Source organism: Methylobacterium sp. E-041 (assembly GCF_022829665.1).
Taxonomy (GTDB): domain Bacteria; phylum Pseudomonadota; class Alphaproteobacteria; order Rhizobiales; family Beijerinckiaceae; genus Methylobacterium.
In genome coordinates this window covers 57,122-98,837 of sequence record NZ_JAKSYQ010000300.1, presented here as the reverse complement: position 1 = coordinate 98,837, position 41,716 = coordinate 57,122, and the positions used below count along the sequence as shown (strand labels likewise).

General features: G+C 72.0%; 46 protein-coding genes (1 of these 46 only partly in view). 18 read left to right on the top strand and 28 right to left on the bottom strand.

The window, feature by feature from the left end; translation table 11 throughout:
* Positions 1-547: 547 nt before the first annotated feature.
* From purQ to MKK70_RS29730, 10 genes are all read right to left on the bottom strand, one after another.
* Entirely contained in the window at positions 548-1,228 is a 681-nt protein-coding gene (gene purQ, locus MKK70_RS29775; RefSeq protein WP_147843714.1) for a phosphoribosylformylglycinamidine synthase subunit PurQ, read from the bottom strand.
* Positions 1,228-1,467 carry a phosphoribosylformylglycinamidine synthase subunit PurS gene (gene purS / locus MKK70_RS29770; RefSeq protein WP_147728648.1) on the bottom strand — a complete coding sequence of 80 codons (240 nt, stop codon included), beginning with the start codon at positions 1,465-1,467 and terminating at the stop codon, positions 1,228-1,230. Before purS ends, purQ begins: the two co-directional genes overlap by 1 nt.
* A 103-nt stretch (positions 1,468-1,570) precedes the next feature.
* Positions 1,571-1,810: a hypothetical protein gene (locus MKK70_RS29765; RefSeq protein ID WP_147843713.1), complete on the bottom strand. Its 240-nt coding sequence runs from the start codon at positions 1,808-1,810 to the stop codon at positions 1,571-1,573.
* A 112-nt stretch (positions 1,811-1,922) separates the two neighbouring features.
* Entirely contained in the window at positions 1,923-2,522 is a 600-nt protein-coding gene (locus tag MKK70_RS29760) for an ActR/PrrA/RegA family redox response regulator transcription factor (RefSeq protein ID WP_147728650.1), read from the bottom strand.
* 39 nt (positions 2,523-2,561) lie between these two features.
* The gene (locus MKK70_RS29755; protein WP_147728651.1) at positions 2,562-3,956 is read right to left on the bottom strand and encodes an ActS/PrrB/RegB family redox-sensitive histidine kinase; all 1,395 of its coding nucleotides are present in this window, start codon (positions 3,954-3,956) and stop codon (positions 2,562-2,564) included.
* A gap of 67 nt (positions 3,957-4,023) precedes the next feature.
* Complete coding sequence (locus MKK70_RS29750) at positions 4,024-5,328, bottom strand: Gfo/Idh/MocA family protein (RefSeq protein WP_147858872.1); 1,305 nt, start codon at positions 5,326-5,328, stop codon at positions 4,024-4,026.
* A 75-nt stretch (positions 5,329-5,403) separates the two neighbouring features.
* Positions 5,404-5,763: a PilZ domain-containing protein gene (locus tag MKK70_RS29745; protein ID WP_243951615.1), complete on the bottom strand. Its 360-nt coding sequence runs from the start codon at positions 5,761-5,763 to the stop codon at positions 5,404-5,406.
* Between the two features lie 115 nt (positions 5,764-5,878).
* Positions 5,879-6,637 carry a phosphatase PAP2 family protein gene (locus tag MKK70_RS29740; protein WP_147858874.1) on the bottom strand — a complete coding sequence of 253 codons (759 nt, stop codon included), beginning with the start codon at positions 6,635-6,637 and terminating at the stop codon, positions 5,879-5,881.
* Between the two features lie 52 nt (positions 6,638-6,689).
* Positions 6,690-7,259 carry a 2'-5' RNA ligase family protein gene (locus MKK70_RS29735; RefSeq protein WP_243951613.1) on the bottom strand — a complete coding sequence of 190 codons (570 nt, stop codon included), beginning with the start codon at positions 7,257-7,259 and terminating at the stop codon, positions 6,690-6,692.
* A gap of 44 nt (positions 7,260-7,303) precedes the next feature.
* Positions 7,304-8,473: an SPL family radical SAM protein gene (locus MKK70_RS29730; RefSeq protein ID WP_243951611.1), complete on the bottom strand. Its 1,170-nt coding sequence runs from the start codon at positions 8,471-8,473 to the stop codon at positions 7,304-7,306.
* A gap of 53 nt (positions 8,474-8,526) precedes the next feature.
* Between MKK70_RS29730 and MKK70_RS29725 the strand changes: the two genes are divergently transcribed.
* Complete coding sequence (locus tag MKK70_RS29725; RefSeq protein WP_147858876.1) at positions 8,527-9,456, top strand: alginate O-acetyltransferase AlgX-related protein; 930 nt, start codon at positions 8,527-8,529, stop codon at positions 9,454-9,456.
* 55 nt (positions 9,457-9,511) lie between these two features.
* On the opposite strand, the gene MKK70_RS29720 is transcribed toward MKK70_RS29725, so the two are convergent.
* Positions 9,512-9,739 carry a hypothetical protein gene (locus MKK70_RS29720; protein ID WP_243936939.1) on the bottom strand — a complete coding sequence of 76 codons (228 nt, stop codon included), beginning with the start codon at positions 9,737-9,739 and terminating at the stop codon, positions 9,512-9,514.
* Between the two features lie 285 nt (positions 9,740-10,024).
* Between MKK70_RS29720 and MKK70_RS29715 the strand changes: the two genes are divergently transcribed.
* The 7 genes from MKK70_RS29715 (at position 10,025) to MKK70_RS29685 (ending at position 14,239) form a co-directional block, all read left to right on the top strand.
* Positions 10,025-11,002, top strand: coding sequence for a glutathione S-transferase family protein (locus tag MKK70_RS29715; RefSeq protein ID WP_147842196.1), 978 nt, complete (start codon positions 10,025-10,027; stop codon positions 11,000-11,002).
* Positions 11,003-11,055: 53 nt separating this feature from the next.
* Positions 11,056-11,544: a hypothetical protein gene (locus MKK70_RS29710; protein WP_147842195.1), complete on the top strand. Its 489-nt coding sequence runs from the start codon at positions 11,056-11,058 to the stop codon at positions 11,542-11,544.
* A gap of 238 nt (positions 11,545-11,782) precedes the next feature.
* Entirely contained in the window at positions 11,783-12,697 is a 915-nt protein-coding gene (locus MKK70_RS29705; protein WP_243951609.1) for a thioredoxin family protein, read from the top strand.
* A gap of 55 nt (positions 12,698-12,752) precedes the next feature.
* On the top strand, positions 12,753-13,421 hold the full coding sequence (locus MKK70_RS29700) for an LON peptidase substrate-binding domain-containing protein (RefSeq protein ID WP_243951608.1): 669 nt from the start codon (positions 12,753-12,755) through the stop codon (positions 13,419-13,421).
* A gap of 93 nt (positions 13,422-13,514) precedes the next feature.
* Entirely contained in the window at positions 13,515-13,718 is a 204-nt protein-coding gene (locus tag MKK70_RS29695; protein ID WP_147725643.1) for a Trm112 family protein, read from the top strand.
* Between the two features lie 20 nt (positions 13,719-13,738).
* Entirely contained in the window at positions 13,739-14,014 is a 276-nt protein-coding gene (locus tag MKK70_RS29690; RefSeq protein WP_147725635.1) for an adenylosuccinate synthase, read from the top strand.
* A 69-nt stretch (positions 14,015-14,083) separates the two neighbouring features.
* On the top strand, positions 14,084-14,239 hold the full coding sequence (locus MKK70_RS29685) for a hypothetical protein (protein WP_187274747.1): 156 nt from the start codon (positions 14,084-14,086) through the stop codon (positions 14,237-14,239).
* Between the two features lie 117 nt (positions 14,240-14,356).
* Here the strand turns inward: MKK70_RS29685 and MKK70_RS29680 are convergent, their stop codons facing one another.
* The 11 genes from MKK70_RS29680 to MKK70_RS29630 form a co-directional block, all read right to left on the bottom strand.
* Positions 14,357-15,916 carry a SpoVR family protein gene (locus MKK70_RS29680; RefSeq protein WP_243951606.1) on the bottom strand — a complete coding sequence of 520 codons (1,560 nt, stop codon included), beginning with the start codon at positions 15,914-15,916 and terminating at the stop codon, positions 14,357-14,359.
* Positions 15,917-16,079: 163 nt separating this feature from the next.
* Complete coding sequence (locus tag MKK70_RS29675) at positions 16,080-17,381, bottom strand: YeaH/YhbH family protein (protein WP_147858878.1); 1,302 nt, start codon at positions 17,379-17,381, stop codon at positions 16,080-16,082.
* Between the two features lie 101 nt (positions 17,382-17,482).
* Entirely contained in the window at positions 17,483-19,435 is a 1,953-nt protein-coding gene (locus tag MKK70_RS29670) for a PrkA family serine protein kinase (RefSeq protein WP_147842192.1), read from the bottom strand.
* Positions 19,436-19,664: 229 nt separating this feature from the next.
* Positions 19,665-20,120 (bottom strand): Ig-like domain-containing protein, encoded by a 456-nt coding sequence (locus MKK70_RS29665; protein WP_409567408.1) that lies wholly within the window; start codon positions 20,118-20,120, stop codon positions 19,665-19,667.
* A gap of 128 nt (positions 20,121-20,248) precedes the next feature.
* Complete coding sequence (locus MKK70_RS29660; protein ID WP_187274748.1) at positions 20,249-20,668, bottom strand: hypothetical protein; 420 nt, start codon at positions 20,666-20,668, stop codon at positions 20,249-20,251.
* A gap of 85 nt (positions 20,669-20,753) precedes the next feature.
* Positions 20,754-21,275, bottom strand: coding sequence for a MerR family transcriptional regulator (locus tag MKK70_RS29655; RefSeq protein WP_243951604.1), 522 nt, complete (start codon positions 21,273-21,275; stop codon positions 20,754-20,756).
* A 38-nt stretch (positions 21,276-21,313) separates the two neighbouring features.
* Positions 21,314-21,631, bottom strand: a complete 318-nt coding sequence (locus MKK70_RS29650; protein WP_243951603.1) for an integration host factor subunit alpha — start codon at positions 21,629-21,631, stop codon at positions 21,314-21,316.
* Positions 21,632-21,753: 122 nt separating this feature from the next.
* Positions 21,754-22,731, bottom strand: a complete 978-nt coding sequence (locus MKK70_RS29645; protein WP_147725629.1) for a beta-ketoacyl-ACP synthase III — start codon at positions 22,729-22,731, stop codon at positions 21,754-21,756.
* Between the two features lie 181 nt (positions 22,732-22,912).
* A complete protein-coding gene (gene plsX, locus MKK70_RS29640) occupies positions 22,913-23,947 on the bottom strand; it encodes a phosphate acyltransferase PlsX (RefSeq protein ID WP_147725628.1) in 1,035 nt (344 codons plus the stop codon).
* A 169-nt stretch (positions 23,948-24,116) separates the two neighbouring features.
* Positions 24,117-24,620, bottom strand: a complete 504-nt coding sequence (locus MKK70_RS29635) for a DUF177 domain-containing protein (protein ID WP_147842190.1) — start codon at positions 24,618-24,620, stop codon at positions 24,117-24,119.
* Positions 24,617-25,177 (bottom strand): ubiquinol-cytochrome C chaperone family protein, encoded by a 561-nt coding sequence (locus tag MKK70_RS29630; protein ID WP_147842189.1) that lies wholly within the window; start codon positions 25,175-25,177, stop codon positions 24,617-24,619. Before MKK70_RS29630 ends, MKK70_RS29635 begins: the two co-directional genes overlap by 4 nt.
* 225 nt (positions 25,178-25,402) lie before the next feature.
* Here MKK70_RS29630 and MKK70_RS29625 point away from each other — a divergent pair, with 225 nt between their 5' ends.
* Positions 25,403-25,900 carry an outer membrane protein assembly factor BamE gene (locus MKK70_RS29625; protein WP_147842188.1) on the top strand — a complete coding sequence of 166 codons (498 nt, stop codon included), beginning with the start codon at positions 25,403-25,405 and terminating at the stop codon, positions 25,898-25,900.
* Between the two features lie 74 nt (positions 25,901-25,974).
* Here MKK70_RS29625 and MKK70_RS29620 read toward each other — a convergent pair whose 3' ends face one another.
* Both MKK70_RS29620 and MKK70_RS29615 read right to left on the bottom strand, forming a co-directional pair.
* Positions 25,975-26,631, bottom strand: coding sequence for an HAD hydrolase-like protein (locus MKK70_RS29620; RefSeq protein WP_243951620.1), 657 nt, complete (start codon positions 26,629-26,631; stop codon positions 25,975-25,977).
* Complete coding sequence (locus tag MKK70_RS29615; RefSeq protein ID WP_243951601.1) at positions 26,628-28,124, bottom strand: sensor histidine kinase; 1,497 nt, start codon at positions 28,122-28,124, stop codon at positions 26,628-26,630. Before MKK70_RS29615 ends, MKK70_RS29620 begins: the two co-directional genes overlap by 4 nt.
* A 138-nt stretch (positions 28,125-28,262) precedes the next feature.
* On the opposite strand from MKK70_RS29615, the gene MKK70_RS29610 reads away from it, so the two are divergent.
* On the top strand, positions 28,263-28,748 hold the full coding sequence (locus MKK70_RS29610) for a hypothetical protein (RefSeq protein ID WP_243951599.1): 486 nt from the start codon (positions 28,263-28,265) through the stop codon (positions 28,746-28,748).
* On the opposite strand, the gene MKK70_RS29605 is transcribed toward MKK70_RS29610, so the two are convergent.
* The gene (locus MKK70_RS29605; RefSeq protein ID WP_243951597.1) at positions 28,715-29,806 is read right to left on the bottom strand and encodes an alkene reductase; all 1,092 of its coding nucleotides are present in this window, start codon (positions 29,804-29,806) and stop codon (positions 28,715-28,717) included. The two genes, MKK70_RS29610 and MKK70_RS29605, sit on opposite strands and share 34 nt — an antisense overlap.
* Before the next feature lie 270 nt (positions 29,807-30,076).
* On the opposite strand from MKK70_RS29605, the gene rlmN reads away from it, so the two are divergent.
* Positions 30,077-31,396, top strand: a complete 1,320-nt coding sequence (gene rlmN / locus MKK70_RS29600) for a 23S rRNA (adenine(2503)-C(2))-methyltransferase RlmN (protein ID WP_243951595.1) — start codon at positions 30,077-30,079, stop codon at positions 31,394-31,396.
* Between the two features lie 92 nt (positions 31,397-31,488).
* Here the strand turns inward: rlmN and MKK70_RS29595 are convergent, their stop codons facing one another.
* The gene (locus tag MKK70_RS29595; protein ID WP_147725621.1) at positions 31,489-31,887 is read right to left on the bottom strand and encodes a DUF3775 domain-containing protein; all 399 of its coding nucleotides are present in this window, start codon (positions 31,885-31,887) and stop codon (positions 31,489-31,491) included.
* Between the two features lie 209 nt (positions 31,888-32,096).
* On the opposite strand from MKK70_RS29595, the gene MKK70_RS29590 reads away from it, so the two are divergent.
* From MKK70_RS29590 to MKK70_RS29580, 3 genes are all read left to right on the top strand, one after another.
* On the top strand, positions 32,097-33,263 hold the full coding sequence (locus MKK70_RS29590; protein WP_243951593.1) for an MFS transporter: 1,167 nt from the start codon (positions 32,097-32,099) through the stop codon (positions 33,261-33,263).
* A 64-nt stretch (positions 33,264-33,327) separates the two neighbouring features.
* Positions 33,328-35,496 (top strand): primosomal protein N', encoded by a 2,169-nt coding sequence (locus MKK70_RS29585; RefSeq protein ID WP_243951591.1) that lies wholly within the window; start codon positions 33,328-33,330, stop codon positions 35,494-35,496.
* A gap of 80 nt (positions 35,497-35,576) precedes the next feature.
* Entirely contained in the window at positions 35,577-35,936 is a 360-nt protein-coding gene (locus MKK70_RS29580; protein ID WP_147729390.1) for an STAS/SEC14 domain-containing protein, read from the top strand.
* A 33-nt stretch (positions 35,937-35,969) separates the two neighbouring features.
* Here the strand turns inward: MKK70_RS29580 and MKK70_RS29575 are convergent, their stop codons facing one another.
* Positions 35,970-36,359 carry a hypothetical protein gene (locus MKK70_RS29575; protein WP_147729391.1) on the bottom strand — a complete coding sequence of 130 codons (390 nt, stop codon included), beginning with the start codon at positions 36,357-36,359 and terminating at the stop codon, positions 35,970-35,972.
* A 320-nt stretch (positions 36,360-36,679) separates the two neighbouring features.
* Complete coding sequence (locus MKK70_RS29570) at positions 36,680-37,990, bottom strand: leucine-rich repeat-containing protein kinase family protein (protein WP_243951589.1); 1,311 nt, start codon at positions 37,988-37,990, stop codon at positions 36,680-36,682.
* Positions 37,991-38,175: 185 nt separating this feature from the next.
* Between MKK70_RS29570 and MKK70_RS29565 the strand changes: the two genes are divergently transcribed.
* The 4 genes from MKK70_RS29565 to MKK70_RS29550 form a co-directional block, all read left to right on the top strand.
* Positions 38,176-38,757 carry a hypothetical protein gene (locus MKK70_RS29565; protein WP_243951587.1) on the top strand — a complete coding sequence of 194 codons (582 nt, stop codon included), beginning with the start codon at positions 38,176-38,178 and terminating at the stop codon, positions 38,755-38,757.
* Positions 38,702-39,979 (top strand): DNA-packaging protein, encoded by a 1,278-nt coding sequence (locus MKK70_RS29560; RefSeq protein ID WP_243951585.1) that lies wholly within the window; start codon positions 38,702-38,704, stop codon positions 39,977-39,979. The genes MKK70_RS29565 and MKK70_RS29560 overlap by 56 nt, the downstream gene beginning before the upstream one ends.
* Positions 39,980-40,077: 98 nt before the next feature.
* Positions 40,078-41,250: a phage portal protein gene (locus tag MKK70_RS29555; protein WP_243951583.1), complete on the top strand. Its 1,173-nt coding sequence runs from the start codon at positions 40,078-40,080 to the stop codon at positions 41,248-41,250.
* Between the two features lie 47 nt (positions 41,251-41,297).
* A protein-coding gene (locus MKK70_RS29550) for an HK97 family phage prohead protease (protein ID WP_147858885.1) crosses the window boundary here: on the top strand, positions 41,298-41,716 show its 5' portion. 70 nt of this gene lie beyond the right edge of the window; the window shows 419 of its 489 coding nt (coding positions 1-419); the start codon lies at positions 41,298-41,300; its stop codon lies beyond the right edge, outside the window.

Below are 41,716 nucleotides of genomic sequence, written 5' to 3'. Positions count from 1 at the left end.
GCGGCGCCGGCCACCGTCCCGGCGGATGCCGACCGCGCGGTGCAGGCCGGCGGGCTGTACTGAGCGGGATGCCTCTATTCCCTCCCCCTGAAGCGGGGGAGGGTTGCCCGCGCAGCCGGGGCGCACGCCCCCGCCCCGGGGGATGCCGACCGCGCGGGGGCGGGCGGCGGGCTGTACAGAGCGGGATGCCTCTCTTCCCTCCCCCTGAAGCGGGGGAGGGTGGCCCGGGAAGCGGGGCGGGCGAGCGTCAGCGCGCCGTTCGGAACCGTGGCTCCCCTTTCCCGACCCTCGCTGACGCGAGGCCCACCCTCCCCCGCTCCAGGGGGGAGGGACGTAGTTCCGATGCGGAACAAAAAAAGCCGCCCCTGACGGGCGGCTTTGAAGTCTCAGGGAGGCATCAAACAGAGCGGGACGGAGGTCTCACTCGACATCCAGACATCTGGAATGCCCCGACATTCAATCGAAAAAGTTAACGCGCGGTTAAGGATCCGGCGTTCCTCAAATCATCGCCCGGTTCGACCGGGCCGACATCAGTATCGGCGGCCGCTCAGGCGGCGAGGCTGGTGAAGAGACCACGCCCGTCGGTGCCGCCGACCAGGCCTTCGACGAAGTTCTCCGGGTGCGGCATCATCCCGAGGACGTTGCCGCCCTCCGAGTAGATCCCGGCGATGGCGTTGAGCGAGCCGTTGCGGTTGGCGGCGATCGTCACCTGCCCGTCGGCGTCGCAGTACCGGAACGCGACCCGTCCCTCGCCCTCGATCCGGGCCAGCGTCTCGGGGTCGGCGAAGTAGTTGCCCTCGCCGTGCGCGACGCAGACGTCGATGACCTCGCCCTTCGCGTAGGCGCCGGCGAAGCGCGTGTCGGTGCGCTCGACGCGCAGCGTCTGCCGGTGGCAGATGAAGCGACGGTCGACGTTGCGCATCAGCACGCCCGGCAGCAGGCCGGATTCGCACAGGATCTGGAAGCCGTTGCAGATGCCGAGCACCAGCCCGCCGCGGGCGGCGTGCGCGCGGACCGCATCCATCGCGGCGGCGCGGCCGGCGATGGCGCCGCAGCGCAGGTAGTCGCCGTAGGAGAAGCCGCCGGGCAGGACGGCAAGGTCGGTGCCGGCGGGAAGCGCGGTGTCGGCGTGCCACATGGTCGTGACCTCGGCCCCGGCAAGCCGGAGCGCGCGGGCGACGTCGGCGTCGCGGTTCGAGCCGGGGAAGACGACGATCGCGGCACGCATCACGCGATCTCGATCGCGTAGTTCTCGACCACGGTGTTGGCCAGGAGCTTCTCGCAGGCGGTCTTCAGCGTCGCCTCGGCGCCGGCCCGGTCCGCGGCCGCGACCTCGATGTCGAACACCTTGCCCTGGCGCACGCCCTCGATCGACGCGATGCCGAAGGACTTGAGCGCGGCCTCGATCGCCTTGCCCTGCGGATCGAGGACGCCGGTCTTCAAGGTGACGACGATGCGGGCTTTCATGATGGGCCACTCAGCAGGGTCTGGATCGGAAGAAGGCGGTGACGAACGTCGGGGCGGCCGAGCCGGGCGCGGGGATCGACACGGGACGTGCCGAGACCGGGCATCACCGGCGCGCGGCCCGAGGTGCCGTGCGCAGGGGCTCGATGCTGGTCGCGCGCTGCCAGAGCTGGAGCATGATCCAAGCCGCGACCACGCTGAACAGCCCCATCAGCACGTGGCCGACGGTATCGCCGAGCTCGAACAGGCCGGCGATCGCCCAGCCCGCGGCGATCGCCACCGCGAAGACTTCCGTTCCCACCAGCACCATCATGCTGAGGATCGTGATCAGGTTGCGGGTGTTCACGAGGACCCCTTCCTCCGGCGGCACGGATGTGCGTCCCGCTTGCGAAGGCGGCAGTACCCCGATTGTCGCATCCTGTGCAACCGATAAGCGGAGGGCCGGGAGGCCCCCCGCCTCAGCGCGGCGCCCGCTTGGCGAGGATGCGCTGGAGGGTGCGGCGGTGCATGTTCAGCCGCCGCGCGGTCTCGCTGACGTTCCGTCCGCACAGCTCGTAGACCCGCTGGATGTGCTCCCAGCGCACCCGGTCGGCCGACATCGGGTTCTCGGGCGGGTCGGCCCGCTCGCCGGGCTGCGCCATCAGCGTCCCGTGGATTTCGTCGGCATCGGCCGGCTTGGCGAGGTAGTCGAACGCCCCGAGCTTCACGGCGGTGACGGCGGTGGCGATGTTGCCGTAGCCGGTGAGGATCACGCCGCGGGCCTCGGGCCGGCGCTCCTTCAGGCGGGCGATCACGTCGAGCCCGTTGCCGTCGCCGAGCCGCATGTCGATCACCGCGAAGGCCGGGGCCCGGGCCTCGACCACGGAGACGCCCTCGGCCACGCTCTCGGCGACCTGGACGTGATAGCCGCGCGCTTCCATCGCGCGGGCGAGGCGGGTCGAGAACGGCTTGTCGTCGTCGACGATCAGAAGGCTGCGGTCGGAAAACGCGGCGAGCGGGTCGGCGTCGTTGAGCGCCACAGCATCCGGGGCGCCCGACGAGCTCGATTGCGTCAGCATGAGAAGCTCCTCAAACATTTCGTTGTATTCGTTGAAAGTTTATATAGGCGCGACATCGCCCGCGGGCAGGGGTGGCCGGGTACCGAATTCGGGGGCATGACGGAGCGCCGCACCCCGCTCGAAGATGTGGCGCGCCCAGGAGATCCGGACCTGCGCCCCGTGCGTTCCCGGCTTCGAGGCGTTGGCCAGGGTGATCTGCGCGCCCGAGCGCTCGATCAGCGTCTTGGCGATGAACAGCCCGAGGCCGAGGCCGGCGCCGACCGTGCCGCCCTGGTTCTGGCCCGCCGTGCGGTCCGGGCTGCGGGTGGTGACGTAGGGTTCGCCCGCCCGCAGCAGCACCTCGGCGGAGAAGCCGGGGCCGTCGTCTCGGATCTCCAGGGTGACCCGGTCCAGGGTCCAGCGCCCCTCGATCACCACCCGGGCGTCGGCGAAATCGACCGCGTTGTCGAGGATGTTGCCGAGCCCGAACATCACGCCGGCGTTGCGGCGGCAATCCGGCTCCGGCGCGTCGCCCGCGCTCGATATGTCGAGGGCGATGCCCATCGCGCGGTGCGGCGCCACCAGCTCCTCGATGAGATGGCTGAAGCTCAAGGTCTCGAGGAAGCCGGCCCCGTCGCCGTCGAGCGAGGTGAGCTTCGAGAGGATGCCGCGGCAGCGATCGACCTGCTCGCGCAGCAATTGCAGGTCCTCGGCGACGGCCGGCGGCGCGTCGGGGCCGAGCTGGCGCACCAGCTCCTTGGTCACCACCATGATCGTGCCGAGCGGCGTGCCGAGCTCGTGCGCCGCCGCCGCCGCCAGCCCGTCGAGCTGCGACAGGTGCTGCTCGCGGGCGAGCACCAGCTCCGTCGCGGCCAGCGCCTGGGCGAGCTGTCGCGTCTCCTCCGAGACCCGCCAGGCGTAGACGCCGGTGAAGGCCGTGCCGAGCAGGATCGCCGTCCACACCCCGGAGACGTAGAGGAACGGCAGCTCGATCCGGCCGTCGGCGAACCACGGCAGCGGGCGGTGGACGAGGGCCAGCAGCGTCGCCAGCCCGATCGCCAGCAGGCCGAGCGCCAGCGTCCGCTCCGGCGGCAGCGCGGTCGCCGAGATCAGCACCGGGGCGAGGAACAGCAGCGAGAACGGGTTCTGCAACCCGCCGGTGAGGAACAGCAGCACGGCGAGCTGCACGATGTCGAAGGCCAGCAGCAGCGCCGCCGAATCGGCGCTCAGCCGGTAGCTCGCCGGGAAGCGGATGCGCAGGCCGAGGTTGAGCCACGACGAGGCGGCGATCGCCAGGAAGCACCAGCCGAACGGCAGCCCGAGCCCGAGCCCGAACTGCGCCCCGACCACGGCGGCGCTTTGCCCGGTGATCGCGAGCCAGCGCAGGCGCACGAACGTGTCGAGCCGCAGGTGGCGCGCGTCGCGGACGAAGCCGCTCGGATCGGTGTCGAGCATGATGTGTTCTACGATAGGGCCGCGGCCCCTCCCATCCAGGGCCCGCGACGCTCCGGCGGCCGCCGCGTCAACCCGCCTCGTCCAGCTCGGGGCCGCGGGTGGCGTCGAGGCCGGCGCCCGGGATCGGCGCGATCGGCACCGGCGCGCCGGTGCGGGCCGCCTCGTAGATCGCCTCCATCAGCACCTGGTCCTGCAGGCCCTCCTCGCCGGGGGTGCGCGGCCGGCGGTTCTCCTGGATGCAGCGCGAGAAGTGATCCATCTCCAGGGCGAACTGGTTCTTCGCGCCGAGCACCTTGGTGTCCTGCGACACCGCCTTGCCGTCGCGATGGGTGATGACGAGGCGCTGGCCGACATAGGCGAAGGCGTTCTGCAGATCGATGTCGGCGCCGCCGGTATGCACCGTCAGGCGGCGCGATTCGTGGACGCCGTAGCTGGTCATGCACTGCGCCAGCACGCCGGAGGGGAAGCGCAGGGTGAAGCTCACGCTCTCCTCGACCTCGCGGAACTTCGGGTCGTCGGGCGGCGAATAGGTGTGCGCCTGGATCAGGTCGGGCTCCTCGCCCAGCAGCGCCCGCACGCCGTTGAGGCAGTAGAGCCCGATATCCGGCAACGCCCCGCCGCCGGACAGCGCCTTCTTCAGGCGCCACTGCTCCGGCAGGCCCGAGGTCTGGCCGTTGAAGGCCTGGATCATCCGCGGCTTGCCGAACTCGCCCGAGCGCACGAGGCGCACGACCTCTCGGTTGTAGGGCTCGTACTGGCAGCGATAGGCGATCATCAGCTTGACCTTGGCCTGCTCGCACGCCGCGATCATCGCGCGGGCTTCCGCGGAGGAGGCCGCCATCGGCTTCTCGCACAGCACGTGCTTGCCGGCCCCCGCCGCGGCGACGACGTCGTCGCGGTGCACCGCGTTCGGGGTGACGATGTAGACCGCCTGGATCTCGGGATTGGCCTTGAGCTTGTCCCAGTCGCCGTAGCCGTAGACCGCGCTCTCGGCGACGCCGTACTGCTTGGCCACGAGCTTGGCCTTGTCCGGCGTGCCCGACATGAGCGCCACGAGCCGCGAGCGCTTGGCCTCTCCGAGCGCCGGGAGGATCTCGTCGAGGCTGAGGCGCCCGAGGCCGACGACGCAGTAGCCGACCCGCTGGCCCGGCGGCTGCGGCGCGGGCGTCGGCGCCGGAGGCCGGTCGCCCTGGCCGCGCCAGTTCGGGAACTGCACGCGGCCGCCCTGAACCGCGCCGGTGTCGGCCGGCACCGTCGGGCCGGGCGTCGTCGCGGCGCGGGCCGCGTCCGCAGCCGCGAGCGCCGCGCCGGTGAGGGTGACGCCGCCGGCCCGCAGAAGGGTCCGTCGCGAGAGCCCGTGATCGTCTGCCATGCATCCCCGTCTCGGTCGGTGAGAGGCGGGGAAACCCGGGGCCGGATCGCAGGGTTCCGCCGGGCGCCGGCGCGCTCAGTGCAGCCGGTCGGGCGGGGCGGCCGCATTCCAGGCGGCCCGGGCTTCGGCCGCCGCGCCGTCCTCGCGCGCCGGTTGATCGAGGAAGGCAAGGCCGGCCTGGGTGCCGTCGCGCCAGACGACCTCGGCGCGGCGGGTCTCGTTGCGGCCGGTCACGTTGCGGCCGGTCACCGTGAGGTCGACGACGCGCGGCAGGACCACGTCCTCCGCGACGACGATGCGGGCGCCGGTCAGCGAATGGTCCCGCAGGCGGCACGCCGTCTCCGGCAGGAACGCCGCGAGGCGCAGGGTGCCGCCGAGGCAGGCCCGGCGGCGGTCGCTGTGGCGGCGCTCGATCTTGGGCGTCGTCAAGGTCACGAAAGTCATCCCGGATCTTGTTGGCATTTCATCAATGCAAGGGAGCACGAAAAGCTTCGTCTCGTCAGGTATAAGTGATGGTTAACCCTAACGGCGCCGGGCGGGCATGCGGCCGTCACCGGGCCGGCGGCGGGTCCGGCGCCTCGACGCCGCCGCTGCGCTGGAGCTGGAGCGCGACGAACCAGCACAGGGCCGCCCAGGCGGCGCCGATGCACCACCCGGCCAGCACGTCGCTCGGCCAGTGGACGCCGAGGTAGATCCGGCTGATCCCGACGAGGAGGGTCATGGTGACGCCGAGCGCCAGCACCAGCGCCTTGACGCGGCGGTAGCGGTCGATCCGCGCGAGCAGCGTCGCCAGGGTCAGGTAGGCGATCGCCGACATCATCGCGTGGCCGCTCGGGAAGCTCGCCGTGAACACGTCCATGCCGTGCGGCACCAGGTCCGGCCGCGGGCGATGGTAGAACAGCTTCAGCACCGTCGAGACCAGCTCGCCGCCGCCGACCGCGCCGATCACGAACAGACCGACCCGGCGCTTGCCGGACAGGGCGAGGTAGGCCGCGACCGACGCCGTCAGGAACACGATGGTGAAGACGCTGCCGAGCCCGGTGATGTCGCGCATCGTCTCCTCGAGCCAGCGCGGCCCGATCGGATCGGACAGGTCGGCCGGGTTGCGCAGGGCGAGCAGGATCTTGCGGTCGAGCGCCTCGGTCGAACCCTCGCCGACCTCGTGCGCCAGGGCGAAGAAGGCGTAGCCGAGCCCGCTGACGCAGATCAGCGCCAGCAACGGCCCGACCTCGTTGAGGCGCAGCCGGAGCCAGACGGAGGTGGCGTGGGACAGGAACGGGATGCGCCGCAGCGGGGCGGGGGGGCTCATCGCGCCGTGCCCGATCGATCGCGGGCGCCGTGGGGAGGATTCATCGAGACCATCACGCGTTCTCGCCGAAGGCGAAGCGCGCCCGCTCGGCCCAGGGACCGCCGAGGTAGCGCCACAGGCGGGTGGCCGGCGCGGTGAAGCGGAACGGCGCGAAGTCGTCGGCGAGGGCGGCGTGGAGCGCGCGGGCGGTGTCGGGGTCGACCTTGTTCTGCACGGTGACATGCGGGCGCCAGCCCTGCTTGTCCTGGGCGGTGAGGTGGGCGTCGAAGGTCTTGGCGAGGCGCGCGCGGAAGGCGGAGAGCGGCTCGGAATCGAGGACGTAGGCCACGCCGCGGCCGGTGAAGCGCAGCCCCGTCACTGCGACCTCGGGCGGCGGCACGGTGCGCGCGAGCATCGCGATCGTCTCGCGCACGCCCGCCTCGGCGGCGCCGGGCAGGTTGTGGAACAGCGTGGCGTGGGCCGGGATGCGGTTGAGCGCCTTCGGGAAGTGTTGGCGCCGCAGGCCGTCGAACCGCGCGAACGTGTCCGCGTCGAACTCGAGCGTCAGGATCAGGGGCGCCTGCCGGGCGTCCTGTCCCGGCTCCTCTTGCTTCAGCGCATCTTGCGTCGGCGTCTCTGGCATGCGGGCTTCCTGTCGCGGCCGGACGGAGATGGCGCGGCGCGCGATCAGGTCCAGTAGAGGATCCGCGCCGCGGGCAGGTCGCGGGCGAGCGCGGCAAACAGCGTGTCGCGCATCGACCGCATCAGCTCCTTGGGGAAAACGTACTTCACCGAGCCGAACTTGGTGAGCTTCTTCGCGCGCTCGGCCTCGTCGAGCGGCAGGTCGGAGCCCGGGTACCAGCCCTGGAGCACCTGCTTCGAGCCCGGGGTGAAGCGGTGGGTGATCAGCTCGGCGGTGAGGTCGAGGTCGGGCACGTCGGCGAGCGCCGCGGCGGCCTCGCGGATCAGCCCGGCATAGCCGGCCTCCCAATCCGGCACCGGCAGGATCGGCGCGATCGTGAGCCCGACGGGATAGCCCGCCAGCGCCACGGCCCGCATCGCCTGGAGCCGCGCGTCGAGGCTCGCGGTGCCGCCCTCGTAGCGCGTCGCGGTGCGGGCGTTGACCGAGAACCGGATGCGGGTGCGGCGGTTGTGCGGCAGGTCGAGCAGCGGCTCGACCGCGGCGAACTTGGTGGTGAAGCGCAGCTGCACCGGCGCCTCCCAGGCACCGAAATGCCGGATCGCCGCCGAGAGCGAGCCGGTGAGGTGCTCGATGCCCAGCGGATCGGTGTAGCACGAGGCCTCGAAGGTGGTGCCTTCCTGTGCCCGCTCGGCCTGCGCCGAGGTCACCGCGCCCTGGCCGAGATAGGCGCCGAGATTGGCCAGGATCGCGTCGAGGTTGGCGTAGGCCCGCGTCACCGGCGGCCCCGACAGGGAGCCGGCGAGGTAGCAGTACTGGCAATGGGCCGGGCAGCCCTCGGCGAGGTCGAAGCGCCAGTCGGCCGAGGGCGGGATCGGCTGGAGCCGGAGCTTGGTCGGCGGTGCCACGACGAGGGCGAGCGTCGCCTTCGCCTCGATGTAGGCCCGGCGCGGGTCGGCCTGGCGCAGGCCGGTGAGGCGGTTGGCCGTCAGGCGCTCGACCGTGAGCCCGAGCGCTTCCGCGCGGGCGAGCATCGCCCGGCCGTGCGCGTGCTCCAGGGCGGCCGGCGTCGCCAGGACGCGCCGCGGACGCCACAAGCGTGCCGGCCGCGCCGTCGACGAGACGGCCGGCGCGGGCGGCGGCGAAAGGACGGGCGGCGAAAGCACCGGTGGCGCGAGGGTCTGGGCGGGCTCCATGAGGGCCGAACGCCCCGGCACCCGTGCCGGCTCCTCACTTCCGCCGGGCGCGGCCTGCGGCTAAAGCACCGGCCATGGCCCCGAAGCGTTCGCCCGTCCCCCCCGTCCGGGAAACCGTCCACGAGGGGCGCGACGGCTGGCTGTTCCTCATCGGCGGCAGCAACGACGTCATGCAGCGCTACCGCGGGACCCTGCGGCAGTGGTGGACCCTGCGCGGCTGGACCCGGCTGATCACGGCGCGCGCCGCCCGCGCGGCCGGGCTCGGCATCCGCTGCGTCCAGCTCATCGTGCCGGAAAAGCTCTCGGTCTACGATCACAAGACCATCGACCTGCGCTACGACCCGGCCCGGGCCTCGACCCGTCGCCTCGCCCGCAAGCTCGCGGGGCAGGCCACCTATCTCGACCTGCTCGGCCCGTTTCGCGCGGCCCGCGACGGGCCGGTGCCGCTCTACCTCAAGACCGACACGCACTGGTCGGCCGAGGGATGCCTGCTCGCCTATCGCGAATTGATGCGGGCGCTCGCCGCGGTCCCGCCGGCCGACATCGGCACCCGGCCCGTCCTCGTGACGGAGCGGGTGATGGATCTCGGCGCGAAGCTGCCGGGCCGGCCGGCCGAGCGCCTGGTGCGCCCGCAGATCCACCGGGACGCGGTGCGCGTCGAGACCGGGGCGCTGCTCGCGGCCTCCGAGGAAGCGGGAACCGAGGTCGACCTGCATGTCGGCGCGCACGTGGTCTACCGCAACGCCAACCCCGCCGCCGACCCGCGGCGCGTGGTGCTGTTCGGCGATTCCTACGCGCATTTCGCGCCGATGCTGCTCACCGGGCTGCTGGCCGAGAGCTTCGCCGAGGTGCACTTCGTGTGGTCGTCGAGCTTCGACTGGGCTTACGTCGAGCGGGTGCGCCCCGACATCCTGCTGTTCGAGCTCGCCGAGCGCTTCCTCGCCCGCCTGCCCGCCGACGACTTCGACGTGGCCGCCGGGCGCCGGGCCGGCGCGGCCGGCTAGAGCATTCTCCGCGATCCCCGGATCACGTGGAATGCTCTCCCGTTGCAAGATCGCGTCAGGGGATCGGCTGGCTCAGGGTGGTTTCGACGAGGACGTCGTCGGTCTGGGCCGCGAGGTAGAGGTCCGGCGTCCACGCGATGCCGAGGAGCAGGACGACGATCGCGAGGAGGCCGGCCAGGCCCAGCGTCACCCCGTCGGCCTGCCGCCGCAGCGCGTGGATCGCGGCGCATCCGGCGGTGAACACGGCCGCCTCGGCGGCGGGGATCGCGAGGGCAAGCGACATCGGGCCTTCTCTCCGGACGTTTCGGCGGGATCGTGCCACCCGTCTCACGGTCCGGCATCGAATGCGAGATGCCGAGGCCTGCGCGGGGCGACGACCGAGGAAGACATCCAAGCAGGAAACGGGCTAAGTGCACCTCACAAAACCCCCGACCTCCGCGGCCGTTCACTATGTCGGCGACGCCACGACGGGGGGGTTGTGAGAGACACCAAGCCTGCCACAACCTTTCCCCTCGCCGCGTCGCCCTCCCGACGGACGGCGCGACGCGCGAAACAACGGATCGCACCCATGGGATTGCTCGTCGACGGCGTCTGGCAGGATCAGTGGTACGACACGGCGTCGACCGGCGGCCGCTTCGAGCGCAAGGCCTCCGCCTTCCGCAGCTGGGTCACCGCCGACGGGTCGCCCGGCCCCTCGGGCGAGGGCGGGTTCAAGGCCGAGCCTGGGCGCTACCACCTCTACGTCTCGCTCGCCTGCCCGTGGGCGCACCGCACCCTGATCGTGCGGGCGCTGAAGGGCCTCGAGGACGCGATCTCCGTCTCCGTCGTCGACCCGCACATGGGCGCCGAGGGCTGGGTGTTCGGCGACAGCCCCGGCGCCACCCCCGATCCGATCCACCATGCGACGCGGCTCTACGAGGTCTACCGCGCCGCCGACCCGCGCTATACCGGCCGCGTCACCGTGCCGGTGCTGTGGGACCGCGAGCGGAAGACGATCGTCTCGAACGAATCGGCCGAGATCATCCGCATGCTCGACGGGGCCTTCCACGGCGGCGGGCCGGACCTCTGCCCGGACGACCTGCGCGGGGAAATCGATGCGGTGAACGCCCGGGTCTACGACCGGGTCAACAACGGCGTCTACAAGGCCGGCTTCGCCACCGCGCAATCGGTCTACGCGGAGGCCTTCGCCGCGCTGTTCGCCGAGCTCGACGCGCTGGACGCCCGCCTCGACCGGTCGCGCTACCTGTGCGGCGCGCGGCTCACCGAAGCCGACATCCGGCTGTTCACGACGCTGGTGCGGTTCGACGCGGTCTATGTCGGGCACTTCAAGTGCAACCGGCAGCGCATCGCCGACTACCCGAACCTGTCGAACTACCTGCGCGACCTCTACGCCCTGCCGGGCGTCGCCGGGACGGTGGACCTCGTCCACATCAAGCGGCACTATTACGAGAGCCATCCCACCATCAACCCGACGGGCATCGTCCCGGTGGGGCCGGCGCTGGACTTCGCCGCGCCCAACGACCGGGCCCTGCGCTTCGGCGGGTGAGGCGAACGCGCGCCGGGCTCGACGGATGCGCGCGGCGCGTTAGATCGGACGGCATGACGCTCGCACAGACCTCTCGCCGCCTCGCCCTCGCCCTGCTCGCCGCGCCCTTGGCGCTGTCGGGCCCCGCCCGGTCCCAGGCCGCGGTGCAGCTCGACGGCACCTGCGAGAAACTGACGATCGAAGGGAAGGACGCCACCTCGGCCTGCAGGCCGACTCTCGGGAACAGCGCCGAGCGTCGGCGCACGACCTTCGACTTCACCACCACGGACGGGCGCACGCTCAGCTTCAGCGGCACCGGCGCGCAGCAGGAGCGTACCGAGGAGACCGACCCGCTGCAGCCGATCAACCTCGTTACCACCGGCACGTCGAGCGACAAGGGCATCGTGCGCAACCCGACCCCGGCGGTCGGCGCCTGCACCTTCTCGACGCCGGCACCGGGCAAGACCACCATCGCCTGCGAGGCCTCGGCGCCGGACGGCCGCACCTTCGCCGGGACCTTCGTGACGCAGGCCAAGGCCGCCGCCGGCGCCCCCGCGCAGTAGGCCCGGCGTTTCGAGGGTCGGGGCGCACCGCGCGACGCGCTCCACCCTGGGATGCAGCGATCCGGTCTCGGCCCGGCACCGCGCGCGGGACGGCCCTCGGGGGCCGGCGAAAACGCGACGAAACCCGCGGATTTGCCCGATTCCGCCGCGCGAGAGCGCGCGCACCGCACTGGTCAGCCGCGTGCCCGAGTCCCATGTACCCGGTCTGGCGACATTTGGTTCCAAGGCCCGACACCGCATGCTGAACGACACGCTCGCGACGGACGCGCACCCGGGTGCGTCCGACCTGGTCCGGGAGACCACCACGGCCGGTTTCCGGCAGGACGTCATCGCCGAATCGGCGAACCGTCCCGTGCTGGTCGCGTTCTGGTCGCCGCGCGCACCGTCGAGCAAGACGCTGCTCGCCGTGCTGGAGAAGCTCGTCCGCGCCGCCGCGGGCAAGGTCGTGCTGGTCAAGATGAACGTCGACGAGCATCCGGCGGTCTGGGGCCAGATCGGCCAGCAGCTCGGCCTGCAGGGCGTGCCCGCCGTGGTCGCCATCGACCAGGGCCGCCCGGTCGACATGTTCGAGGGCGCCCTGCCGGAAGCGCAGATCAAGACCTTCTTCGACCGTCTCGCCGGCCCGAGCGAGATCGATCAGGTGATGGCGGAAGCCGCGCAGGCGCTGGCGGAGGGCGACCTCGCCGGCGCCTCCGAGCTCTACGCGGCGGTGCTCGGGCAGCAGCCCGACAACGTCGCGGCCCTGGCCGGCCTGGCCAAGATCCAGCTCGACGCCGGCGAGCTGGAGAACGCCAAGCAGGTGCTGGCGATGGTGCCGGAGGCCAAGGCCGCCGACCCGGGGCTCGCCGGCATCCGCGCCGCGATCGTCCTGGCCGAGCAGGCCGCGGCGCTCGGCGACCTCGCCGGCCTGGAGGCGGAGGTCGCCGCGAACCCGGACGCGCACCAGGCCCGGTTCGACCTCGCCCTCGGCCTCAATGCCGGGAACGAGCGCGAGAAGGCGGTCGATCACCTGATCGAGATCATCCGCCGCGACCGGACCTGGAACGAGGACGGCGCGCGCAAGCAGCTGCTCCAGTTCTTCGAGGCCTGGGGCCCGATGGATCCGGCCGCGATTCGCGGACGGCGCAAGCTCTCGACGCTGCTGTTCGCGTGAGGGCGGATCTGCGGGTGCAGAGGGAAGCCGAAGGTTCTGTCTTGCTGGAGGCATCATGAGCACGCATGCGGGCTACAAGGGGCCGGGCGATTGCCCGCCCGTCATCCCGGTCTTCCCCCTGCCCGGCGCCCTGCTGCTGCCGCGCGGGCAGATGCCGCTCAACATCTTCGAGCCGCGCTACCTCGCGATGGTGGACGACGCCCTGCGGACCGACCGGGTCATCGGCATGATCCAGCCCGACGCCGAGGGCGGCGCCTCGCCGTTGAACCCGAAGCTGTACCGCGTCGGCTGCGCCGGGCGGATCACCCAGTTCGCCGAGACCGGCGACGGGCGCTACCTGCTCTCGCTGACCGGCATCGGCCGCTTCCGGGTGATGAGCGAGCTGGCCACCACCGGCGCCTATCGCCGCTGCCAGGTCAGCTACGACGACTTCGCCATCGATTTCACCGCGCGTGCCGGCGAGGACGCGGTGGACCGCAAAGGCGTGCTGCGGGCGCTGCGCGACTTCGTCGATTCCAACGACCTCAAGGTCGACTGGGCCGGGATCGAGGAGGCGCCGAACGAGGCCCTGGTCAACGCGCTGTGCATGATGAGCCCGTTCGGCGTCCGCGAGAAGCAGGCGATGCTCGAGGCCGCCGACCTGAAGACCCGCGCCGAGATCCTAGTCGCGGTCACCGAGATGGAGATGGTGCGCAGCACCGGGCCCGAGCCGACGATGCAGTGACGGCTCGAAGGACGGCCCGGCGGCGACGAGCGCCTGCGCCTTCGCGACCGACCGGCACGGCTTCCCATGGAGAACCAGAGCATGACGCAGGACATGACCACGCAGAGCACCGCCGTCGAGGCGACCCGCGTCGACCCGAAGCTCCTCGAGCTGCTGGTCTGCCCGCTGACCAAGGGCACCCTCGATTACGATGCCGGCCGCCAGGAGCTGATCAGCCGCTCGGCCAAGCTCGCCTACCCGATCCGCGACGGCATCCCGATCATGCTGCCGGAAGAGGCGCGCCAGCTGACGGACTGAGCCGGGGCGAGGACGAGGGCATGGCGTTCAAGGCGAAATCCGCCTCCGAGACGAAGGCGGCCGAGCTCGCATCCGCGATCGTGCGCATCGCCGACCGGGACGGCGCGCCGCTGCAGATCGGCGTCGACCGGCTGCGCCAGGGCAACCCGCGGCTGACGCCGCTGGCGATCGGCCAGCTCTACCGCAAGCATCGCGACCACCTCGACGCCGCCCTCGCCGAGCGCGGCTACACCCTCGTCGGCTATGCCGACCAGGGCCCCGGCCGCGGCATGGAGTTCGAGATCGACCCCGCCTGATACGGGACCCGGCCGGGGCGTCGAACGTGCCGCGGTACCGGCCATCGCCCGCCCGTGGTAGGGGAGGCGATGCCCCGCTGGCTTTTCCTCACCTTCGTCGCCGCCGTGGCGCTGGCCGTGCTCGGCAGCGCCATCATCGTCCTGCGCGCCCCGCCGTCCAAGCCGCCGGCCGCGAGCCTGTCCTGCGCACCGATGCCCTGCCCGGGGACCGCGCCGACGGCGTGAGCCCCGGCCGAGCGGCCTTCGCCGGCCATTTCCGCACGGGCCTCGGACGAGCCGCGGGGCCCCCCTCGCCGCCGCGGGCGGGGAGGCCTGCACGATGCGGCACCGTCGCGAAACGCCTCAGAAGAAGATCGGCCGCGCGCTCGCGTGGTGCTCGCCGAGCACGGTGCCGGTGGCGGGCTCGATCTCCTTGAGCACCACGTCGTAGCCCCAGAGGTCGGCGAGGTGCTGCAGCACGCGCCGGGCGTCGTCCTTCTGCAGGGTGATCTTGTTCAGCGCCTTGTGGTGCAGGATCAGGCGGCGGTCGCCCTCGAGGTCGACGTCCACCACCTCGATGTCGGGATCGAGCCAGGCCACGTCGTACTGGCGGCCGAACGAGCGGCGCATCTTGCGGTAGCCGCGCTCGTCGTGGATCGCGGCGACGTGCAGCTCGGGCTGCTCCGGATCGTCGGCGACGTGGAACAGCCGCATGTCGCGCATCAGCTTCGGCGACAGGAACTGGGCGATGAAGCTCTCGTCGCGGTAGTTCTCCCAGCAATCGCGCAGCACCGCCATGCCGTCGCCGGTGCCGGCGATGTCGGGGAACCACTGCCGGTCCTCCGCCGTCGGCTGCTCGACGATGCGGGCGATGTCCTGCATCATCGCGAAGCCGATCGCGTAGGGGTTGTGGCCGCTGTAGCTGCGGTCGTCGTAGTTCGGCTGGCGGATGACGTTGGTGTGCGACTGCAGGAACTCGAGATAGGCCGCCTCGCCGATCAGGCCCTTCTCGGAGAGCGCGTTCATGATCCGGTAGTGGCAGTAGGTGGCGCAGCCCTCGTTCATCACCTTGGTCTGGCGCTGCGGGTAGAAGTACTGCGCCACCAGCCGGACGATGCGCAGGATCTCGCGCTGCCAGCGCTGCAGGCGCGGGGCGACCTTCTCCAGGAAGTAGAGGATGTTCTCCTGCGGCAGCTCGAGCAGCGCCTTGCGCCGCTCGATCGCCTGGTCGGCGCGCGTCGCCCCCGCCTTCACCGGCAGGGTGCGCCACAGGTCGTTGTAGATCTGCTCGCCGTGCTCGACGCGCTCGCGCTCGCGCCGCTGCTCGGAGGCGAGGTCCGGCCGCTTCTTGCGCGGGTAGCGGTGCACGCCCTGGCTCATCAGCGCGTGGGCGGCGTCGAGCACCTGCTCGACGGCCTGATGGCCGTAGCGCTCCTCGCAGCGGGAGATGTAGGTCTTGGCGAAGTCGAGATAGTCGAGGATGCCCTCGGCGTCGGTCCACTGCCGGAACAGGTAGTTGTTCTTGAAGAAGTGGTTGTGGCCGAACGCGGCGTGGGCGATCACCAGCGTCTGCATCGTCGCCGTATTCTCCTCCATGATGTAGGAGATGCACGGGTCGGAGTTGATGACGATCTCGTAGGCGAGCCCCATTATGCCGCGGCGATAGCCGGATTCGTGCTGGGCGAAGTGCTTGCCGAACGACCAGTGCTTGTAGAACAGCGGCATGCCGATCGACGCGTAGGCGTCGAGCATCTGCTCGGCGGTGATGATCTCGATCTGGTTCGGATACCACGACAGCCCGAGCGCCCGCGCCTCGACCTCGCAGGCGTCGTGGATGCGCCGGATGGTATCGAAGTCCCAGTCGTTGCCGGTGAACAGCGGTTTTGGGGCGCCGGACGTCGCGCGTGTCTTGAGAGCAGTCATATCGCCTCCCGATCGGCCGGCCGAAGCGCGACGTACCCCCTCTCCCGTGCGGGAGAGGGTTGGGGTGAGGGGGCAGGTCCGTCCGGAGAGGTCGCCCCCCTCACCCTGTCCCTCTCCCAACCGGGAGAGAGGACCCCCGCCCCGACATGACGACCTGCGAAGCTCAAGACTCCGCCTCCGCCCGCGCGTCCTTGCGCCCGAACAGGTCGCGGAAGACGGCGTAGATCTCGCGGCGGTGGTTGACCTTGCGCATGGCGATCGGGCCGCCGGCCTTGGCGATGGCCTCGTAGGTCCGCCACAGGGTGGTGCGGTGCTCGACGAAGCCGGCGCGCGGGCCGTTCTCGTCGCCGACCTCGAGATAGGCGAAGTGCTGGCAGGCCGGCAGGATGTGGGCGCGCAACAGCTCGGTCGAGGTCGGGCCGTCGGAGGAGACGTTGTCGCCGTCCGACGCCTGCGCCGCGTAGATGTTCCAGTCGTTGGGGTCGTAGCGCTCGGCGATGATGCGCTTCATCTCCACCAGCGCTGAGGAGACCAGCGTGCCGCCGGTCTCGCGGGAGCCGAAGAAGGTCTCCTCGTCGACCTCGGTCGCCCGGTCGGTGTGGCGGATGAACACGATCTCCACGTGCCGGTAGCGGCGCGTGAGGAAGATGTGCAGCAGGATGTAGAACCGCTTGGCGAGGTCCTTCATGTGCTCGGTCATCGAGCCGGACACGTCCATCAGGCAGAACATCACCGCCTGCGCGATCGGGCGCGGATACGGCTCGAAGCGGCGGTAGCGCAGGTCGATCGGGTCGACGTAGGGGATGCGCCGCGTGCGCTCGCGCAAGCCCGCCAGCGCCTCGGCGAGGTCCGGCAGCGCCGGGTCGCCCTCGTCCAGGCCGGCGATGCGGGCTTCGAGCGCCGCCACCTCCTCGGGCTTCGGCCGCTTCAGGGCGATGCGCCGCGACATCGAGTTGCGCAGCGTCCGGGTGAGGGCGAGGTTGGCCGGCGAGCCGGTCACGGTGTAGCCGGCCCGGCGCAGCCCCTCCGTCTCCACCACCGCCAGGCGGCGCTTGGCGAGGTCGGGCAGCTCTAGGTCCTCGAGGAACAGCTCGAGGAACTCCTCCCGGGTCAGGACGAAGCGGAACGCGTCCTCGTTGTTCTCGCCGCCGTCCCCGCCCTCGCCGGAGCCGCGGCCGCCCCCGCCGCCCTGCGGCCGCTCGATGCGGTCGCCTTCCACGTAGGTCTTGTTGCCGGGCAGGATGTGGTCCTGGAGGCCGGTGCCCGGCTGGCGGGAGAAGCGCGGCTCGCGCACCCCGTCGGCCGGCACCGTGACGCGGCCGTCCTTGCCGAGGTCCTTGATGTCCTTCTCGCGGGCCGACTCGCGCACGGCCCGCTGGGCCACGTCCTTGACCCGCCTAAGGAAGCGCTGCCGGTTGGCGAGGCTCTTGCCTCCTGGATTCAATCGACGGTCGACGATGTGCATTCGGTGATCAAATCCCCGCCCGCAAGATCCGACCGGGATAACGCGCCGGCCGGTCGTCCGAAATCATGGCGGATCTCGATCAGGTCCCCGAGGGGACCGAATCATCCCGCCTGCTTCACCCGCATGTACCACTCGACCAGGCGGCGCACCTGCCGCTCGGTGTAGCCGCGCGAGACCATCCGGTCGACGAACTCGCCGTGCTTCTTCTCGGTCTCGCCGTCCTTCTTCGAGCCGAAGGAGATCACCGGCAGCAATTCCTCGACCTGGCTGAACATCCGCCGCTCGATGACCTCGCGCAGCTTCTCGTAGGACGTCCACGAGGGGTTGCGGCCGCCGTGCTGGGCCCGCGAGCGCAGGGCGAACTTCACCACCTCGTTGCGGAAGTCCTTCGGGTTGGCGATCCCGGCCGGCTTCTCGATCTTCGTCAGCTCCTGGTTGAGAAGCTCGCGGTTGAGCAATTGCCCGGTCTCGGAATCCTTGAAGTCCTGGTCCTCGATCCAGGCGTCGGCGTAGTCGATGTAGCGGTCGAACAGGTTCTGGCCGTAATCGTGGTAGGATTCGAGGTAGGCCTTCTGGATCTCGTGGCCGATGAACTCGGCGTAGCGCGGCGCCAGCTCGCCCTTGATGAACTCGAGGTAGCGCTTCTCGGTCTCGGGCGGGAGCTGCTCGCGGCGCAGCGACTGCTCGAGCACGTACATCAGGTGCACCGGGTCGGCCGAGACCTCGGTGGTGTCGTGGTTGAAGGTCGCGGCCAGCACCTTGAAGGCGAAGCGGGTCGAGATCCCGTCCATGCCCTCGTCGACGCCGGCCGAATCCTTGTACTCCTGCATCGAGCGGGCGCGGGGGTCGACCTCGCGCAGGGACTCGCCGTCGTAGACGCGCATCTTCGAGAACGCGTTGGAGTTGGCGTGCTCGCGCAGGCGCGACAGCACCGAGAACCGCGACAGCATCTCCAGGGTGCCCGGCGCGCAGGCCGCATCCGAGAGCTCGGAGCCCGAGATCAGCTTCTCGTAGATGTGCTGCTCCTCCTGCACGCGCAGGCAGTAGGGCACCTTGATCACGTAGATGCGGTCGATGAAGGCTTCGTTGTTCTTGTTGGTCTTGAAGGTCTGCCACTCGGACTCGTTCGAGTGCGCCAGGATGATGCCGGTGAAGGGGATCGCGCCGATATTCTCGGTGCCGACGTAGTTGCCCTCCTGCGTCGCCGTGAGCAGCGGATGCAGCATCTTGATCGGCGCCTTGAACATCTCGACGAACTCGAGGACGCCCTGGTTGGCGCGGTTCAGGCCGCCCGAGTACGAGTACGCGTCCGGATCCGCCTGCGACAGCGTCTCCAGCCGGCGGATGTCGACCTTGCCGACCAGCGAGGAGATGTCCTGGTTGTTCTCGTCGCCGGGCTCGGTCTTGGCGATGGCGATCTGGCGCAGGCGCGAGGGCCGGACCTTGATCACCTTGAACTGCGAGATGTCGCCCTCGAACTCGTCGAGGCGCTTCAGCGCCCACGGGCTCATCAGGCCGGTCAGGCGCCGGCGCGGGATGCCGTAGCGGCTCTGGATCTCGGCGCCCATGGTCTCGGGGTCGAACAGCCCGAGCGGGCTCTCGAACACCGGCGAGACCTCGTTGCCGGCCTTGAGCACGTAGACCGGATGGACCTCCATCAGGGCCTTGAGACGCTCGGCCAGGGAGGACTTGCCGCCGCCGACGGGCCCGAGCAGGTAGAGGATCTGCTTGCGCTCCTCCAGGCCCTGCGCCGCATGGCGGAAGAACGAGACGATCCGCTCGATCGTCTCCTCCATGCCGAAGAACTCGTGGAAGGCCGGGTAGGTCCGGATCGTCCGGTTCATGAAGACGCGGCCGAGGCGGGCGTCCTTCGAGGTGTCGACGAATTCCGGCTTGCCGATCGCGTCGAGGATGCGCTCGGCGGCGCTCGCGTACATCAGCGGCTCGTCGCGGCACGCCTCGAGGAATTCGGAGAGCGTCATCTCCGTGTCGCGGCGCGCTTCGTACCCGCGGGCGAAGCTCTGGAAAAGGTCGTTGGTCGCATGCATCGGCATTCGATAACCCTCTCAGACCGTCAACAGCTTCATCCTGTCCTGCCGCGAACGCAACCGACAGGCCCGCATTTGTCGCAGTGCGGCGAACACGGTGACGCTGCGTGTGCTGGATGCAACACCCGTCGGGCTGAAATGCGGCATCCGTCAAGCTTCCCCGTGGTCGTCCGGCCGGATCGAAAGAACGATCCGGCCGAAAAAACGTGCACTCCCAGCTTTCGGTTGCCTCCGATCAGAGATCGCTGCTGTCTTTCTTGGCATCGGTGTCCTTCTTGGCCGACGCAGCCTCGACGGTGATTTTGATATTCTGCGTCTGCACTTGACCGTCCGCGTTCTTGATTTCGAACGTCACCTCGTCGGCGCCAGTGTAGCCGGCCTTCGGCTGGTAGAAGAGACCCTGGACCGCGGTGTCCTTGTTCGGGCAGCGATAGGAAGCGGGCGTCTTCTGCTTGCCGACCTTGGTAATCAGCGCGCCGTTCTTCGGCGCGCCCGAGACCTTGAACTCCGGCATCGGGCCGGGCGAGCAATCCTTCTTCAGGTTCGGGACGATGGCGATCCGAACCGTCTTGCCGGAGGCGACGGTCTCGCTCTTGGTGATCGTCGTCTGCGCGAAGGCGGGCGCGGCCAGCAGGAGGGCGCCGGCGGCGAGCGCGCGGACGGGGCGAAGGGCGGACAGGGTGGCGCTCACGGGCGTGTCTCCGAACATCTCTTGGCGCGGCATCCGGAGCCATGGGGCCACGTGCCGGCCGAGCCGATGTGGGGATGCCCACGACGCGCGTCGAGGCCGCAGGCCCGTGCCGGCAGCCGGGACCGCGATTATTGCTGAAGCGCGGCCGCGACCACGCCGGTGACGCGGGCGATCTGCGCGGCGTCGAGCTCGCCTTCCAGGGCCGCCGCGAGGCTGCGCTCGACCCGTGCGCGCTCGCCCGCATCCGAAGTCGGGGTGACGGGGATGTCGGTCTCGTCGAGGCCGCAGACCCGGCGGATCGTCTCGGCCGCGGCCAGCAGCGCGCCGCGATCGGTCGGCCCCATCTCCCAGAGCGGGTTGCGCAGGCGGCTGACGACGCGCCGCGCGTCGCGATAATCCCGGTCGACGTGGGTCGCGGCCTCGATCTGGCTGACGAGGAACATCAGCTCCAGGACCTCGGAGGCCGCGTCGGGGCACGCGCGCACGATCCGCATCACGCGGCTGATGAGTTCCTGCGTCGGCGTCATCGAACGGCGGGGTGCGCTCATGCGGCGATCAACGCGGATCGGCCCGCAAAGTTCGCCGCGCCGTGACGCATCGCGCGGCGTCGTCGCGACGCAGCCCGGGCGCCGCTCAGGCCTCGGGCGGGGCGCGGAAGGCCGCCAGCGCCTCGCGGCAGGCGTAGAGGTCCTGCAGCGCGCCGGCCAGCGCCCCGCGGTCCAGGGCCTCATGATCCGACGTTTCGCGATTCGACCCCTCGCGATCCAGGGTCTCGGGCTCGGCGCCGTCGGGGGACGACGTGGCCGGGCCGCTCGTCTCCTGCATCACCGGCGCGGCCGCCACCGCCTCGCCGCGGCCGACCGCCTGGACGAAGCGGACGCCGTTCTCCTTGAGGACGCGCTGCGCCCCCTCGATCGTGTAGCGCTGGACGTGGAGCAGGTGGCGGATGCCCGCGACGAGCGCGACGTCGCCGGGACGGTAGTAGCGCCGCCCGCCGGCCCGCTTCACCGGCCGGATCTGGCCGAACCGGGTTTCCCAGAACCGCAGGACGTGCTGCGGCACGTCGAGGGCTTCGGCCACCTCGGTGATCGTGCGGAACGCGCCCGGATCCTTGTCGACGGGTCCGGACGCCTCGGTGAGGGCAGCGAGCGCCATGGATCGATCCGGCTACGAGGGCGGCGATGGGCGAGCGGTCAGTCGTCGGCGTGGGTGGCGCCGTTCAGGCCGTTGATCCGGGCCTTGAGCACGTTCGAGGGCTTGAACACCATCACCTGGCGCGGCTCGATCGCCACCTCGACGCCGGTCTTGGGGTTGCGGCCGACGCGCTTGCCCTTCGACCGCACGACGAAGGAGCCGAACGAGGACAGCTTCACGGTCTCGCCCTCGGAGAGGCAGGCGCAGATCTCGGACAGGACCGTCTCGACGAGGGCGGCGGATTCGGTGCGGGAGAGGCCGACCTGCTGGTAGACGGCCTCGCTCAAATCGGCGCGCGTCACCGTCTTGCCTGTCATGCCTCGACCCCTCGCGGTTCTTCTTGCCGGGAGCGGTCGTTTCCGACGTATCCCTATGATCTGCCACGCTAATCCCCGGTCGGGCCCGGGTCAACCGGGGCGGCTCCGGAAATTGTTTTCGGCTACCAGCGGATCAGCGCCGCGCCCCAGCTGAAGCCGCCGCCGATCGCCTCGATCATCACGAGGTCGCCGCGGCGGATGCGGCCGTCCCGGCGGGCCACGTCCAGAGCCAGCGGGATCGATGCGGCCGAGGTGTTGCCGTGGCGGTCGACCGTCAGCACCACCTTGTCGCGCGGGATGCCGAGCTTGTCGGCGGACGCCTCGATGATGCGGCGGTTGGCCTGGTGCGGCACGAACCAGTCGAGGTCGGCCGCCGTCGCGCCGCCCTTCTCGAGCGCGTCGACGATCACGTCCATCACCGAGCCGACGGCGAAGCGGAACACGTCCTTCCCCTCCATCCGGAGATGGCCGGTGGTGCCGGTCGAGCCCGGGCCGCCGTCGACGTAGAGCTTCTCGCGGTGGCGCCCGTCCGAGCGCAGGCTCGCGCTGATCACGCCCCGGTCGCCGCTCGCCCCCGCGGCCTCCTGCGCCTCCAGCACGATCGCGCCGGCCCCGTCGCCGAACAGCACGCAGGTGGTGCGGTCCTCCCAGTCGACGATGCGCGAGAAGGTTTCGGCGCCGACGACGAGCGCGCGCCGGGCCGCGCCGGTCGACAGGAACTTGTCGGCGGTGGAGACGGCGAAGACGAAGCCGGCGCAGACCGCCTGCAGGTCGAAGGCGGCACCCGCCGTGATGCCGAGCGCCGCCTGGATCTGCGTCGCGGTCGAGGGAAAGGTGTGGTCGGGCGTCGAGGTGGCGCAGATCACGAGGTCGATGTCGTCGCCGGTGAGGCCGGCATCGTCGAGCGCAGCGCGGGCCGCGCGGATGCCGAGCACCGACGTGGTCTCGGTGGCGTCCGCGAGGTAGCGCTGCCGGATGCCGGTGCGCTGGACGATCCATTCGTCCGAGGTGTCGACCCGCTCGGCGAGCTCGGCGTTGGTCACCACCCGCGCAGGAAGCCCTGAGCCGGTGCCGACGACGACGGAACGCAGGGTTGTCATCGGATTCCTTCCCGTCGCGACGCCGGCGCAACAACCATCGGTTGTTAGACCTGCATCGCTCCGATCTCCATCGCATTCGTTCACCGACCCCGATCCCGGGCCGGTGCAGGCGTCTCGTGCCGGTGCAGGCGTCCCACGCCGGCGAAGGTCTGGCCGGGCACCCATCCGGGCCGGGGCGAAGTCAGGCCGGCGCGAGCGTCGGCGTCTGGTCGAGCATCTCGCGGATCGTGCGCATCAGGTCGTGGCGGGCCATGTCGTGGGCGAGGTCAACGGCGGCCGCGAAGCCTTGCGCGTTCTCCGAGCCGTGGCTCTTGATGACGATGCCTTCGAGCCCGAGGAACACGCCGCCGTTGGCCCGGCTCGGGTTCATCTTCTCGCGCAGCGCGCGGAACGCCTGGCGGGCGAACAGCGCACCGATCTTGGCGGACAGCGTCCGCGTCATCGCCGAGCGCAGGTACGTGCCGATCTGCTTGGCGGTGCCTTCCGCGGTCTTCAGCGCGATGTTTCCCGTGAAACCTTCGGTGACGACCACGTCGACGGTGCCGCGGCCGAGGTCGTTGCCCTCGACGAAGCCGTGATAGGCGAAATTCGGCAGGTCGATCTCGCGCAGCAGGCGCGCCGCCTCCTTCACCGCCTCGTTGCCCTTCATCTCCTCGGTGCCGACGTTGAGCAGCCCCACCGTCGGGCGCTCGAGGTCGAACACGATGCGCGCCATGGCGGAGCCCATCACCGCCATCTCGATCAGGTGCTCGGCATCGGTGCCGATGGTGGCGCCGACGTCGAGCACCACGCTCTCGCCGCGCACCGTCGGCCACAGGCAGGCGATGGCCGGGCGCTCGATGCCGGCCATGGTCTTCAGGCAGATCTTCGACATCGCCATCAGCGCGCCGGTGTTGCCGGCGGAGACCGCGGCATCGGCCTCGCCGTCCTTCACCGCCTGGATCGCCTTCCACATCGACGACTTGCCGCGGCCCTGGCGCACCGCCTGGCTCGGCTTGTCGTCCATGGCGACGGCGTAGGTGGTGTGGCGGATCTCGACGCCGCCCTTGAGGCGCGGCTCGGCCGCCACGAGGGGGGCGACCACCGCCTCGTCGCCGAAGATCAGGAAGGTCGTCTCGGGATGGCGCTCGCGCGCGAGCGCGGCACCGGGCACGACGGTCGAGGGGCCATGGTCGCCGCCCATGGCGTCGAGCGAGATGCACACGCGTTGGGACATGAAGGGGTTGTCGCGGCCTTTGACGGAACGCCGTCGCGGGGGCGACGGCCGGGATCGGCGCGGCGGAAAATAGCGATCCAGCCCCGGCGGGCAAACGAATTCTCGCGCAGGGGCAGGGTGCGGCCCGATTTGGCGGCCGGGTTCGGCGGCCCGCGGACCCGGGAGCCCGCTACGGCTCCTCGGAGCGGAGCGTCCGCAGGACGTCGAAGGGTTTCACGTCCTCGCCGAGCTGGACCGCCTCGAACACCACCCCGGGCTTGCGCGGATAGGGGTCGATCCCGAGCGCCAGGAACTCGGCGGTCAGAAGGCCGAAGTCGATCCGCCCGCCGACGATCGGGTCGGGGATGTCGGCATCCTCCGCGTCGGTGCCGGCGAGGCGGTCGGTGTCGGTAAAGACCACCTCCACCGGCTCGGAGACCCTGGTCTCGAACGGCTCGAGGCTGACGGTGCAGACCAGCGTCACGGTGCCCTCGACGGTGCCGGTGACGACGAGGCGGCTCGTCGGGCCGGACACCGAGAACTGCCCGGCGAGGTCGCGGATCGCCGGAATCTTGAAGTCGGCGGCGAGCGCCGTGCACTCGGCCGGCGTCGCCTCGACGGTGACGGCGCCGCGGCCCTGCGGCAGCCGCGCCACGCTCACCCATCGGGACAGGGGGGTCTCGCTCACGCTCATCGGGCTTCCAGGTCGAGTGTCGGGGCATCGCCCGCATGCGGGAAGGACGGGCCGGCGCCGAGCAGGCCGTCGAGGTCGGCCTCGGCCAGCGCGCGGTCGGCGGCGAGTACGTAGTCGGCGAGGCCGGCGGCGGCTTCGGGATCCTCGCTGCCGAGCACGTTGCGGGCGAGCGCAATGCGGAGCGCGGCGGCATCGCCCGCGTCGAGCGCCGCGTCGTAATTGGCGGCGCGGCCGTAGAACGCGGCGCCGAGCTTCTTCATGCGCTTGGGCACGCCGAAATCGCCGACGCCGAGCTCGCGCAGGGACGCGTCGAGCTGGAGGAAGACCGAGTTCACGAGGTCCTGCGCCACGTCCGCCGCCGGCGCCGGCAGGCGGTTCAGGCGGCGCAAAGCCAGGATGACGTGGAGGATGAGCGATTCGAAGCGGCCCTCCACGCCGTCGGGCACGCCGAGCGCGGTGTAGAGGCCCGGCTGCCGCGAGGCCGCGTTGAGGCGCATGTGCAGGGTCTCGATGGACCGCCGCCGCGCGTCGTTGCGCCGGAAGAACCGGGTGATCATGGGGTCCGCCCTCGGCCCGGAGGCCGGCGCCCGGACCGCGCCCGGCGGAACGGCCGTGCCCGGTCGCGCAGCGTTGTGGCCTGTGGCCGAGCTTGCCTTGTCAAAGCCATAACCCCGCGGTACGGCAACCCACGGTCAAGGTGCAAGCATTCATCAGACCGCCCCTGGTGTCGCGCTCCGGCGTGCCTAGCGGCGTCCCGTCCCATCAGCAACATAGGGTGGCCGATGTCGCGCCGTCTCGTTCCGTCTCTCGCGCGCCTCGGCCTCGTCGGCCTGCTCGGCCTCGGCCTGTCGGGCTGCATCGGCGAGGAGCTTCGCCACGGCTACCAGATCGACCAAGCGGCGCTCGCCACCGTCAAGCCCGGCATGAGCCCGGAGCAGGTGCTGCAGACGCTGGGCACCCCATCCACGGTCTCCACCGTCGGCAACAAGTCCTGGTACTACATCTCCCAGAACACCTCGCGCACGGTCCTGTTCCTCGGCGAGCAGGTCGAGGACCAGAAGGTCACGGCGGTGTACTTCACCCCCGCCTTCAAGGTGGAGCGCGTCGCCCTGTACGGCCTGCAGGACGGCAAGGTGTTCGACTTCATCGAGCGCACCACGCCGACCAGCGGCGCCGACCGCGCCTTCCTGAGCCAGCTGTTCAAGGGCCTGACCAAGTACGAGCCCTTCGGCAGCGGCAACGGCGCCAGCGTGGTCCCGGGCGCCCAGCGCGGCATGTGAGGCGTCGGGCGAAGGCCCGACCCCGAACCGGCCTTCCCCCCTCTGCGGGGGGAGGGAGGCGGCCCCGCGAGGGCTCATCGTCGTGCCGACAGGACGGCCTCCACGATCTGCGCGGGTTCGGCGAACATCAGGTCGGGACGGGCCGCCGACAGGGTCGCCGCGTCGGTGTAGCCCCACGCGACGGCGCCGAAGGCGCAGCCCACCGCGCGCGCCGCGTCGAGATCGCGCAGCTCGTCGCCGACGCAGAGCACCGCACGCGGCTCGATCCGCGCATGGCGCAGCAGGCTTGCGAGACGCCGTGCCTTGCCGAACACCGACGCGCCGCAGGCGTAGCGGCCGATCCGGGCGGCGTCCGGCCCGAGCACGCGCCGGACGTTCGCCTCGGTGTTCGAGCTGAGCACGGCCGTCGCGACGCCCGCTTCGCCGAGCCCCGCCAGCATCTCCGAAGTTCCGGGAAACGGATTCAGCAGCGCGGCGTCGCGCGCGGCGAGCCCGTGCATGTGGCGGGCGATCACCGGCAGCTTCCAGCGCGGCACGCCGAGGCGCGCCATGATCGCCCGCGCCGAGAGCCTGCGGAGCTCGTCGGTCTCGTGCGCCGCGACCCGGCGGAAGCGGTAGCGGTCGGCCACCGCGTCGAGCACGCCGCAGAACCAGGGAAAGGTGTCGGCGAGCGTCCCGTCGAAATCGAGGACGACGAGGCGATATCCGCGAGCCGGGGCGGGACGGATCAGAACCGCAGGGTCTCCGCCGGGACGTCGAGGCGCAGCACGAGGCCGCTCGGCGCCCAATCGTGCTCCAGGATGCCGTCGAGCTGGCCCGTGACGCTGCGCTCGGCGAGTTCCGTGCCGAAGCCCTTGCGCGTGGGGGCCGAGGGAACGGGCGGCCCGCCGCGCTCGGCCCAGGTCAGGCGGTAGCGCGAATCGGTCCGCCGCCCGGTCAGCGTGACGGTGCCGGCCTCGTTGGAGAGCGCGCCGTACTTCACAGCGTTCGTCGCCTGCTCGTGCATGATCAGCGCCAGCGCGGTCGCCGCGCGCTCGCCGACGACCGCATCGTCGCCGTCGACGGCGATGCGGCAGCGCCCGTCCTCGGCGTAGGCCGACAGGATCAGGCGCATCAGCCCGAGGACGGTCTGGCCGCCGACCCGCGGCGCGCTGCCGGCGGAATGCGGGCGGACGTATTCGTGGGCCTGGGCCAGCGCCCCGAGCCGCTCGCGGAACGCCTTCGCGAACGGGCGCGCGCCGGGATCGCTGCGGGCGCTGAGCGCGGCGATGCCGCCGACCACGGCGAAGATGTTCTTGATCCGGTGCGACAGCTCCTTAATCAGCAGGTCGCGCGCCTCCTCGGCGCGCTTGCGCTCGCGCAGGTCGCGGGTGACCGTGCCGTAGCCGGCATGGCGGCCGGCCGCATCCCGCACGGCGAACACCGTGAACAGTACGGCGATGGCCTCGCCGGTGGCGAAGTGCCGGAACGCGAGCTCGCCCTCCCACCAGCCGTCGCGCTCGAGCGCGGGCATCGCCACGCCCTCGAGGGCTTCGCGGCTCTCGGGGGTCAGGTAGTCGGCGATCGTGGTCCGCAGCGCGGCGTCGAGGTCGGGCAGCCCGACCAGCGCCAGCGCGGCCTCGTTCAGGTGCGCGATCCGCCCGTCCTCGGCGGCCAGCCCGATGAAGTCCTTCGAGGTCTCTACGACGGCGGCGAGCTTGCGCGCGTCGGCGACCGCCTGCCTCAGGTCGTGGATGTCGGTGCAGGTCCCGAACCAGCGCTCGATCCGCCCGTCGGCGCCGCGGATCGGCATCGCGCGCCCGAGGGTCCAGCGATAGGCGCCGCTGTGGTGGCGCAGGCGGTACTCGACCTCGTAGGGCGCACCGGTCGCGAGGCTGTGGCGCCAGCGGCTCCAGGCCTCCGCCTGGTCGTCGGGATGGAACATGTCGGTCCAGCCGGCGCCGTCGGTGGAGCCGTGGGGCACGCCGGTGAATTCGTACCAGCGGTCGTTGTAGAAGTCGTGGAAGCCGTCGGGCTGCGTGGTCCAGACCATCTGCGGCATCGCCGAGGTCATCACCCGGAAGCGGCGCTCGCTCGCGGCCAGCTCGCGCTCCCGCGCGTCGACGTCGGCGAGGGTGCGGCGATGCTCGACCAGGGTCGAGACCTGGCGGGCGAGCGCGGCCAGGGTGTCGCCCTGGGCCCTGGTGAGCCCCTCGGGCCGCGCGGTGCGGTCGAGGACGCACATCGTGCCAATCGAGGCGCCGATCCGGCTGCGGATCACCGCCGCGGCGTAGAAGCGGAACCCGTTCTCGGCCCGGATCGCCGGGTTGTCGCGGGTGCGGGGATCGACGGTCAGGTCGGTGATGACGAACAGCCCGTCGGCGTGCGAATCGTCGGCCTGGAGGGCGTGGACGCAGACCGAGCGGTCGATGCCGGTCTCGCGCTCGCCGTAGCCGATCTCGGCCTTGAACCACTGCCGATGCGCATCGACGAAGCCGATCAGCGAGACCGGAACGGCGCAGACCAGGGCGGCGATCCGCGCGAGGTCGTCATAGGCCGGGTCCGGCTCGGTATCGAGGATCCGCAGCGCGCGAAGCTCCGCGAGCCGCTCGGCCTCGTTCCAGCGCTCTCGTTCGGTCGCACGCGTCTGGCTCGCAATCGTAATCGGCAGCTCCCGAATTCCCGAGCCAGAGATAGGCGGCTTGCGCCGCCGCGCCTAGGTTCGGGAACGGACGAAGCGCCGGTTTCGTTCGAAGCGGGCCGCGAGCGCCCGTTCGTGGGCGCGTTCGCGGCCCGCACCCCGACGAGGGACGGGAGCGGGCCGCGGGAGTCGCCTCAGGCCGCCTTCGCGGCGTCGAGCGTCGGGTAGTCCACGTAGCCCTCCGGGCCCTGGCTGTACCAGGTCGCGGCCACGTCCTTCTGGAGCGGGGCGTCGGCGGCGATGCGCGCGGGCAGGTCCGGGTTGGCGATGAACGTCCGGCCGTAGGCGATCGCGTCGGCCTCGCCGGCATCGAGCGCCGCCTGGCCGCTGCGGCCGTCGTAGTCGGCGTTGAGGATCAGCGCGCCGTCGAACACCCGCTTCATCGCCGGGGCGATCGGCGGATGGTCGGCCTTGCCGAAGGTGCCGTTCGGGCCGGGCTCGCGCATCTCCAGGAAGGCGATGCCGAGTTCCGACAGCGCCTTCGCCGCGGCCACGAACAGCGGCTCGGGATCGGAATCGTTGGCGCCCTGGATCGCGCCGTTGGGCGACAGGCGCACGCCGGTGCGGTCCTTGCCGGCGACCTCGGCCACGGCCTGCGTCACCTCGCGCAGCAGGCGCACGCGGTTCTCGATCGAGCCGCCGTAGGCGTCGGTGCGGTGGTTGGTGCCGTCGCGCAGGAATTCGTCGATCAGGTAGCCGTTGGCGGCGTGGATCTGCACGCCGTCGAAACCGGCGGCCAGCGCGTTGCGGGTGGCGTTGCGGTAATCCTCGAGCAGCCGCGGGATCTCCTCGACCGGCAGGGCGCGCGCCTCGGCATAAGGCTTCTTGCCGCCGTAGGTGTGCGCGTCGTCGGGCGCGGTCGTGGCCGAGGACGAGATCGGCGCGGCGCCGTCGAGGAAGTCCGGGTGGACGAGGCGGCCCATGTGCCAGATCTGGCAGACGATGCGGCCGCCCTTGTCGTGCACCGCCTTGACGATCGGCTTCCAGGCCTCGACCTGCGCCGCGTTCCAGATCCCCGGGGCGTAGGGCCAGCCGAGCCCCTCCTGGCTGATGCCGGTCGCCTCGGTGAGAATCACGCCGGCGCTCGCGCGCTGGGCGTAGTATTCGATCATCAAGGGGGTGGGCACGTGCTCGCGGGTGGCGCGTCCCCGCGTCAGCGGCGCCATCCAGATGCGGTTCTTCGCGTCGATGGCACCGACGCGGATCGGATCGAGCAGTGAAGGCATGGGCTTCCCGTGTTTGGATGGGGTGGGGGCGGCACGCCGCACCCCGTGTGACGCATAGGTGGCGGGAACGATGCCGCCCGCAAGGCACTGGACGCATGGGCGACCCTGCCGGGGTGCGCGGGCGCACATGGTGTCGCGGGCGGCCTTCCCTCCGCTCCCCGGATCACAGGATCCGGGCATGCAGGGAGCGGGCATGACGGGCGCGCATTCGCGTTCGCGCCGCGGATCGCGTATAGCTCGACGCCTCATTTCCAAGGTCTTTGCAAGAACATGGCGACGGCGTCGTTCGACACCGCCCGGCGCGCGGGCAGCGATTTCTCCGGCATCAAGAAGGCGCCCGAGTTCCGGCCCGAGCCGGCACCCGCGGCGGTGCCCGGGCAGCGCAGCTCGCTCGTCGGCCTGCCGCGGGCGGCGCTGAAGGAGCGCCTGCTCGCCGTCGGCGTCGGCGAGCGCGAGAGCAAGATGCGCTCGGGCCAGCTCTGGAACTGGCTCAACGTCCGCGGCGCGCAGGACTTCGACCAGATGACCAACGTCGGCAAGGCGCTGCGGGCGCAGCTCGCCGCCGCCTACACCCTCGACCGGCCCGAGGTGGTCAGCCAGCAGGTCTCGCGCGACGGCACCCGCAAGTGGCTGCTGCGCATGGCCCCGACCGGCCGGCACGACCACAACCGCGGCGCCGAGATCGAGTGCGTCTACATTCCGGGGCCCGACCGCGGCACGCTCTGCGTCTCGTCCCAGGTCGGCTGCACGCTGACCTGCTCGTTCTGCCATACCGGCACGCAGCGCCTGGTGCGCAACCTGTCGGCGGCCGAGATCACCGCCCAGCTCGTCGTCGCCCGCGACGCGCTCGGCGACTGGCCCGGCCTGATCCCGTCGCGCGACGCCTCGGGCAGCGGCGAGGTCGGGCGGCTCGTCACCAACATCGTGTTCATGGGCATGGGCGAGCCGCTCTACAATCTGGAGAACGTCGTCGACGCGGTGGCGACGATGTCGGACCCGGAGGGGCTCGCGCTGTCGCGCCGGCGCATCACGGTGTCGACCTCCGGCGTCGTGCCGCAGATCCGGCGGCTCGGCGAGGAGGCGCACGCGATGCTGGCGATCTCGCTCCACGCCGTGCGCGACGAGCTCCGCGACGAACTGGTGCCGCTGAACCGCAAATATCCGATCGCCGAGCTGATGCGCGCCTGCCGCGAATATCCCGGCCTCAACAACGCCCGCCGCATCACCTTCGAGTACGTGATGCTGAAAGGCGTCAACGACACCGACGGCGACGCGCGCGAGCTGGTGCGGCTGCTCAAGGGCATCCCGGCCAAGATCAACCTGATCCCGTTCAATCCCTGGCCCGGCAGCCGGTACGAATGCTCGGACTGGGAGCGGATCGAGCGCTTCTCCGAGATCGTGTTCGACGCCGGCTACGCCTCGCCGGTGCGGACCCCGCGCGGCCGCGACATCCTCGCCGCCTGCGGCCAGCTCAAGAGCGAGACCGAGAAGCTGCGCGCCCGCGAGCGCATGCTGCTCGACGCGGGCGGCGACGCGGCCGGCGCGGTCTCGGCCCAGGGCTTCTACGCCCTTCACGACGGCGAGGAATGAGGGGGCCCGGCGCCTCTCCGGTATGGGCCTTCTGGCAGAGGTAACCGTCTCTTCCCTCCCCCGCAGAGGGGGGAGGGGGGAGCCGGCCTCGGTCAGCCCTGCGGCAGGTCCGGCGTGATGCCGAGGGCGTCCATGCCCTCCTCCAGGAGGTCGCCGGCATCCGGCGTGCCGAGCAGCGTCTTCACCGCGCCGTCGCCGGCGCCTTCGCGCTCGCGGGCGAAGCGGACCGCATCGGCCCATTCCTCAGGCTCCATGTCGCCGCGGCCGACATAGAGCAGCGCCAGCAGGTCGGCGCGCTCGTCGTCGTTGAGGCCGGCGATCATGCCGCGCAGCTCCGATTCGGTGGCGTCGTCGGTGCCGGAAGTGAGCACGTCGGTGGCGCCGTCGTCGATGGCGTTGGAGCCGGAATCCGGATCGGTCGCGCCCTCCTTCACCTCGACCGCGCGCAGGCGCAGGATGATCTCGGTGACCGTATCGGGGGCGATGTCCATGTCGAGCTCCGGTTGGCGGTCCCGTCGGGGGCCTGAAGCTGCGACAACTGGCGAGAGCGGTGCCGGTTCGCCCGGCCCGGCGCCGTCGTGCTTCCGCGCGGTCGGATTTCGCCGCCCGTTCACTCCGCGGCGCCCGTGAAGAGGCGCGCACGTCGCGGCGCCACGCGGTGCTACGCTGTCGCCGGGGCGGGCACGCGCGGGGGCGGGGGATGAAGCGGGACGGGCTCGTCGGCTGCCTCGTACTCTACGCCGCGCTCTACGGCGCCTACGGCTGCATCTCGCCGATCCTGCCGAACGTGCTCGCCGCGGGCGGCCTGCCCCCGGAGCGGATCGCGATCCTGCTCGCCGCCGCGACCCTGGTGCGGCTCGTGGCGGGCCCGCTCGCCGGGCGCTCCGCCGACCGGCACGCGGCGACCCGCCCGATCCTCGCCGCCGCCTGCGGCCTCACCGCGCTCGCGGTCCTCGGGCATCTCCCCGCGCGTGGTTTCTGGCCGTTCCTCGCGGTCGGCCTCGCCTACGCGGTGACGACCGCCCCGCTGGCCCCGCTCGCCGACGTGCTCGGGCTCGCCGCGGCGCGGGGCGGCGCCGCGTTTCCCTACGGCTGGGTGCGGGGCGCCGGCTCGGCCGCCTTCATCGCCGGCGTCGGTGCCGCCGGCTGGCTGGTGCAGGGGTTCGGGCTCGCGGCCGGCCTCGTCGCCGGAGCGGTGCTGTTCGCGGCCGCCGGCGCGGCGGCGCTCGCCGGGCGGGACCCGGGCGTCGCGCGCGACCGGCCCGTCGCCGCGCCCGGGATCGGCTTCGCCGACGTCCTCCGCCTTCCCGCCTTCCGCCGCACGGTGCTGGTCGCCGCCCTGGTGATCGGCGCGCATGCGATGCACGACGCCTTCGCGATGATCCTGTGGCGCGAGGCCGGCATCGGGGCGGGCGCCGCCGGCCTGCTCTGGGCCGAGGCGGTGGCGGCGGAGGTGTTCGTGTTCCTGATCGCCGGCCCGCCGCTGCTGGCGCGGATCGGGTTGCCGGGCGGCCTCGCGGTCGCCGCCGGCGCCGGCGCGCTGCGCTGGGCGGTGCAGGCCGAAACGGTGGCGCTGCCCTGGCTCGCCGCGATCCAGTCCCTGCACGGCCTGAGCTTCGCGCTCCTGCATCTCGCCTGCCTCGGGCTGATCGAGCGGACCGTGCCGCCGGCCGCCCGCGCCACGGCGCTGACGCTCTACGGCACCGTCGGCCTCGGGCTCGCCGGCGCGGCGGCGACGCTCGCGTCCGGCCCGCTGTATTCGGCCTTCCACGGCCGCGGCTTCTGGGCGATGGCGGTGCTGAGCCTCGCCGCGCTGCCGCTCGTTCCGCGCTTGCGCCCGCCGTCGGAAGGCACGACCTCTGCGTGACGGCGCGTTTCATGGTACAAAACCGGAACATGCCGTCGGTCCCCGCAACCCAACGCCCAGGTCCATGCCGCACGTCGCCAAGATCCTGATCCCGCTCGCGATCGACACCGCCTACAGCTACGCGGTGCCCGCGGGCCTGGCGCTGGCGGCGGGCGACGTGGTGCAGGTGCCGCTCGGGCCGCGCGAGACGGTCGGCGTGGTCTGGGGCGTGGCGGAGACGGCGGGCGGCTCGAACCTGCGGCCGGTCACAGGCCATCTCGGCGTGGCTCCGCTCTCCGAGCCGCTGCGCAGGCTGGTGGACTGGATCGCGCGCTACACCCTGGCCCCGAAGGGCTCGGCCCTCGCCATGGTGCTGCGCCTGCCCGACGAGGCGGCCGCCGCCGAGGTGGTCCGCGTCGGCGTCCGCACCACCGGCAAGCTCCCGGCCCGCCCGACCAAGGCCCGGGACAAGGTTCTGGCGATCGCCGCCGACGGCGAGATCCGGGGCAAGAGCGGGCTCGCCAAGATGGCCGAGGTCTCGCTCTCGGTGGTCGACGGGCTGATCGACGACGGCGCGCTGGAGACGGTGGCGCTCGCGCCCGAGCCGGTGGCGCTCCCCCCCGATCCGGAGTTCCCGCGGGTGCCGCTGTCGGAGGCGCAAGCCGCGGCGGTCGCGGACCTGGTCGCCGCCCCCGCGGAGGCGGGCGGGAGCGGCGCCGTCCTGCTCGAGGGCGTCACCGGCTCGGGCAAGACCGAGGTCTACTTCGAGGCGGTGGCGGAGTGCGTCCGCTCAGGCGGGCAGGCGCTGATCCTGATGCCCGAGATCGCGCTGACGGCGCAGTTTCTCGACCGCTTCGCCCAGCGCTTCGGCGTCCGTCCGGCGGCCTGGCATTCCGGCATCGGCGGGCGGCGGCGCGAGCGGCTGCGCGCCGGGGTCGCGGCCGGCGAGGTCCGGGTGGTGGTCGGCGCCCGCTCGGCCCTGTTCCTGCCGTTCCGGAAGCTCGGCCTGATCGTGGTCGATGAGGAGCACGAGAGCGCCTACAAGCAGGAGGACGGCGTGCACTACCACGCCCGCGACATGGCCGTGGTGCGGGCCAAGCTCGAGGGCTGCCCGGTGGTGCTGGCCTCGGCGACGCCCTCGATCGAGACGCGGGTCAACGTCGAGCGCGGGCGCTACCGGCGCGTGCGGCTGCCCGAGCGCTTCGGCGGCCGCCGCCTGCCCGACATCCAGGCGATCGACATGCGCCTCGACAAGCCGGAGCGCGGGCGCTTCCTGTCGCCGCCGATGATCAACGCGGTGAAGGCCAACCTCGCCGCCGGCGAGCAGGCGCTGCTGTTCCTCAACCGCCGCGGCTACGCGCCGTTGACGCTGTGCCGCGCCTGCGGCCACCGCTACCAGTGCCGGAACTGCTCGACCTGGCTGGTCGAGCACCGCTTCCGCAAGGCCCTGGTCTGCCACCAGTGCGGCTACAGCGAGCGCCGGCCGGACGCCTGCACGGAATGCGGCACCTTCGACAACCTCACCCCCTGCGGCCCCGGGGTCGAGCGCATCGCGGAGGAGGCCGCCGAGCTTTTCCCGGATCGCCGGATCATCGTGCTGTCGAGCGACTTTCCCGGCGGCGCCGAGCGGCTTCGGATGGAGCTCGAGGCGGTGGCGGCGGGCGAATGCGACATCGTCATCGGCACCCAGCTCGTGGCCAAGGGCCACAACTTTCCGCACCTGACGCTCGTCGGCGTGCTCGACGCCGATATCGGCCTGACCTCGGGCGATCCGCGGGCGGCCGAACGCACCTTCCAGCTGCTGCAGCAGGTGACCGGCCGCGCCGGCCGCGGCGAAAGGCCGGGCCGCGCGCTGGTGCAAACCTACCAGCCCGAGCACCCCGTGATCGCGGCCCTGCTGTCTGGCGATTCGGAGCGCTTCTACGAGGAGGAGATCGCCGCCCGCGAGGCGGCCGGCCTGCCGCCGTTCGGGCGGCTCGCGGCGCTGATCGTCTCCGCCAACGACCGCGCGGCGGCCGAGGCCCACGGGCAGGCGCTGGCCCGGGCCGCCGAGCCGCCGGACGGCGTGATGGTGCTCGGGCCCGCCGAGGCGCCGCTGGCGCTGGTGCGCGGGCGCTACCGCTTCCGCCTCCTGGTCAAGACCGAGCGCAACGTCGACCTGCAGAGCTACCTGCGCGACTGGCTGGCGCGCGGGCCGAAGGTGCGCGGCAACGTGCGCGTCGCGATCGACGTCGACCCGCAGAGCTTTTTGTAGGCGACCGGGATCGCGTTTTGTAGGAAGGTGCGGCGCCGCCGAAGTCCCGACCGGCGGCGTCCATTTCAGGAGCGCGCATCGTGCTGAGCTACACCAAGAAGCCCGAGTCCAGCGTCGCCGAGATCGTGGTCGACGGGAAGATCACGGACGAGGAGATGAACGCGGTGATGACCGCGATGAAGGCCGACCTCGACAAGGGCGGCAAGCTCAAGCTGCTGGAGGACATCCGCGCCTTCGAGGGCATGGAGCCGGCCGCCTTCTTCAAGGACCCGCGCTTCGGCCTGTCGATGATGAAGGGCATCAGCCACGTGGCGCTCGTCACCGACGCGCAGTGGCTCAAGGTCGTCGCCGAGACCTTCGGCTTCGTCTCGCCGGCCCAGATCAAGGTGTTCGAGCGCGCCCGCCTCGACGAGGCCCGCACCTGGCTCGCCGCCGCCTGAGCGGCGAGAAACCGTCCCGGGGCGGCCTGCCGCCTACTCGGCCTGGGCGGTGCGCGTGGTGTTGCGCCGCGCCGTCCAGCGGCCGGAGCACAAAGCCGAGACCTTCCAGGTCCCGGCCCCGCCCTGCGCCTGCAGCCGACCCGAGGCCGCGCCGCTCGCGGCGCCGTTCGAGACGCTCAGGCCCACCGTCCCGTCAGCCCCGACCTGCCCGCTGACCCGGGCGGCCGTCGCCGCCGACGCGGCGCGCACCTGCCCGTCGCGGATCGCGACCGAGGTGCTGTAGCGCGCGTCGCACAGGCCGCTCTCGGTCACGAGATCGACGGCCCAGGTCCCGTTGAAGGCCCCCGGCTCGCCGGCGGCGGCCGGCGTGAGGATCGCGCCCGAGAGGAGGCCGACGAGGGCGATCGGGGTGAGCTTCGACATTCAGGACCTTGCTGTTGAGCGGGAGCGGCCGGCGGACGGACCGTCGGGGTGCCGGGGAATCAAACCTCGACTCTACATCTTGTGCGGTGACGCGCAGATGAACGACGGAAACGGCAAGAGTATGACGACGCGCGCGAGCGCCGGATACAAGCTGGACCGTTGACGCAAGCCGGCGATGACTGGACGCGCCCCGTCGGATCCTTGCCACGCTTTCGCAAGCCGGTTCGCTGAACGGGATGGCCTGCGCTGGACCGCTCTTGAGACGCTCTTCGGCGCGATCGAGGGCGTGGCCGACCGCGCGGTCGCGCGCCGCACCGTCATCATCCGACGGCGCGCACCACCTCCGCCATCGCCGGGCGCGCGCCGACCTCGGCCTGCACGCAGGCGCGCGCGAGATCGCGCAGGGCCGCCGCCTCCGGGAAATCGGCGGGCGCACGCTCTAGCACCTCGCCGATCAGCAGCCCGAAGGCGCGGACCTCGACCCGCTGCAGGGCTACGCCGGGCGGCCCGTCGGGCAGCACCGAGGCCGCGCCGAAATCGCTGAGCACCGCCTCGCCGGTGGCGGCGTCCCACAGGATGTTGTGGCCGTAGACGTCGCCGTGCAGCAGCCCGCGCGCGTGGAGATGGGCGAGGCCCGCGGCGAGGCCGCGGACGAGGCGCAGCAGCGCCGCCGGGGCGAGGCGCAGGGCCGGGTCGTAGACGTCGCGGCTGCAGCTCGCGAGGCTCGGCGGCCCGGCGAGCACGCGCCGGTCCGGCGGCAGGAGCGGCATCAGCAGCCCGTCGGTCCCGTCCGGGTGGCCGGTGATCCGCCCGAGCGCGCCGGTGAGGTTCGGGTGCGCCCCGGCCGCGAGGCAGGCCTCCATCTCCCGCTCGGGCAGGCCGTCGCTGGTCATCGTCCCCTTGAACAGCTTGAGCGCGACCGGCCGCGGCGGCGCGGTGCCGCCGGGGCGCCACAGCGCGCGGTGCACCCGGCCCGACGTGCCCTCGCCGAGGAGCGCGCCCGCGTCGAGATCGGCGAACGGGACCAGGGCGGCCGAGGCTCGCGGCGCATCGCCCTCGAACGCGTTGCCGGCCCAGGAGGTCCAGGCCAGGGCGGGGAGGGCCGGAAGCCAGGCGGGCAGCGCGTCGAGGCGGTTGGCCGCGAGACGGATCAGCTCGAGGTCGTCGCAGCCCGCCAGACTGTCCGGAAGGCTGCGCAGGCGATTGCCCGAGAGCATCAGCTTCCGCAGCCGCGGCCGGTGCCCGAGCGCGTCGGGCAGGTGCGCGATCCGGTTGTCGGTGAGCGTCAGCCAGCGCAGGCGCGGCGGCAGCGCCTCGCCCGGCACCTCCGCGAGGCCGCAGCCGCGAAACCCGACCTGGCTTAGCGCCCTGCAATCCCCCAGGACCGGCGGCAACGTCGCGAACGGGTTGCCCGAGCAGAACAGCACCTGCAGCCGCGTCAGGCGGCCGAGATCGTCGGGGAGGGCGGTGAGCGCGTTGCCCGAGAGGTCGAGCACTTCCAGCGTGTCGGTCAGCCCGAAGATCTCGGGCGGGAGCACGGTCAGGCCGGCGGCCGGCAGGCGCAAGGTGCGCGCCCCGGCAAGGTCGCCCCGGCGGAGGGCGTCGAGGGTGTCGTGCGTCGCGTCCTGCATCGTCGGTCGGCGCTCCGGCCCGCCTGGGAAGCCGGCCTCGTCGCACGAACCGGGATCCTGCAGCAAACCCCTAAAAAAAGGAAAAAATATCGTTCTCAGGATTATGGGCTTGACATCGGCGCGCTCCTCCGGCATAAGAACCGCACGCTCCAGAAGTGTGACGAGACGGTCTCGGGAGGCGGCGAATGGGCAGCGCAGCCGGGGCCGTCCCGCCGGAGGTCGTCGCCGCCGTGGAACGGCTGGTGCGGCACGGCGAGGCCAGCCTCACGCGGATCGCCGCCGCCGCCGGGCTCCCGCAGACGACCGTGACGGGCTGGATGCGCGATCGTGGATGGGCGCGGACGCGCCCGGTCCGCCCGCGCGGGACCGACGACATCCTGGCCGATCTCGCCGCCCTCGAACGGTGCGGCGATCCGGTGCGCGCGCCCGCCGACCTCCCGGTGCTGCGGCGGCGGCTGCGTGCGCATATCGGCCGGCAGATCGCGACGTTCGATGCGGCTCTGCGCGGCGAGGGGGCGGCGGTGATCGATTCCGCGCGGACCCTGCGCGATCTCGGGGGCCTCAAGCGCCTGCTCGACGACCTCGCCGCCGACGATCCCGCCAGCGAAGGGGAGGGCGATGGCGACGGCCGAACCCCTTCCGCCCTCGACCTTCCGGGCCTCCGCGCGGAGATCGCGCGCCGCTATGGAGGATGCCGCGGCGACCGGCCGGATGGCCGCCTTCCTGGCGAGCCTGCCGCCGCCGCTCCTCCGGGCGCTGGCGCTTGACTGGCTGCATCAGGCGCGGCCCGACCAGCTTCCGCCGCCCTGGGAGGACGAGTGGACCACCTGGGCGGTGATCGGCGGCCGCGGCTGCGGCAAGACGCGGACGGGGGCGGAGTGGGTCGACGCGCTCGCCCGCGGCGACCCGGCCTTCACCGACAGGGCGATCGGCCGGATCGCGCTCGTCGGCGAGACCTTCGCCGACGTGCGCGACGTGATGATCGAGGGCCCGTCGGGCCTGCTCGGGCTGCCCGAGCGCGGCGGCCGCCCGCGCTGGTCGCCGAGCCGGCGCCGGGTCGAGTGGGCGAACGGGGCGGTGGCGTCGGCGTTCTCGGCCGAGGAGCCGGATTCCCTGCGCGGTCCGCAATTCGGCGCGGCGTGGTCGGACGAGATCGCCAAGTGGCGCCGGCCGGATGCCGCCTTCGACATGCTGCAATTCGGGCTGCGGCTGGGCGCCCGCCCGCGCAACCTCGTCACCACCACGCCGCGGCCGATCCCGCTGATCCGCCGGCTGATCGCCGACCCGCGCTGCGTGGTCACGAAGGCCCGTACCGCCGACAACGCCCGAAACCTCGCCCCCGCCTTCCTGGAGGCGGTGGTCGGACGCTACGCCGGCACCCGCCTCGGGCGGCAGGAGCTCGACGGCGAGCTGATCGACGACCGGGCCGACGCCCTGTGGACGCGCGAGACGATCGAGGCGGCCCGCGTCGCCGCGGCACCCGATCTGTCCCGCATCGTCGTCGCGGTCGACCCGCCGGCGAGCTCGGGCCGCGCGGCCGATGCCTGCGGGATCGTCGCGGTCGGGGCGTTGGGCGAGACCGCCTACGTGCTCGCCGACGCGACGGTGGCGCGCGCCAGCCCGCAGGCCTGGGCCAACGCCGCGCTCGCGCTCTACCACCGCCTCGGCGCCGACGGGCTCGTGGTCGAGGTCAACCAGGGCGGCGAGATGGCCACCGCCGTGCTCGCCCAGTGCGATCCGGCGGTGCCGGTGACCCCGGTGCGCGCCACACGGGGAAAATACCTGCGGGCCGAGCCGGTCTCGCTGCTCTACGCGCAAGCGCGCGTCCGCCACGTCGGGGCGCTGCCGGCGCTCGAGGACGAGCTGTGCGATTTCGGGGCGGACGGGCTCTCGTCCGGCGCCTCGCCCGACCGCCTCGACGCCCTGGTCTGGGCGGTGACGCACCTGCTGCTCGCGCCCCGCGCCGAGCCGCGCATCCGCAGCTTCTGATGCCGGCCCACGCGACTGCGGGGCGGCGGCCATCCGCCGGGCCTCATGGGTTTCGACCCATGAGGCGTCGGACAACACGCATCTCGAGGAGGCGCCCGATGCCGACCCTGCTGACGAGGCTGGCGCGGGCCGCCGGCTACGTGCCGGCCGTGAAGGCGGCCCCGCTCTCCGGGCCGAGCGTCGCCCTCTACGGGGACGCCCGCGCCGTCTGGACCGCGCGCGACGGCACCGCGCTCGCCCGCGAGGGCTACCAGCGCAACGCCGTGGTCCACCGCGCCGTGCGGCTCGTCGCCGAGGGCGCCGCGTCGATCCCGCTGGTCGTCACCGGCGCGGAGGCGGCCGACCACCCGATCGCCGCGCTGCTGGCGCGGCCGAACCCGCGCGAGGGCGGCACCCGCCTGCTGGAGACCCTGTACGGGCACCTGATGGTGTCCGGGAACGCCTATCTCGAGGCGGTGTCGCTCGACGGGATCCCGCGCGCCCTGTTCGCGCTGCGCCCCGACCGGATGCGGGTGGTGCCGGGGCCCGACGGCTGGCCGGCCGGCTACGTCTACGAGGTCGGCGGCCGCCGCGTCGCCTACGACGAGTCCGGCGCCGTGCCGCCGATCCTGCATCTCGCCCTGTTCCACCCCACCGACGACCATTACGGCCTGTCGCCGATGGAGGCGGCCGCGATCTCCCTCGACATCCACAACGCGGCCGGGGCCTGGAACAAGGCGCTGCTCGACAACGCGGCGCGCCCCTCCGGCGCGCTGGTCTTCGCCGGTGCCGGGGCGAGCTTGAGCGAGGCGCAGTTCGTGCGGCTGAAGGCCGAGCTGGAGGCGAACTACCAGGGCGCCGGCAATGCCGGGCGGCCGCTGCTGCTCGAAGGCGGGCTCGACTGGAAGCCGCTGGCGCTGTCGCCCAAGGAGATGGACTTCGTCGAGGCGAAGGCCGCGGCCGCGCGCGAGATCGCCCTGGCCTTCGGCGTGCCGCCGCTGCTCCTCGGGCTTCCGGGCGACAACACCCACGCCAACTACGCCGAGGCCAACCGCGCCTTCTACCGCCAGACCCTGGTGCCGCTCGCCCGCCGCACGGCGGAGGCGCTCGCGCACTGGCTCGCGCCGGCCTTCGGCGACGTCCGCCTCGAGCCGGATCTCGACGCGATCGAGGCGCTGGCCAGCGAGCGCGAGTCGCTGTGGCGTCGGGTGCAGGCGGCCGACTTCCTGACGAAGGCCGAGAAGCGCGCGGCGGTGGGCTACCCGCCCGAAGCCCCGGAGCCCGGGGCCTGAGGCTCCGGCGCAGCCCGATCTTTCCCTGCCCGCCACGGGAGACCGCCATGGACGGCCACTTCACCGGCTATGCCAGCCTGTTCGGCGTGCCCGACCTCGGGCGCGACATCGTGCAGGCGGGGGCCTTCGCCGCGAGCCTGCGGCAGCGCGGCGCCGCCGGCGTGCGGATGCTGTGGCAGCACGATCCCGCCGAGCCGATCGGGCGCTGGCAGGCGCTCGCCGAGGATGGGCGCGGCCTGCGCGTCGAGGGTCGCCTCAACCTCGCGGTGCAGCGGGCGCGCGAGATCGACGCGCTGATGCGGGACGGCGCCCTCGACGGTCTGTCGATCGGCTTCCGCACCCTGGAGGCGCGCCCGCGCGGCGGCTTTCGGCAACTGCACGCGGTGGATCTCTGGGAGATCTCCCTGGTGACCTTCCCGCTGCAGCCGGGGGCGCGCGTCGCGAACGCCCCGCTGCCGGCGGAACT

Excerpts from the sequence above, each read along its gene's own strand:
- MKK70_RS29595 (WP_147725621.1), bottom strand. The coding sequence starts at position 31,887 with ATGGACATCGCCCCCGATACGGTCACCGAGATCATCCTGCGCCTGCGC.
- MKK70_RS29660 (WP_187274748.1), bottom strand. The coding sequence starts at position 20,668 with ATGAGCGCACCCCGCCGTTCGATGACGCCGACGCAGGAACTCATCAGC.
- MKK70_RS29585 (WP_243951591.1), top strand. The coding sequence starts at position 33,328 with ATGCCGCACGTCGCCAAGATCCTGATCCCGCTCGCGATCGACACCGCC.
- MKK70_RS29555 (WP_243951583.1), top strand. The coding sequence starts at position 40,078 with ATGCCGACCCTGCTGACGAGGCTGGCGCGGGCCGCCGGCTACGTGCCG.
- MKK70_RS29625 (WP_147842188.1), top strand. The coding sequence starts at position 25,403 with ATGTCGCGCCGTCTCGTTCCGTCTCTCGCGCGCCTCGGCCTCGTCGGC.
- MKK70_RS29590 (WP_243951593.1), top strand. The coding sequence starts at position 32,097 with ATGAAGCGGGACGGGCTCGTCGGCTGCCTCGTACTCTACGCCGCGCTC.
- purQ (WP_147843714.1), bottom strand. The coding sequence starts at position 1,228 with ATGCGTGCCGCGATCGTCGTCTTCCCCGGCTCGAACCGCGACGCCGAC.
- MKK70_RS29630 (WP_147842189.1), bottom strand. The coding sequence starts at position 25,177 with ATGATCACCCGGTTCTTCCGGCGCAACGACGCGCGGCGGCGGTCCATC.
- MKK70_RS29760 (WP_147728650.1), bottom strand. The coding sequence starts at position 2,522 with ATGCTGACGCAATCGAGCTCGTCGGGCGCCCCGGATGCTGTGGCGCTC.
- MKK70_RS29565 (WP_243951587.1), top strand. The coding sequence starts at position 38,176 with ATGGGCAGCGCAGCCGGGGCCGTCCCGCCGGAGGTCGTCGCCGCCGTG.
- MKK70_RS29655 (WP_243951604.1), bottom strand. The coding sequence starts at position 21,275 with ATGGCGCTCGCTGCCCTCACCGAGGCGTCCGGACCCGTCGACAAGGAT.
- purS (WP_147728648.1), bottom strand. The coding sequence starts at position 1,467 with ATGAAAGCCCGCATCGTCGTCACCTTGAAGACCGGCGTCCTCGATCCG.
- MKK70_RS29695 (WP_147725643.1), top strand. The coding sequence starts at position 13,515 with ATGACCACGCAGAGCACCGCCGTCGAGGCGACCCGCGTCGACCCGAAG.
- rlmN (WP_243951595.1), top strand. The coding sequence starts at position 30,077 with ATGGCGACGGCGTCGTTCGACACCGCCCGGCGCGCGGGCAGCGATTTC.
- MKK70_RS29575 (WP_147729391.1), bottom strand. The coding sequence starts at position 36,359 with ATGTCGAAGCTCACCCCGATCGCCCTCGTCGGCCTCCTCTCGGGCGCG.
- MKK70_RS29715 (WP_147842196.1), top strand. The coding sequence starts at position 10,025 with ATGGGATTGCTCGTCGACGGCGTCTGGCAGGATCAGTGGTACGACACG.
- MKK70_RS29685 (WP_187274747.1), top strand. The coding sequence starts at position 14,084 with ATGCCCCGCTGGCTTTTCCTCACCTTCGTCGCCGCCGTGGCGCTGGCC.
- MKK70_RS29705 (WP_243951609.1), top strand. The coding sequence starts at position 11,783 with ATGCTGAACGACACGCTCGCGACGGACGCGCACCCGGGTGCGTCCGAC.
- MKK70_RS29645 (WP_147725629.1), bottom strand. The coding sequence starts at position 22,731 with ATGACAACCCTGCGTTCCGTCGTCGTCGGCACCGGCTCAGGGCTTCCT.
- MKK70_RS29570 (WP_243951589.1), bottom strand. The coding sequence starts at position 37,990 with ATGCAGGACGCGACGCACGACACCCTCGACGCCCTCCGCCGGGGCGAC.
- MKK70_RS29560 (WP_243951585.1), top strand. The coding sequence starts at position 38,702 with ATGGCCGCCTTCCTGGCGAGCCTGCCGCCGCCGCTCCTCCGGGCGCTG.
- MKK70_RS29635 (WP_147842190.1), bottom strand. The coding sequence starts at position 24,620 with ATGAGCGTGAGCGAGACCCCCCTGTCCCGATGGGTGAGCGTGGCGCGG.
- MKK70_RS29735 (WP_243951613.1), bottom strand. The coding sequence starts at position 7,259 with ATGCCAGAGACGCCGACGCAAGATGCGCTGAAGCAAGAGGAGCCGGGA.
- MKK70_RS29700 (WP_243951608.1), top strand. The coding sequence starts at position 12,753 with ATGAGCACGCATGCGGGCTACAAGGGGCCGGGCGATTGCCCGCCCGTC.
- MKK70_RS29650 (WP_243951603.1), bottom strand. The coding sequence starts at position 21,631 with ATGACAGGCAAGACGGTGACGCGCGCCGATTTGAGCGAGGCCGTCTAC.
- MKK70_RS29690 (WP_147725635.1), top strand. The coding sequence starts at position 13,739 with ATGGCGTTCAAGGCGAAATCCGCCTCCGAGACGAAGGCGGCCGAGCTC.
- MKK70_RS29750 (WP_147858872.1), bottom strand. The coding sequence starts at position 5,328 with ATGGCAGACGATCACGGGCTCTCGCGACGGACCCTTCTGCGGGCCGGC.
- MKK70_RS29615 (WP_243951601.1), bottom strand. The coding sequence starts at position 28,124 with ATGTGCGTCCTCGACCGCACCGCGCGGCCCGAGGGGCTCACCAGGGCC.
- MKK70_RS29605 (WP_243951597.1), bottom strand. The coding sequence starts at position 29,806 with ATGCCTTCACTGCTCGATCCGATCCGCGTCGGTGCCATCGACGCGAAG.
- MKK70_RS29725 (WP_147858876.1), top strand. The coding sequence starts at position 8,527 with ATGGCCCCGAAGCGTTCGCCCGTCCCCCCCGTCCGGGAAACCGTCCAC.
- MKK70_RS29740 (WP_147858874.1), bottom strand. The coding sequence starts at position 6,637 with ATGAGCCCCCCCGCCCCGCTGCGGCGCATCCCGTTCCTGTCCCACGCC.
- MKK70_RS29720 (WP_243936939.1), bottom strand. The coding sequence starts at position 9,739 with ATGTCGCTTGCCCTCGCGATCCCCGCCGCCGAGGCGGCCGTGTTCACC.
- MKK70_RS29670 (WP_147842192.1), bottom strand. The coding sequence starts at position 19,435 with ATGCCGATGCATGCGACCAACGACCTTTTCCAGAGCTTCGCCCGCGGG.
- MKK70_RS29755 (WP_147728651.1), bottom strand. The coding sequence starts at position 3,956 with ATGCTCGACACCGATCCGAGCGGCTTCGTCCGCGACGCGCGCCACCTG.
- plsX (WP_147725628.1), bottom strand. The coding sequence starts at position 23,947 with ATGTCCCAACGCGTGTGCATCTCGCTCGACGCCATGGGCGGCGACCAT.
- MKK70_RS29710 (WP_147842195.1), top strand. The coding sequence starts at position 11,056 with ATGACGCTCGCACAGACCTCTCGCCGCCTCGCCCTCGCCCTGCTCGCC.
- MKK70_RS29675 (WP_147858878.1), bottom strand. The coding sequence starts at position 17,381 with ATGCACATCGTCGACCGTCGATTGAATCCAGGAGGCAAGAGCCTCGCC.
- MKK70_RS29680 (WP_243951606.1), bottom strand. The coding sequence starts at position 15,916 with ATGACTGCTCTCAAGACACGCGCGACGTCCGGCGCCCCAAAACCGCTG.